We start from the raw sequence: 56,572 nt of genomic DNA on the forward strand, positions 1-56,572 counted from the left end.
GCGCCTCGGCGTCGGCCGCCACCGTGCAGGTTCCGTCGCCGGGTGCGCCACCGTTCGGGCCGCAGGGGGCGCCCGGCATCGCGGCGCCACCGCCCCAGCCCGGTTACGGCTACCCGCAGCCGCCGCACCACCCGCCCCAGCAGCCACCTGCCACGCAACCCGCCTACGGCTACCCCCAGCCCACCTACGGCTACCCGCAGCCGGACCCGGCGTTCGCGCTGCCGCCCCAGGGTCCGCAGTTCCTCACCAACCGCTGAGCAGCCGACGGGCGCACGGGCTCGCACCCCGCAGGGGATGAGAGGCGGCTCCGCGCCCGGAACGCAACGGGCCCCGGCCGATCACCGGCCGGGGCCCGTTCGCGGGTCGTCGCCCAGGGTCAGACCTTCTGCGTCTTGTAGGCCCGTCCCCACTGCAGCCCCCAGCCGTAGAGCCGGTCCAGCTCGGCCTGGAAGCCGTAGACGTAGCGCACCTCGCGGCGCACCTTCAGCTCGCCCTTGACGTTCTCCATCAGCAGCACGGCGCACGAGCGCGCCTGCGGGGCACGCTCGTCCAGCCCCACCTCCACATGGGGGCCGTTACTGGGGATGAGCGTGACGACAGCGTGCGTACGGTCGAAGGCCGGCGTGCCGTCGTAGATGTAGACGAAGAAGAGCAGTCGCCTGATCTCTTCGCGGTGGTCGAGATTGACGTAGAGCGTCTCACCGGACGGGGAACCGAACCGGTCGTCCCCGGTGAGCTTGACGTAGGGCGGCGCGTTCCAGTCCCCCAGGAAGTTGCCGAGCGGCTGGACGACGCCCTTGCTGCCGTCCGTCAGCTCGTACATACAGGCCAGATCGAGGTCCACGTTGACGACGCCCTGGGTGTGCGCCTGCACCACTGTGGGCTTGAATGCCCGCAGCGGGTGCCGCAGCGAGCCGCCGGTGCGCCTGCCGACGTCCTCCACGTCCGAACTGCGCATCCGCCAGGAGAGGTTGACCTGCAAGCTGCCGGTGTCGGCCCCCTGTTTGGTCAGCGACAGCTCGGAGTGCCGTCTGGTCAGCTCCATCGCATACGTCGACGGACCGCCGACCGTGTCGAACTTGGGTCCGCGGCGGGACATGCCCACGCCCCGCCGCCAGTTCTCCCACAGGGAGACCATGCCGCACCCCCACTCGTGTCCGAGCATCCGTAACCGAGCCCGACTTGCTCACCACTGCGGGGCGGCTCGGGGAGGGCGGCGCGGGCCGGTGGGCCCGCGCCGTCACTTCAAGCCGCCCCGCTGGGAGCGTTCCTCGTTCGGCAGGCGGTCACACGCGCGCGGTGACCTCGGATTGTTCGGACTCGCCCCCGTCTTCCCCCTCAGCCTCGAGCGCACGGTTGCGGCGCAGCGAGGACCAGAAGGAGAGGGCGATCAGCGCAACACCGACGAGGCCCGTGATGACCTCGTGGATCTCGTACTTGATGGTGACGAGCAGGATCACGGCGAGGGCGCCGATCGCGTAGTGCGCGCCGTGCTCCAGATAGACGTAGTCGTCCAGGGTGCCCTGGCGCACCAGGTAGACCGTGAGCGACCGGACGTACATCGCGCCGATGCCCAGGCCGAGCGCCATCCAGAAGATCTGGTTGGTGACCGCGAAGGCGCCGATCACACCGTCGAAGGAGAACGAGGCATCCAGCACCTCGAGGTAGAGGAACATGAAGAAGGCCGCCTTGCCCGCCAAGCCGACGGCGGTGGGCTGTTTCCCGGACTTCTTGGCCGCCTCCTCCTCTTCCTGCTCGCGCTCTTCCTCCTCCTCGAGTTTGTCCTCGAAGTGGCCGGATAGACCGCCGACGATCAAGTAGGTGATGAGTCCGGCGATGCCGGAGAGCAGGACCGTGCCGGACTTGTCGGCGTGCCCGGCGTGCTGGTGCGCGGCGGTGGCGAGCGTCATGGCCGTCACCAGCAGGCCGATCAGCGCGATGCAGACGGAAAGGCCGTCGATCCTGCCGAGCTTGGAGAGCGGACGCTCCAGCCAGCCGACCCACTTCTCGTCCCGCTCCTCGAAGATGAAGTCGAGGAAGATCATCAGCAGGAACATCCCGCCGAACGCGGCAATGGCCGGATGTGCGTCGGTGACCAGCTGTTCGTAGCGGTCGGGGTTGTCGAGCGCGACCTGTACGGCCTCGATCGGGCCGACTTTCGCGCTGATGGCGACGATAATGACCGGGAAGATCAGCCGCATGCCGAATACCGCGATCAGAATGCCGATGGTGAGGAAGATCCTCTGCCAGAAGGCGTTCATCTTCTTCAGTACGCCGGCGTTGACGACTGCGTTGTCGAAGGACAACGAAATCTCGAGGACGGAAAGGATCGCCACGAGGGCGAACGCCTCCCACCCCCAGAAGAACGCCGCTGCGGCCAACCCGACGGCGGTGACGCCGAAGGACCAACCAAAGGTTTTCAGGAGCACTGGCTTCCCAATCCGGTATCCGGTCTACTTAGGTTTACAAAGGGGGTGAGAGGCCCGGAACGACTACGGCCTCGGAGCCCTCCAGGCACTTGGCCGCGGCCAGGCGACCGTAGCGATCAAGCGGCATCGACGACATCGACCCGACTGGTTACGTTCACCCACCGAGCGACGTTTCCCTCACCGGGCGCGTTCACCTATCAGGCGACGTTGACGCCGAAGTCTAGAGCGATGCCCCTCAGCCCCGACGCGTACCCCTGGCCAACTGCACGGAACTTCCATTCTCCGTTGTAGCGGTACAGCTCTCCGAAGATCATTGCCGTTTCCGAGGAGGCGTCCTCGGTGAGGTCGTAACGCGCCAGCTCGACCCCGTCCTCCTGGTTGACGACGCGGATGTACGCCTCGCCGACCTGGCCGAAGGTCTGGTGCCGGGTCTCGGCGTCGTAGATCGAGACCGGGAAGACGATCTTGTCCACCTGCGCGGGGACCAGCGAGAGGTCCACCAGCACCGTCTCGTCGTCCTGGGCGCCAGTGCCGCCGACCAGCTCGTCACCGGTGTGCTCGACGGAGCCCTCGGGGCTCTTGAGGTTGTTGTAGAAGATGAAGTACTCGTCGCCGAGGACCCGGCCGCCGGAGCACAGCAGCGCGCTCGCGTCGAGGTCGAAGTCGGCGCCCGTGGTGGAACGGGCCTTCCAGCCCAGACCGACCTGTACCTGAGTCAGGTTCGGTGCGGCCTTCGAGAGGGAGACATTTCCCCCCTTGGCGAGCGTCACGCTCATGTGTTCTGGTCCTCTCCCCGGCTTGTGGCGCGACGGTGCGGCGCGCCACGGTGCATCCAAGTGTCTCCGTACCACCGGGCGCCGCACACCTCCGGGTCACGGAAGTCTGCGGCGCCCCTGGCTGCCGGTCCCCGGCAGACGTGCCCCACCGGCCCGCGAACGGGCCGGCAGGGCGCCCGTCGGTTCCCTCAGACGTTCACGCCGAAGTCCTGCGCGATACCGCGCAGACCCGAGGCGTAACCCTGGCCGATAGCGCGGAACTTCCACTCCGCACCGTGACGGTAGAGCTCACCGAAGACCATCGCCGTCTCGGTCGATGCGTCCTCGCTGAGGTCGTAACGTGCCAGCTCGGTGTTGTCGGCCTGGTTGACGACGCGGATGTAGGCGTTCCGCACCTGGCCGAAGCTCTGCTGGCGGCTCTCCGCCTCGTAGATCGAGACGGGGAAGACGATCTTCTCGACGTCGGCGGGCACCCCGGCGAGGTTCACCTTGATGACCTCGTCGTCGCCTTCGCCCTCGCCGGTGAGGTTGTCACCGGTGTGCTCAACGGAGCCGTCGGGGCTCTTGAGGTTGTTGAAGAACACGAAGTTCTGGTCGTTGGCGACCTTGCCCTCCGCGTTCGTCAGCAGGGCACTCGCATCGAGGTCGAAGTCGCTGCCGGTGGTCGTACGGGCGTCCCAGCCCAGACCGACGATGACCGCGGTCAGGTTGGGCGCTTCCTTGGTCAGCGAGACGTTGCCGCCCTTGCTGAGGCTGACTCCCACGAGTCCTCCTGGTCAATTGTTTCGTGATTCGCGAGGAGCACCGCGTGCCCCCGTTTTTGTGGATGCCATAGGATCAACGACTCGATCCTAGTGAGCGGTTCCCCCGGACACAGCCCTCTTACGGAGCGGAATCGGGGTTGTTCCAAGCGTCGCCGGGAGCGCCCGGAAGCGCCCCCCGGCGCGGCGGCCCGGCAGCGCCGGACACTCTCGAGCACTCAGAGCTTCTCGAGCGCCTTGACATAGTCCTTGAGGTCCCGTGCGTCGGGCAGCCCGTTGACCACAGTCCAGCGCACGGTGCCCTCCTTGTCGATGATGAAGGTGCCGCGCACGGCGCAGCCCTTCTCCTCGTCGAAGACCCCGTAGGCGCGGGACGCCTCACCGTGCGGCCAGAAGTCGGACAGCAGCGGGTACTCGAGCCCCTCCTGCTCGGCGAAGACGCGCAGCGCGAACGGCGAGTCGTTGGAGACCGCCAGCAGCTGCACGTCGTCGTTGACGAACCGGGGCAGCTCATCGCGCAGAGCGCACAGCTCGCCGGTGCACACACCGGTGAAGGCGAAGGGGTAGAAGAGCAGGACGACGTTCTTCTTGCCCTGGTAGTCGGAGAGTCGCACGGCCTGGCCGTGCTGGTCCTTCAGCTCGATGTCGGGCGCCTTGGTACCGGCCTCGATCGCCATAGGGGTTCCCTTCGGTGGGCGGACACGGACGCCCCCACCCTATGCACCGAGCCCCTGCCGGCCATGGGCCGGTCAGGGGCTCGTCGAACACCCGCAGGAGCGGGTCGGGTACACACCGGAAGCAGCCGGATCGCGGTGCCGGACAACGTGATCGCGGCACCGGCCAAGGCAACCGGTACGGGACGGATCAACCGGGACGGAACGGATCCCGGAGAGGGCGGAACGGATCCCGGAAACGGATCCCGAAGGGGAAGCCACCGGGGAGCGGCGCCAGCCGCGGAGCGCGGGGTGCGCCGGTGCGGTGGACGCCGAGGCGGCGGACACCGGGGCGGCCGTCCGCGGCATGCGGCCGGAGCGCAGCAGCGCGCCTCAGCGCTTGTTCGGGGCGCCCTTGGGGGTGACCAGGCGGCTGCCCGTCCAGTCCTTGGCGGCGTTGAAGCTCTTGGTCTGGGAGAGACCCGCGGTCTGGGACGCCTCGCCGATGTCGCTGGGCTCCACATAGCCCTCGCGGCCGGTCTTGGGGGTCAGCAGCCAGACGGGGGCGCCCTCGTCGATCATCGTGGTCGCGTCCACCAGCGCGTCCGTCAGATCGCCGTCCTCGTCGCGGAACCACAGCACCACGGCGTCGGCCACATCGCCGTAATCCTCGTCGACCAGCTCCGTGCCGGTGATCTCCTCGATGGACTCGCGGAGCTCCTGGTCGACGTCGTCGTCGTAGCCGATCTCCTGGACCACCTGTCCGGGCTGGAAACCCAGCCTTGCGGCGGGGTTGGTCCGCTCCTCCGCGTGGTCCGCGGTCGCGCTCACGGATTGCCTCCAGTCATGTCTTGCGAATATGGGGTTGCCACCCCGCGCGTACGCGAGGCATGAGCCGTAGTCCACACGGGCGGGCCGGATCACGCAAGTACCCGGCCTTCCATCCCGCCCAAACGTTGACGTCTCCTCCCACAATGCCTGATCGAGAGTGATTCAGGCCACATTGCGGTCGCCGGGATCTGCCAGGTTTGCCCCGGCTGAGCCGGGGGAGCCGTAGGGTGCCTCCCCAGGCCGAACGGATGTTTGGGGTGATCGGAGCAGAGTGCGGACCCCGCCCCGGAACGGGCGTAAGGTTGCGGTTCGACCGCCTCATCGTCCCTGCGTACGCCGCCCTTCCGGCCCGCCTCGAGAGGTGCTGGGTTACTCAACGGTAGAGGTGACGTCACAGCGGCGGCGGTACACGATGGAAGCGGCACGCCACCCGCCGAGCTCGACTTGTGGCGCCGCCACCGCCCGGCCCCAGAGCACCACCCGACCGATACAGCGAAGGAACAGCGTGGCTTCCGGATCCGATCGCAACCCGATCATCATTGGCGGCCTTCCCAGCCAGGTCCCGGATTTCGATCCTGAAGAGACCCAGGAATGGCTCGACTCTCTCGACGCCGCCGTCGACGAGCGCGGACGGGAACGCGCCCGCTATCTCATGCTCCGGCTCATCGAGCGCGCCCGCGAGAAGCGCGTCGCCGTCCCGGAGATGCGCAGCACGGACTACGTCAACACCATCGCGACCAAGGACGAGCCGTTCTTCCCCGGCAACGAGGAGATCGAACGCAAGATCCTGAACGCGACCCGCTGGAACGCTGCGGTCATGGTCTCGCGCGCCCAGCGCCCCGGGATCGGGGTCGGCGGCCACATCGCCACCTTCGCCTCCTCCGCCTCCCTCTATGACGTGGGCTTCAACCACTTCTTCCGCGGCAAGGACGAGGGCGACGGCGGGGACCAGATCTTCTTCCAGGGCCACGCCTCTCCCGGCATCTACGCCCGCGCCTATCTGCTCGACCGGCTCAGCGAGGCACAGCTCGACGGCTTCCGGCAGGAGAAGAGCAAGGCGCCGCACGGGCTTTCCAGCTATCCGCACCCGCGGCTGATGCCGGACTTCTGGGAGTTCCCCACCGTCTCCATGGGCCTGGGCCCGATCGGTGCGATCCACCAGGCGCGGATGAACCGCTACATGGAGGCCCGCGGCATTGCCGACACCTCCAAATCGCGGGTGTGGGCCTTCCTCGGCGACGGCGAGATGGACGAGCCCGAGTCGCTCGGCCAGCTCTCCCTGGCCGCCCGTGAAGGGCTGGACAACCTCACCTTCGTCATCAACTGCAACCTCCAGCGGCTGGACGGGCCGGTCCGGGGCAACGGCAAGGTCATCCAGGAGCTGGAGTCCTACTTCCGGGGCGCCGGCTGGAACGTGATCAAGCTGGTGTGGGACCGCTCCTGGGACCCGCTGCTGGCGCAGGACCGGGACGGCGTGCTGGTCAACAAGCTCAACACCACGCCGGACGGTCAGTTCCAGACCTACGCGACCGAGAGCGGCGCCTACATCCGGGAGCACTTCTTCGGCGGCGACCAGCGGCTGCGCAAGATGGTCGAGGGCATGACCGACGACCAGCTCCTGCACCTGGGCCGTGGCGGTCACGACCACCGGAAGGTCTATGCGGCCTACAAGGCGGCGGCCGAGCACAAGGGGCAGCCGACCGTCATCCTGGCGCAGACGATCAAGGGCTGGACCCTGGGCCCCAACTTCGAGGGCCGCAACGCCACCCACCAGATGAAGAAGCTGACGGTCGACGACCTGAAGGGATTCCGCGACCGGCTGCATCTGCCGATCCTCGACAGCGAGCTGGAATCGGGCCTGCCGCCCTACTACCACCCGGGCCGCGACTCGGAAGAGATCCAGTACATGCACGACCGCCGCAAGGAATGCGGCGGCTACGTGCCGACGCGGGTCAACCGGGCCAAGCCGCTGCAGCTGCCGGACGAGAAGGCGTACGCCACGCTGAAGAAGGGCTCGGGGCAGCAGCAGATCGCCACCACGATGGCGTTCGTCCGGCTGCTGAAGGACCTGATGCGGGACAAGGAGATCGGCAAGCGCTTCGTGCCGATCGCCCCCGACGAGTACCGCACCTTCGGAATGGACTCCTTCTTCCCCTCGGCCAAGATCTACAACCCGCTGGGGCAGCTCTACGAGTCCGTCGACCGCGAACTGCTGCTCGCCTACAAGGAGTCGCCGACCGGGCAGATGCTGCACGACGGCATCTCGGAGGCGGGCTGCACGGCCGCCGCCATCGCCGCGGGCTCCGCCTACGCCACCCACGGCGAGCCGCTGATCCCCATCTACGTCTTCTACTCGATGTTCGGCTTCCAGAGGACCGGCGACCAGTTCTGGCAGATGGCCGACCAGATGGCGCGCGGCTTCGTACTGGGCGCCACCGCGGGACGCACCACGCTCACCGGTGAGGGCCTCCAGCACGCCGACGGCCACTCGCAACTGCTCGCCTCCACCAACCCGGCGGTGGTCGCCTACGACCCGGCATTCGGCTTCGAGATCGCCCATATCGTCCGGGACGGGCTCCGCAGGATGTACGGCGCCGACGAAGAGCACCCGCAGGGCGAGGACGTCTTCTACTACCTGACCGTCTACAACGAGCCGATCCAGCAGCCGGCCGAGCCGGAGAACGTGGACGTCGAGGGCATCCTCAAGGGGCTCTACCGCTACCAGGCGGGCGAGCGGGGCACCCACGCCGCGCAGATCCTGGCCTCCGGTGTGGCACTGCCGTGGGCGCTGGAGGCACAGCAGATCCTCGCCGACGAGTGGGACGTGAAGGCCGACGTGTGGTCGGCGACTTCGTGGAACGAGCTGCGGCGCGAGGCGGTCGAGGTGGAGGAGCACAACCTTCTGCACCCCGAGGAGGAACAGCGCCTCCCCTACGTCACCCGGAAGCTGCAGGGCTCCGAGGGCCCCAAGCTGGCGGTCTCGGACTGGATGCGGGCCGTGCCCGACCAGATCGCCCGCTGGGTGCCGGGCAGCTACCAGTCGCTGGGCGCCGACGGGTTCGGCTTCGCCGACACCCGGGGCGCAGCGCGCCGCTACTTCCACATCGACGCGCAGTCGATCGTGCTGGGTGTGCTGACCGAGCTGGCCAAGGAGGGGAAGGTGGACCGCTCCGCGCTGAAGCAGGCCATCGACCGCTACCGGCTGCTGGAGGTCGCGGCGGCCGACCCGGGCACCGCCGGCGGCGACGCCTGAGCCGGGCCCCGGGCGCCGGGAGCCGTACCGCTCCCCGCCCGGGCCGGGCGGCCGGCATCTCAGTGCTCCCAGACCTTGAACGCGCGTGCGCGGTAGGGCAGCTCGGGCGTCCAGGAGCCTGAGGGATGGGTGTCGAACTCGGCCGTCTCCGCGCACTCCGCGCTCTGATAGAGCGTGACGGGGCGCCCTGTGCGGTTCGCCGCCGAAGTGGCCGAGGCACCGCCGGGCAATGGCGTGCAGCTCTCGATGTCGATGCCGCTCAGCTCGTGGACGCGGCGCTTCCCCTTGAACCGCGGGCGCTCCCACAGACACAGCTCGCCCGGCCCGCACTTCCCCAGGCGGCTGCCCGCACTTTCCTTCGCGACCCCCTGCCGCAGTGCGTGGCGACTCTGCGCCCCTACCGGCTGCGCTGCGGCGGTGAGCGCCGCAGCGAGCGCTGTCACGGCCAGGATTCCGGCCGCCGTCCTCGGACCTCGTCCGAACATGCCTTTCATGGCTGATCACTCCCCCCGCTGAAGGCCGGACACCTTCTCGCCCGGCCTGACCAGCATGTCCGCGCCGCCGCGGGGCCGCCAAGCACAAACGGCCCGGTTCACCGGGACAGGTGGCGGAGTTGTCCACAACTCGCGAGTTATCCACCGTCCCGGCGCTACCGGGCCGGGAAAATGCCGGAACTCGCCCTATTTTGTCCGGCAGTTGCCTACCAACGGGCCGTCAGCCGCGCGCGAGCGGCCGTCAGACGTGCACGGACGGCCCGGCGTCGTTCTTACCGCGGCTGGTGAAGACGGCGACGCCCGCGGCCAGGACCGAGACGATGCCCGCGCAGACGAACGCGAGGCTCATGCCGGAGACGAAGGAGTCGTGCACCACGTGCTTGATCGCCTCGGCCATCTGCTCGGGCGTGCCCTTGGGTACGGGGGCGATGCCGACCTCGGCGGCGTTCTTGAGGGCGGCCTCCTTCGTCTCGTCCAGCGGCGGCAGTTTGGCCTCGGCCCACTTGTGGGGGAGTTCGCTGCCGACCCGGGAGGCCATCACGGCACCGAGGACAGCCGTACCGAGGCTGCCGCCCACCTGCATGGCGGCCTGCTGGAGACCGCCCGCGACACCGGCGTGCTGCAACGGGGCGTTCCCGACGATGACTTCGGTGGCACCGACCATCACCGGGGCGAGTCCCAGCCCCAGGAGCACGAACCACAGGGAGGTGACACCCATCCCGCTGTCCGCCTCCAGGGTGGAGAGGCCGAACATCGCGACGGCGGCCAGCGCCATGGCGGCGACCAGCGGAATGCGCGGGCCCACCTTGGTGATGACGGCGCCGGCCAGCGGCGAGGCGACGATCATCGACGCGGTCAGCGGCAGCAGCCGCAGGCCGCTGTCCACCGGCGAGAGCCCGTTGACGTTCTGCAGGTAGAAGGTGACGAAGAAGATGCCGCCCATGAAGCCGAAGGCCATGAGCACCATCAGTACGGTGCCGGCGGTCAGCGGCACCGAGCGGAACATGCTCATCGGCAGCAGCGGTTCCCTGACCTTGGTCTCCCAGAAGCCGAAGACGGCGAAGGCCACCACGGAGGCCGTCAGGAACCCGAGCGTCTTGGCGTCCCCCCAGTGCCAGTCGGGAGCCTTGATGATCGCCCAGACGAGGCAGAACATCGCGCCCGACAGCAGGACGATGCCCAGCAGGTCGAAGGAGCGGGGTGCGTCCTCGGCGCGCCGGTCGAGCAGCAGCACGAGCCCCATCACCAGCGCGAGAGCGCCGACGGGGACGTTGATGAAGAAGACCGACTCCCAGCCCTTGTGCTCGACCAGCAGTCCGCCGACGATCGGTCCGGCCGCCGTCGAGGCGCCGATGACCGCGCCCCAGATACCGATGGCCGCGTTCAGCCGCTCGGCGGGGAAGGAGGCGCGCAGCAGTCCGAGCGCGGCGGGCATCAGAAGGGCGCCGCATATGCCCTGGAGTACACGGAAGGTGATGACGAGGGCGACGCTGCCGGACAGGCCGATGGCCGCGGAGGCGGCCGCGAAGCCGATGACGCCGCCGAGGAAGGTCTGGCGGTGCCCGAAGCGGTCACCCAGCTTGCCCGCTGTGATCAGCGAGACCGCTAGCGCGAGCAGATAGCCGTTGGTGATCCACTGAACGTCGGCGAGGGAGGCGTCGAGGTCGTCCTGGATGGCTGGGTTGGCGATGGCGACGATCGTCCCGTCGAGGGCAACCATCGCGACGCCGAAGGCGACGGTGACGAGGGTCAGCCACGGGTGCCCGCGCAGCCCGCTGCGGGCCTGTCGGCCACCGCCCTCGGGGCTTGCCCGGTCCGGCGCGTCGTGCGCGACGGTGCTGGTCTGGGTGGTCATGCCGGGGAGGATAATGACAGCGACTGACAATTGACAAACCAAATTATTAGCCGGTAAATGTCAAGTGGCGCTCACGTATCGTGAGTATCCCGAACCAGGAGAGGAAGCCACTTTGACCGGTCTGCGTGAGCGGAAGAAGCAGCGCACAAGGGATGCGCTGGTCGTGGCGGCCCACGAGCTCTTCGTCACGCAGGGCTACGAAACGACCACGGTCGACCAGATTGCCGAAGCCGTGGACGTCTCCCAGCGCACCTTCTTCCGCTATTTCGCGAACAAGGAAGAAGTAGCGCTGTTCGTGCAGGACATGGTGGAGCGGTTCTACTACGAGGCCGTCTGTGCCCGCCCGGCCGGTGAAGCTCCACTGGAGTGTCTGCGCAACACTCTCGACGACATATGGGACGACGTCGGAGCGGCCGTGGAGGAGATCACCCCCATCGACCTGCACCTGAAGATGTGCCAGGTGATCGAGATGACCCCCGCGCTGCTCGCTGCACGCCTGAGGCACTCGCTGCTGCTGGAGGAGAAACTCGTCCAGGAGATGGCCCGGCGCACCGGTGTGGACGCCGACAAGGACCCACGGCCACGCGTTCTGGTCGCGGCGTTCACCGGGGTGACGCTCACCGCGTCCAGGCAATGGAGCATGCGCAACGACGCCTCCCTGGCGATGGCGCGCGAGGTCACCCGTGATTACTTGGCGCAACTGGGACCCGCTCTCTGCGCGGACTGGACCCGGCAGAGCTGAACCCGGCTGCCCGACTGCCGTACCAGGCACGGCAGTTGCGCACGGTGACCAGTAGGCCATACGGACGCGCCGGGGTGACCTGACGGCTGAATACGAAACGTGAGATGACTCACGGGACGCCCATGGATGCGGGCCCACCGCGCGGCATCTCCTAGGGTGTCGCTCCAGTGACTCACTTCTCCGCACTAGGCAACCCGCTGTCCGGATCAGGCGTCCCCACGTCGGGCGCCCCGGGCATCACGGCCTGGCGTGCGCTGCTCGCCCTGGCCGTCGTCTTCGTGCTGCTGGCGACCACCGGCTGGACAGCGGTCCGCAAGCATCAGGCCGACGCCGGGCCCCGCGCGGCAGCACTGCACGCCTGGGAGAAGGGCTCCTTCGCCGGCCGCCCGCTGCCCGACCCCGACGCCTCGCCCAGCCGCATCGCGCGCTACTTCGCCGGGCTGAACGCGGCACAGCAGCGCACCCTCGCCGCGCGCTATCCGCTGGTCGTGGGCAACCTCGGCGGTGCCCCCCTGGCGCTGCGCTACCGGTCCAACCACACGGCGCTGCTCCAGGCACGCGAGACCGAGCACAAACGGATGCGGGACCAGCGGCTGACGGACGAGGGCCGTCTCCAGGCCGGGCAGCGGATGCACCGCTTCGAGTCGATGCTGCGCCCCGGGCGGCAGATCCTGGCCTTCGACCCGACAGGACGCGGCAGGGCAGCCGAGGTCTTCGGCGACCTGCGGGACGCCCAGCGCGTCTCGGTGGTCGTCCCCGGGGTCGACACCGACCTGCTGACCTTCGAGAAGTCGGCACGGCCGTACGCCGCTCCGGTCGGCATGGCCGACTCGCTGCAGCATCAGCAGCGCACCGCCCGCCCCGGTCTGCGCACGGCGACGATCGCCTGGGCCGACTACACCGCGCCCGCAGGGCTCGGCGTGGACGCCGCCTCCGGCGGCCCGGCCGAGGACGGTGCGGTACGGCTCAACCGGCTGCTGCGGGCCCTGCCCGACACATCGGTGGGCCACACCCCCAAGGTCGCGCTGTTCTGCCACAGCTACGGCTCGGTGGTGTGCGGCGTAGCAGCACACCAGCTGCCGGACAGCGTCACCGACATCGCCGTGGCGGGCAGCCCGGGGATGCGCGCCGACAACACGTCGCAGCTGGGCACCCGCGCCCGTATCTGGGCGATGCGGGACGGCGACGACTGGATCGCCGATGTGCCCCACATGGATGTCGGCGGGCTCGGGCACGGCGCCGACCCGGTCGCGGACGCCTTCGGTGCCCGGCACCTGTCGGCGCGGGGCGCCGTCGGGCACACCGGCTACTTCGTGCCGCACACCGACAGCCTCGAGAACTTCGCCGCGATCGGCACCGGCTCCTACCAGGACGTCTCCTGCGACTCCACCGACCCGAAGTGCTCCTTCGTCCCAGGCGCGCCCTGACGTCCCGCGAGGGCGCACCAGGCGTCCCGCCACGCCGTACCCAAGACCACCCGAGTCCCCCTACGCCCCGAATCAGCGCGCGTAGCGTTGCAGAGAGCGGCGGAGGGGGGACGGAGAGCCGACCGGCGCATACGATGGCCCACATGGGTGACGTACTGGCTGGAATTCACTCCACCTGGGAGTTCGATTCAGACTCCGTGCTCATCCGCTTCGAACGGGGGATTCGCACGCCGAAGCTCTTCCAGGTGCTCGGGGAGCGGCGTATTCCGTACGAGGCGCTGAGCGCCGTCGAGCTGGCCCCGGGCGGCAAACGCGGCACCGTCGTGCTGCGCGCCGTGCCCCGCGAGGGCGCCGACCCGCTGCTGGAAGCGGCTGCCGGGCAGCTCAAGGAGAGCAGCGACCCCTACCGCCTGGTGCTGCCCGCGGAGCGCGAGACGCTGGCGGACTACTACGCGACCGAACTGCGCTCCGCGCTGCCAGAGGAGGCGGCGAAACCCGCCGAGCACCATCTGGTCGCCGCGCCGGCAGCGCCGCAGAGCTTCAAGGCGTACGACGGCAAGGCCTCCTTCGACGGCAAGGTCGTCGCCTTCCGCTGGTTCTGGACGGGAGCCTCGACGGCCAAATGGAAAGCCGGCGACCAGTTCTTCCCCGTAGCAGAGCTGGAAGACGTCGAATGGCGCTCCCCGGAGGGGCTCAGCGGCCACCTGCGGCTGCGCCCGCGCGGAGCCGAGATGCTCGCGGAGGCCGACCAGGACCCGGCCTCCGTGGTTTTCGGTCTCGGCTACGGCCCCGTCTACGAATCGCTCCCCTTCGCCGCCTCGGTCCTGGAGGCGGTGCGCGCGGCCGGTCCGGTGCGGGAGCTGGAGAGCATCCGCACACCTCCCGCGGCGCCGCAGCCGCACCGCTCGGACCCGGCCGACGTGGCCGAGCGCATCCGGCACCTCGGTGAACTGCACGACGCCGGGCTGCTGACCGATGACGAGTTCACCGCCAAGAAGGCGGAGCTGCTGGCGGAGCTGTGAGCGTGCGCACCGTGGTGCCCCGCCTGCGCGGTGAGCTGCGCTCCCTGGGCACCGCACTGGCCACGCCCGCCGCCTCGCACGAGCCGCTACTGGGCCACGCCTCGTCCCGCTGGGTGCGGCGGCTGCCCTATGTACTGGCGTTCGGCTTCACCGTCTCGCTCCTCCCGTCCACCATCCAGGTGCTGACGAACGACTACGGGATGCACGCAGCACTGGCCGGTGCCCTGGGGGTGGCACAGACCGCGCCGCTGATGCTGCTGGCCGTCACCAGGCCGCTGCCCGCCTGGTGGATCATCTTCGCCGCCGACCTGCTGGGCGCCCTGACCCTGCTCGCGGCGGACGGGACCGCAGGCCGCCCCTGGCCGTGGCCGCCCACGGTGATCGTGGGCTATCTGGTGCTGTGCCTGGCGCTGGCGCTGCGCGAGAGCCGTCGCACCCTGCTTGCCGTCTGGCTCACCACGGTGACCGCCTCACTTGTGCTCGGTTTCGTCTCACCAGCGCTCAGTGAGGGAACGAACGTCCTGCTGATCGTGCTCAGCGGCGCCGTCCTGCTGCTCGGCGCCACGCTGCGGGAACGGGCGGAGGCCCAGCGGCGACTGGCCGAGCAGGAGACCATCAGCGAGGCGGAGCGCGCACAGCGCACCCTGCTGGAGGAGCGTGCCCGTATCGCGAGGGAACTGCACGACGTTGTGGCACACCACATGTCGGTCATCACGGTCCAGGCGGACAGTGCGCCCTACCGGATCGCTGAGATGCCGCAGGCGGCGCGCGAGGAGTTCGACACCATCGCCGCCACGGCACGCGAGTCGCTGACCGAGATGCGCCGCCTGCTGGGCGTCCTGAGGAGCGAGAAAACCCGCGGCGAGCGAGCGCCACAGCCCGGCCTGGAGAGGCTGGAACAGCTCGTGGAGGCCACCGTACGCGCCGGAGTACCGGCCGAACTGAACATCTCCCTCCCCGAGGGCGGGGACGGTGCAGCAGACGCGTTTTCCGCGGCAGACGGACTTCCCGGGGCCGCGCCGACCGTGACGCTGTCGGCGTACCGGATCGTCCAGGAGGCGCTCGCCAATGTCGTACGGCACGCGCCCGGCGCACAGACCCGCGTTTCGGTGACGGCACCGGAGGGCTTCCTTTCCGTACTGGTCGTCAACGGTCCCTCCCCGGAGCCGGAGGCCGCGCCGCTGGAGACGGCCGGCACCGGACACGGGCTGGTCGGGATGCGGGAGCGGGTGCGGCTGGTCGGCGGCAGCCTGGAGGTCGGCCCGCTGCCCGACGGCGGCTTCCGCGTCGCCGCCCGGCTCCCGCTGAGCCCGCCGGTCGCGGGCCTGGACGAGCCGCACGACGCCGCGGGGGAGGGCGGAGGCGCAGAGGCTTATGGCGACGCGGAGGCGCACGGCAGCGCCGAGGCGGACGGCACACAGGGCGAGAGCGCTCAGGAGCAGGTCATCCAGGAGCAGACCGCCCAGGGCGTCGGCGGGCCGGACAGCGGACAGGACAGCGAGCTGGCGCAGCAGCGCGCGCCCCGCAGGCGGGCTCGGCGCAAGCGGGACGAGCAACAGCAGGGCAAGCGCAAAAAAACCAGCAAACAGACCAGCAAACAGACCAATAACGACTCGAAGGACACAAGGGGTTCCGCGACCGCATGAACGGCATCAGCGCACCCGGCGCCTATTCGACGGACCGGGTGACCCGCGTGGTCATCGTCGACGACCAGGCCATGGTCCGCGCGGGGTTCGCCGCCCTGCTGGCCGCCCAGAGCGACATCGACGTGGTGGGCGAGGCGGCCGACGGTGTGGCCGGCGTCGAACTGTGCCGCCGCGCGCACCCGGACGTCGTACTGATGGACGTACGCATGCCACGGCTGAACGGCCTGGAGGCGGCGCAGCAGTTGCTCGATCCGCCGCCCGGCGTCACCCATCAGCCCAAGGTGCTGATGCTGACCACGTTCGATGTGGACGACTACGTGTACGAGGCCCTGCGCCTCGGGGCGAGCGGCTTTCTGCTCAAGGACGCGCCACCGGCCGACCTGATCGCGGCGGTGCGGGTCGTGGCCGAGGGTGAGGCGCTGCTGGCGCCCTCGGTGACCCGGCGGCTGATCGCGGAGTTCGCCCGGCAGCGGTCCGGTCCCGCCCCGCGCAAGGGGCGCGCCTCAGCTCCAGAGCTGCGGCTGAAGGCGCTGACCGAGCGGGAGACCGAGGTGCTGGAGCTGGTGGCCCGCGGGCAGTCCAACTCCGAGATCGCCGCATCGCTGGTGCTGGCCGAGCAGACGGTGAAGACCCATGTGAGCCGCATCTTCGGCAAGCTGGGGCTGCGGGACCGCGCTCAAGCCGTCATCTTCGCCTACGAGTCGGGGCTTGTCGCACCGGGCGACCAGTAACGCCCTTTTCCGGCTCCCAGCGGCTTCCAGGGGCTTCCAGGGGCTCCAGCAACGCCCGCTGCCCTGCCGATAGCGCCGTCGCCTTCCCGGCTCCCGAAGGCTCGCACAGCGCTTTTCGCTGGTAGCGCCCTCCGCCACCCCCTACCCCAGTAGCACGCGCGGGTTGGCTCCGCAGGGTGACGCCCGGGTCACAGCCGGAGCCGCACTCTCCTTCTGCCGCCACCAGAGACTCCGTTCGGGCGGCGGGAGGAGGGACACCCCACATGAAGCGCCGCCGCAAGCGTGCTCTGCTCGTCGCCCCGCTCGTCGCGGCCGTGTTCGCCACGACAGCAGGCGTGACCAGCGGAACGGAGCAGACCCCGGTAACCGGGCCAGCGCCCGGCGCCGCCGCCTGGCGTGCGGACCGATCGCTGGGGCGCACGCTGCCCGACCCCGCAACCGCGAACCCCGAACGAGTCGCCGACTTCTTCGCGGGGCTGAACGGGAGGGAGCGGCGGGCGCTGGTGCGGCGGCATCCGATGACGGTGGGGAATCTGGACGGCGCCCCCCTACGGGACCGTTACCAGGCGAACCGGTTGGCGCTCAAGGCGGAGCGGCGGGCGGAGTTGGGGCGGGTGCGGGATGCCGGGCTGACGCTGGAGGACCACCGGGAGGCCAGGAGGAAGGCGGAGCGGTACGCCGAACTGCTCGCTCGGGGCCGGCAGATTCTCGCCTTCGATCCGCGTGGCCGGGGCCAGGTCGCCGAGGTCTACGGGGATTTGGCGCACGCCACCCGCACCGCGGTCGTCGTTCCCGGCTCCGACATCGATCTGGCCACCTTCGACGGCGACGGCAAGAACCGCTACGGCAAGCCCGCGGGCATGGCCACCGCGCTGCGCGACCGGATGGCCGCGCGCGCCCCGCGCACGCGTACCGCGGTGATCGCGTGGGTCGGTTACACCACCCCCGTCGGCCTCGGCCCCGACGCCGCCACCGGGCGGCTCGCGAAGGCGGGCGCCCCGCGGCTGGCGCGCTTCCTGCACGGGCTGTCGCAGACGGGCGCCCCGGCCCCTGCCGTGCTGTGCCACAGCTACGGCTCGGTGGTGTGCGGCCGGGCGGCGGCGCGGCTCGGCCGGTCCGACGCCGCCGACCTGATCGTCTTCGGTTCCCCCGGGATGCGGGCCGGCTCGGTGGCGGGACTGCACACCAGGGTGCCGGTGTGGGCCGCCCGCGCGGACGAGGACTGGATCGGGCGGGTGCCCAATGTCGAGCTGTTCGGCCTGGGACACGGCGCCGACCCCACAGCTGCCGGGTTCGGCGCCCGGGTCGTCACCGCGGCACAGGCCGACGGACACAGCGGCTATCTGAAGCCGGGCACCGACTCGCTGGACAACTTCGCCGCTGTCGCGCTGCGCGCCTACGGCTCCGTGCAGTGCGCCCCCGCCTCCCAGGAGTGCGCCGATGCCCGCTGAATCAGGTGCTCGTAGCGCCTCACTCGCCGGCCCTCTGGTGCGCAGGTTCCGGTCCGCTGTCCGCACCGTGGAGGAGCGCACTCCCCCGCACCGCGACCGGGCCGTGGACGGGCTGCGTGCGCTGGCGCTGCTCGCCGTCCCTCTGGGGCACTGGCTGCTCGGCGGCTTCACCCGTGGCCCGGACGGGGCCCTGCACAACGCGAGCCCTCTGGCCACGCTGGGTTTCTTCGCGCCGCTGAGCTGGATGCTGCAACTGCTGGGCATTTTCTTCCTGGTGGGCGGCTACTCCTCGGTTCTCTCACTGCGGCGTGCGACCGCGCGGGGTGGGACAACGGGGCGCTGGCTGCGTGGGCGGCTGCTGCGGCTGGGCCGTCCCGTGCTGGGCGTCACGGCGGTGTGGGCGGCGCTGCTGCCCGTGCTGTCGCTTCTGGGCGTACCGGATACGACGCTGCGGACAGGCGCTGTACTGGTGGTGCAGCCGCTGTGGTTCGTCGCTGTCTATGCGGGCGTCACCGCGCTCACGCCGTACTGCGTGCGTGCGGCGCAGCGGTGGGGTGGATGGACAGCTGTGCCGTTGCTGGCGACGGTCGCGATGGTGGACTTCCTGCGGTACGGGCCGTACGCGCAGCAGGTGCCGTCCTGGCTGGGCCTGGTCAATCTGCTGCCGGGGTGGCTTTTCGGCTATCAGCTGGGCGCCTGCTGGGGTGTGGGCAAGTTGCGCCGCAGGGGCGCTGCTGTGCTGCTCTTCGGGGGCGCTGTGCTGTTCGCCGTACTGCTGGCCGTCTTCGGCTATCCGGCGTCCATGGTGGGTGTCCCGGGGGAGGCGCGTACCAATTCGCATCCGCCCTCGCTGCTGGTGTTGGCGCTCGCGTCGGTGCAGTGCGGTGCTGCTGTGCTGTTGCACGAGCGGATCGGCCGGCTGCTGCGCCGCCCGGGACTGTGGGCGCCGGTGGTGGCGGTGAATCTGTCGGCGATGACGATTCTGTGCTGGCATCAGACGGCGATGCTGGCCGCGGCCGTGCCCACCGCACGGCTGGGTACGGTGGCCGGTCTGACCACGCCGCCGGATTCGCTGGGCTGGTTGGTCGCCCGGCTGGCGTGGCTGCCGGTGTTCGTGGTGGCGCTGGTGGCGGTCGGCAGTGTCACGCGCCGGTTCGAGCCGCCGTGGCGCGGCGCGGGGCGGGGTGCGCGGGCGGCGGCCGGTGCGCTGGCCGCCGCGTTCGCTCTCTACGCGTTCGCCGTGGTGTGAGCCGAGGGGATGGGGGCTTCGACAGTGCGGGGCACAGGTTGGGGCGCTGGTTGGTTGCCGGTCTTCCGGGAATAGTGGTCGATCTTGTAGTCGAGCACGGCGAGGGTGTCGTGCAGTTCCGCTATCCGTTCGAGCACGTTCCTGCGGGTCTCCTCCAGCAGTTCCTGGCGCTCCTGGAACGTCTGCTCGCCCTGGCGCACCATCTCGGCGTAGCGCACCATGTCCGCGACCGGCATTCCGGTCAGCCGCAGTTTGCCGACCAGTTCCAGCCAGTCGAGATCGCGGTTGGAGAAGCGCCGCTGCCCGGTGTGGGACCTGTCCACGTGGGGCATCAGGCCGATCCGCTCGTACCAGCGCAGCGTGTGGGCGCTCAGGCCGCTGAGCGCCGCCACCTCGCTGATGGTGTACCTGTCCTGTCCGTCGGGCCGCGGGTGGCGGCCCGGGGTGTCGGCACACTGCGCGGGCTTCTCGAGCTGGGGCGGCCGGTGGAGGGCGGGCGTGCGTGGTCTCTCCGTCTGCGTCACGGTCACAAGTGAACGCTACGGAGTTGGAGCGCACTCCAAGCAAGGGCAAATTCGACGGCAATTCGCTGCCGTTAGGCTCGTTCCCATGGACAGCCTGCGGATGATCGAGACCTGGCCGGTGCCGACAGCGGCGGCTGCCGTCGTACGCGCCGACGGCAGCCTGGCCGGGACATACGGTGTGGCCACGCAGCCTTTCGCGCTGGCCTCCGTCACCAAGCCGCTGACTGCCTACGCGGCGCTGATGGCGCTGGAGGAAGGGGCCGTGGAGCTGGATGAGCCGGCCGGTCCCGAGGGTGCGACAGTGCGGCATCTGCTGGCGCACACCTCCGGGCTCGCCTTCGACGAGCACCGGTCGATGGCCGAGCCGGGCACGCGCCGGATCTACTCGAACGCGGGTTTCGAGGCTCTGGCGGATCATCTGGCCAAGGCGACCGAGATGCCTTTTCCGCAGTACCTGCGCGAGGGGGTGCTGGATCCGCTGGGCATGGCCGGCACCGAACTGAACGGCTCGGCCGCCAAGGACGCCGTCTCCACGCTCGCGGACCTGACCCGCTTCGCCGCTGAACTGCAGTCCCCCACACTGCTGGACGCCTCCACGGTGCGGGAGGCGACCTCGGTGGTCTTTCCGGGGCTCAGCGGCGTGCTGCCCGGATACGGGCACCAGAAGCCGAACGACTGGGGCCTGGGCTTCGAGATCCGCGGCACCAAGTCGCCGCACTGGACGGGCGAGACCTCCTCGCCGGACACGTACGGGCATTTCGGCCAGTCCGGGACGTTCCTGTGGGTCGACCCGCAGGCGGGAGCCGCATGTGTGGCCCTCACCGACCGCGCCTTCGGCCCGTGGGCCGTGGAGGCGTGGACACCGTTCACCGACGCGGTACTCGCGGAGCTGAGGGAGTAAGCGGAACCCTTTGGGTGTCCGGTCCCCTTTGGGTCTCCGGTCCCCCTCTGGGCGTCCAATCCCCCTCTGGTCGTTCCGCGGGTTCAGCCGTAGACGGGCTCCGCGTGCATCTCCCACAGCAGGAGTTCCGCGCCACCCTCGGCACGCAATTCCCCGGCTTCCCCTCCGGTGAGCCGCACCGCGTCGCCCTCCCGCAGTGCCACACCGTCCAGTAGTGCCCGGCCGCGCGCTACATGGACGTACACAAACGGCGCCTGCGGCACAGCAGTGCGCTCCCCGTCGGCCAGCCGCCGTACGTGCAGTACGGCTTCGGTGCGCGGCAGTGCGAAGGGGGTGCTGTCCGCGATGCCGCGGACGACCTCGTACTCGGGCTCGGTGCCGAAGGAGCCGGGAACCAGCCACATCTGGATGAAGCGCAGCGGCCCGTCGCCCGCGTTCCGTTCGGTGTGCCGCACCCCGCTGCCCGCGCCGAGCCGCTGCACGTCTCCACGGCGCACCACAGAGGTGTGCCCGGCGGAGTCGCGGTGCTCCAGCTCGCCCTCGACAACCCAGGTGACGATCTCCACATCGCGGTGCGGGTGCTCGGCGAATCCGGCGCCCGGCGCGAGGCGCTCCTCGTTGCAGGCGACCAGTAGTCCGAAGCCCACGTTGTCGGGGTCGTAGAAGCCGGAGAAGGAGAAGGCGTGCCATGTGTCGATCCCGGCCTGCTGGTCGCCGCCCCGATACCGGTCCTCGCCCCGCCACACCGTCTGTGCCATGCGCCCCACGGTAGTCGCGGGCTGCTGTCCGAAAGGTGCCCCTCCGCCCCCGCGCCCGGAGAGGACATCCGGTAAGGCAGGCTTGTTCCGTGCCCGAAGCCACAGAACCACCACCCCAGCACCCCCACCTGGCCACACTGCGCAGGCTGGAGCAGTCGTCAGGGAAGCTCGCCGCCGCCGCCATCGCGCGCATGGATGAGCAGCTGCCCTGGTACCGCGCCATGCCGCCGGAGAACCGCTCCTGGATCGGCCTGGTGGCGCAGGCGGGCATCGCGGCCTTCACCGAGTGGTTCCGGCACCCGGAGACGCCGCAGGCCATCAGCACGGATGTGTTCGGCACCGCGCCGCGCGAGCTGACGCGGGCGATCACCCTGCGGCAGACCGTGGAGATGGTGCGCACCACGATCGAGGTCGTCGAGTCGGCCATCGACGAGGTGGCGGCCCCCGGTGACGAGGCGGTGCTGCGGGAGGCGCTGCTGGTGTACGCGCGGGAGATCGCGTTCGCCACCGCGCAGGTGTACGCGCAGGCCGCCGAGGCACGCGGCGCCTGGGACGCCCGGCTGGAGTCTCTGGTCGTCAACGCGGTGCTCTCCGGTGAGGCGGACGAGGGAGCGGTCTCGCGCGCCGCCGCACTGGGCTGGAACTCACCCGAGCATGTGGCCGTTGTCCTGGGTACGGCACCCGACGGCGACAGCGAGCTGACGGTCGAGGCGATCCGGCGCGCCTCCCGGCAGGCCAAGCTCCAGGTGCTCACCGGTGTGCTCGGCAGCCGGCTTGTGGTGATCGCGGGCGGTTCGAACGACCCGTTGAAGGCGGCGAAGTCGCTGATCGGGCCGTTCGCGGCGGGCCCGGTGGTCGCCGGGCCCGTGGTGGGCGACCTGCTGGCGGCCACCCGCTCAGCGCAGGCGGCGATGGCGGGCCTGAAGGCGTGTGCGGCCTGGCCGGACGCCCCGCGTCCGGTGCTGGCCGACGATCTTCTTCCCGAGCGAGCGATGGCGGGTGACCCGGTCGCGCGGGACCTGTTGGTGGAGGAGATCTACAGACCACTGGAGGAGGCCGGGTCGGCGCTGCTGGAGACGCTCAGCGTCTATCTGGAACAGGCCAGCAGCCTCGAGGGCGCCGCGCGGATGCTGTTCGTACACCCCAACACCGTCCGCTACCGGCTGCGACGTGTGACGGACGTCACCGGCTGGTCGCCTTCGGATGTACGTTCCGCTTTCACGCTCCGTATCGCGCTGATCCTGGGGCGTCTCGCCGACTTCCCGGGGCAGCCGTAAGCTGACGGGCGTCTTTTGTCGAGGGCCCACAATTCCCCTCACCGTTCTTCGTCTCGGTCCCCACCGGCCGAGACCCCTGCCCACAGGAGAGAGTGAAAGAGTGCTCGTACTCGTCGCTCCCGGCCAAGGCGCCCAGAAGCCTGGCCTTCTGACCCCCTGGCTCGAACTCCCCGGCGCCGCCGACCGGCTCGCCCAGTGGTCGGCCGCCATCGACCTGGACCTCGTGCACTACGGCACCGAGGCCGACGCCGAGGCGATCCGTGACACCGCGGTGGCCCAGCCGCTGCTGGTCGCCACCAGCCTGCTGTCCGGCTACGAACTGCTGGAGGGCGAGCCCACGCAGGACGCCCCCGGCCGGGCCGCCACCGTCGGCGCGTTCGCCGGGCACAGCGTGGGCGAGCTGGCCGCCGCCGCGCTGACCGGTGTCCTCACCCCGCTGGAGGCGCTGCGTATCGTCCGCGCCCGGGGCACGGCGATGGCCGAGGCCGCCGCCACGGCCGAGACCGGTATGTCCGCCGTGCTGGGCGGCGACCCGGAGGCCGTCACCGGTCAGCTGGAAAAGCTCGGTCTGACCCCCGCGAACATGAACGGCGCGGGCCAGATCGTGGCCGCAGGCACCGCCGAGCAGCTCGCGGCGCTGACCGAGAACAAGCCCGAGAAGGCCCGGGTCATCCCGCTGAAGGTCGCGGGAGCCTTCCACACCGCGCACATGGCGAGCGCGCTGCCCGCCATGGAGACGGCTGTGCAGGACGTGACCCCCGGTGCCCCGCTCACCCGTTACGTCTCCAACTTCGACGGCCAGGTCGTGGAGTCGGGGCCGGAGGTCGTACGCCGCCTCGTCAACCAGATCTCGGCTCCGGTCCGCTGGGACCTGTGCATGGAGACCTTCCAGCAGCTGGGAGTCACGGCCCTGATCGAGCTGTGCCCCGGCGGCACCCTGACCGGCCTGGCCAAGCGTGCCCTGCCGGACGTCCGGACGCTGGCGCTGAAGTCGCCCGACGACCTCGCCGCGGCGCGGGACCTCGTCGCCGCCCACACGTCCGCCTGACCTCCAAGGAGTCCCGAGAAGCATGTCCGCGAAGATCAAGCCCGCGCAGGGCTCGCCGTATGCGCGCATTCTCGGCGTCGGCGGATACCGACCGACCCGTGTGGTACCGAACGAGGAGATCCTCAAGCACATCGACTCCTCCGACGAGTGGATCCGCTCCCGTTCGGGCATCGCGACCCGGCACTGGGCGGGCCCGGACGAGACCGTCGCCGAGATGACCCTGGAGGCCGCGGGCAAGGCCGTCGCGGACGCCGGGATCACCGCCGACCAGGTCGGCGCGGTCATCATCTCGACCGTCTCGCACTTCAAGCAGACCCCAGCGGTCGCCACCGAGATCGCCGACCGGATGGGCGCCGGCCGGGCGGCGGCCTTCGACATCAACGCGGGCTGCGCGGGCTTCGGCTACGGCCTCACCCTCGCCAAGAGCCTGGTCGTCGAGGGCAGCGCGGAGTACGTGCTGGTGGTCGGCGCCGAGCGGCTGTCGGACCTGACGGACCTGACGGACCGGTCCACCGCGTTCCTGTTCGGGGACGGTGCGGGAGCCGTCATCGTCGGCCCGTCCGACGAGCCCGGCATCGGCCCCTCGATCTGGGGTTCGGAGGGTGACAAACGGGATGTGATCTCCCAGACCGTCCCCTGGGACGGCTTCCGGGTGGGCGATGTCTCACAGCTGCCGCTGGCCGAGGACGGTTCGCTGAAGTTCCCCGCGCTCCGCCAGGAGGGCCAGACGGTCTTCCGCTGGGCCGTCTTCGAGATGGCCAAGGTCGCGCAGCAGGCCCTGGACGCGGCCGGAATAACGGCCGAGGACCTGGACGTCTTCATCCCGCACCAGGCGAACATGCGGATCATCGACTCGATGGTCAAGACTCTCAAGCTGCCCGAGCACGTCACGGTCGCCCGCGACGTGGAGACCACGGGCAACACGTCGGCCGCCTCCATCCCCCTGGCGATGGAGCGGCTGCTGGCGACGGGGAAGGCGAAGAGCGGCGACCTCGCCCTCGTCATCGGCTTCGGGGCGGGTCTCGTCTACGCCGCCACGGTCGTTACCCTCCCTTAGTCAAGATCCGAGCAGCCCCGTACGACAGGGTCGGGCGCTGCGGACTCACCGCATATACGAAGGAGCGCCGCAATGGCCGCCACTCAGGAAGAGATCGTCTCGGGCCTCGCCGAGATCGTGAACGAGATCGCCGGTATCCCGACCGAGGACGTCCAGCTGGAGAAGTCCTTCACCGACGACCTGGACGTGGACTCGCTGTCCATGGTCGAGGTGGTCGTCGCCGCCGAGGAGCGCTTCGGCGTGAAGATCCCGGACGACGACGTCAAGAACCTCAAGACCGTCGGCGACGCGACCGAATACATCCTCAAGCACCAGAGCTGAGACATCCGTTGACGCGTTTGTCGCCACCCGGCCTGCGGGTGGCTCAAACGAGTCACCCCCTACCGTGGAGAGTATTCCAGTGAACGCGACCAACACTTCCGTGGTCGTCACCGGTATCGGCGCAACCACACCGCTGGGTGGCGACAGCGCATCGACCTGGGAAGGGCTCGTCGCCGGGCGCTCGGGCGTGGCACTCCTCGAGGAGGAGTGGGCTGCCGACATGCCGGTACGTATCGCGGCGAAGGCCGCGGTCGAGCCGGGCGAGAGCATCCCCCGCCCCCAGGCCAGGCGACTGGACCGCTCGGCGCAGTTCGCGCTGATCGCGGCCCGTGAGGCGTGGGCGGACGCGGGCTTCACCGCCCGGGCCGGCGAGGACGCCTCCGTCAACCCGGACCGGCTGGGCGCCGTCGTGGCGTCCGGTATCGGTGGTGTCACCACGCTGCTGGACCAGTACGACGTGCTGCGCGAGAAGGGCTCTCGCCGCGTCTCGCCGCACACGGTGCCGATGCTGATGCCGAACGGCCCCTCGGCCAACGTGGGCCTGGAGGTCAACGCCCGGGCCGGGGTGCACACTCCGGTCAGCGCCTGCGCCTCCGGCTCGGAGGCGGTGGGGTACGCGATCGAGATGATCCGCACCGGCCGCGCCGACATCGTGGTCGCCGGCGGCACCGAGGCGGCCATACACCCGCTGCCGGTCGCCGCGTTCGCCAACATGATGGCGATGTCCAAGAACAACGACGACCCACAGGGCGCCTCCCGCCCCTTCGACGTGGACCGCAACGGGTTCGTGCTCGGCGAGGGTGCCGGGGTGATCGTGCTGGAGTCGGCCGAGCACGCCCGGCGGCGCGGCGCGCGGATCTACGCGGAAGCGGTCGGCCAGGGCATCTCCGCGGACAGCCACGACATCGTGCAGCCGGAGCCCTCGGGCAACGGAATCGCACACGCGCTGCAGAACCTGATCTCCCGGTCCGACCTGGACCCCGCCGAGATCATGCACATCAACGCGCACGCCACCTCGACCCCGCAGGGCGACCTGGCGGAGCTGAAGGCGCTGCGCAAGGTGTTCGGCGACGACGTCGACCACATGGGCATCTCGGCGACCAAGTCGATGACCGGCCATCTGCTGGGCGGCGCCGGAGGTGTCGAGACGGTGGCCTCGCTGCTGGCGCTGCACCACCGCACGGCCCCGCCGACCATCAACATCGCGAAGCTCGACCCGGAGGCCGACGCCGACATCGTGCGCGACACCGCGCGCGAGCTGCCGGCCGAGGGCCGGATCGCCGCGCTGAACAACTCCTTCGGCTTCGGCGGCCACAACGTGGTGCTGGCGTTCCGCACGGTGTGAGTCGATGACGTTCCAGTAAGGGGCGCCCTCCCATGGAGGGCGCCCCTTACTTTGTCCCCGGCAACGTGCCCGCTAGGCAGTGCCCCGGGTGTCGCCCCTGCCGTAGTCGGAGGCGTCATAGCTGGCGTAGTAGGAAGCTGCGGCGTCGTCCGTGCCGTGCCCCTGAGCCTCCGCGCGCCGCAGCCGCTGGGCGATCGCGGGGGTGGCGTCGAGCCGGACGCCGGCGTTGCCGGCGGCATCGGCGATGAGTTCCGCGTCCTTGCGGGCGCCCGAGAGGGGGAAGCTCGCCTCGTAGGCGCCCTCCAGGATGAGCTTGGCCTTCGCCTGGAGATACGGAACATCCAGCGGGCCCCCGGCGACGGCTCCGAGGAAGTCGCCCGGTTCGACACCGAGTCCTTCGGCGAGGGCGAGAGTTTCGGCCGTTCCGTTGATGAGTGTGAGGACCCAGTTGTTGACGACCAGCTTGAGACGGCTTGCGGCACCCGGCTGTTCACCGAGCCACAGGGTCTTGGCGCCGATCGCGTCGAACACCGGAGTGACACGCCGCCGCAGCCCGGGGTCCCCGGAGGCGAGGACGGTCAGCTCTCCGGCCTCGGCGGGCGCTCTGGTGCCCAGGACGGGCGCGTCCAGGAAGCGCAGCGCGTGCGCCTCGGCGAACTCGGCCAGCAGCTCGAGCCCGTCCGGTCCGACGGTGCCGGTCTGCACCCATACGGTTCCGGCCGCCAGCCCGGGCGCTGCGGCACGCATGGCCGCCAGTGCGGCAGGACCGTCGTAGAGGGAGGTCAGGACGGTATCGGCACCGCGTACCGCCTCCGCGGCCTCGTCCGTGACGGTGATGCCATGGCCGGTCAGCGGCTCGGCCCTGGCGCGGGTGCGGTTCCAGGCGCGTACCCGGAGCCCGGCCGCGGCGAGATTGCGGGCCATGGCGGCCCCCATGGTGCCGGTGCCGAGGACTGCGACTGAGGTTTCGTCAGGCATGCGGGAACCGTAGGACGTCGAGAGCCCCCCAAGGCAAGCGGCACGCAAGCAGAAGCGGAGCTTCAGACGGCGTTGCGGACGGCGTTCGACGTTGCGGGCGGCACATCGGACCGCGCTTCGGACGGTGCGTCAGACAACCTGGTGCAGCCAGCGGACGGGGGCACCCTCTCCCGCGTAGCGGAACGGCTCCAGTTCGTCGTCCCAGGGCTTGCCCAGCAGCTTGGAGATCTCGGCCTCCAGCTCGCTCTCTCCCCGTCCCGCGCGGGCGACGGCGGCCCGCAGCCGGTCCTCGGGGATGAGGATGTCGCCGTGCATGCCCGTGACGGCGTGGAAGATGCCGAGGTCCGGAGTGGAGCTGTAGCGCTCGCCCTCCGCCGTCGCACACGGCTCAGCCGTCACCTCGAAGCGGAGCAGGTGCCAGCCGCGCAGCGCCGAGGCGAGCTTGGAGGCGGTGCCGGGATCGCCCTGCCAGGAGAACTCGGCACGCCAGGTGCCGGGCGAGGCGGGCTGTCTGATCCAGTCGAGGCTGACGCGGGCGCCCAGCACGCCCGCGACGGCCCACTCGACGTGCGGGCACAGGGCGCGGGGCGCCGAGTGGACGTACAGAACTCCACGTGTCGTCACCGGGACCTCCAGTGCGCTCCGAGGGTCGCCACCGGGCGGCCTCGATCACCTACCGGTCACGCGCCGGGAAAGCGCCTGACATTTTGCACCACCGGTCACTTCCCTACCAGCTCCCGAGGTTACGAATAGTAAACACCATTGCGCCCAATTCTCCCCGAAAGGGACAGGACGTGACGCGAGGTAATATTTACCAGTCGCTGTGCCGGTCGCCTCATCCGCTCACCGACCACGGCACAAGCTATCGCGAGGCGGCGCACGGCGGGTGACGTACCGTCGGTCGGACAGGGGCGAAACAGGGGGTCGGATGACGGAGAGCCACCAGCCGGGGAACGCACGTCCAGCGCGTTCGCACCCGGGCCCGCCGAAACGGTCCCGCACCGTCGCCATCTGCGCTGTCGTCCTGATGACCGTAGCGGGCCTGGCGCTCGCCGTCGCGTGTGGCGGCTCTTCGGGTGGAGGCGACAAGCACGGCGCGCAGCGCGCCGAGGACTCCTCGCGCCCCCACCCCAGACCCACTCCGCGGCGGATCTGGGACCGCAGCCCCGACTCCCTGGCCGCCGTCGGCGACTCCATCACCCGTGGGTTCGACGCGTGTTCCCTGCTGGCCGACTGCACCAAGGTGTCGTGGGCCACCGGCACGGCGGACGGTGTGGACAGCCTCGCGCGGCGGCTGCTGAGCGATCCGAAGGCGGAGAGCTGGAACTACGCCGCCAGCGGTGCGGTGATGGCCGACCTGCCCGCCCAGATGCGCAGGGCAGCGGCCCGGAAGCCGGACATGGTGACCGTCATGAGCGGCGCCAACGACGCCTGCCGCTCCACCGTCGGACAGATGACCTCCGTCGAGGAGTTCCGCACCGACTTCCGCGAGGGGCTGCGGACACTGCGCACCGAGGCGCCCAAGACGCAGGTGTACGTCTCCAGCGTGCCCAACCTCAAACGGCTGTGGCAGGAGGGCAGGAAGAACCCGATAGGGCAACGGGTGTGGGGGCTGGGCATCTGCCAGTCGATGCTCAAGGACCCGCAGTCGATGAGCGCGGCCGACCAGGATCGGCGGCAGCAGGTCCACGACCGGGTGGTGGCCTACAACGCCGTGCTCAAGCAGGAGTGCGCCAAGGATCTGCGCTGCCGCTACGACAACGGGACGGTCTTCAACTACCGGTTCACCGGGGCCGAGCTGAGCAACTGGGACTGGTTCCACCCCAGCAAGGAGGGCCAGCGCCGACTCGCCGAACTGGCGTACGGACAGATCACCGCGCGGCGCCCTGCCAGGTAGCCACAGGGGGCGCCGCGGCAGGCGGACGCGCGGGCGTGTCGGAGCCCGGACCGCGGCGCCGCCCACGCTGCGGCGTCCGCGGTCCGGGGACGAGCCTCAGGCGACCTGCAGCGTGACCTCGATGTTGCCGCGCGTGGCGTTGGAGTACGGGCAGACCTGGTGGGCCTTCTCCAGCAGGTCCTTGGCCGTGGCCTCGTCCACGTTCGGGATCGTCGCCCGCAGCGCGACGGTGAGGCCGAAGCCGCCCTTAGGGGTGTTGCCTATGCCGACCTCGGCGGTGACCGTCGAGCCGGATATGTCGGCGCCCTCCTTGCGGGCCACGACACCGAGCGCGCCCTGGAAGCAGGCGCTGTACCCCGCGGCGAAGAGCTGCTCGGGGTTGGTGCCCGCGCCGCTGCCGCCCATCGCCTTGGGCGGGTTGACGACGACGTCGAGCTGCCCGTCGTCGCTGGCCACGCGGCCGTCACGGCCGTTCTCCGCGGTGGCGACGGCGGTGTACTTGACGTCGATCGGCTGTATTGCCATGGATTTCCTCCTGTTGACGGCACGACCGGGGGAACTCGCGCCCACGCTCCCGTCGGTCCGGTGACAAGCGTATGTGTTCGGTTCTCAGGCGGGGCAGCCAGCCCGGTCGGGCGATGGGCTCAGGCCCCGAGAGTGACGATCATCTTGCCGACGTTCTCCCCCCGCAGCAGACCGAGGAAGGCGTCCAGGTTGTTCTCGATGCCCTCGACCACGGTCTCCCGGTACTTCAGTTCGCCGGAGCGGATCCAGGGGGCCACCTCCTGGACGAACTGCGGCTGGAGGTCGTAGTGGTCCATGACCAGAAGCCCTTCCATACGGAAGCGCTTGGCGATGATCTGGGCGAGATTGCGCGGGGCCGGGGTCGGCTCGGTGGCGTTGTACTGCGAGATCATGCCGCACACGGCGATGCGGCCGTGCAGGTTCATGGCGGAGATGGCGGCCTCCAGGTGTTCGCCGCCGACGTTGTCGAAGTAGACGTCGATGCCGCTCGGTGCCGCCTCCTTGAGCTGTTCGGCAACGGGGCCGTTCTTGTAGTTGAACGCCGCGTCGAAGCCGTACTCGTCGGTCAGCACCTTGACCTTCTCGTCCGAGCCTGCCGAGCCGATCACCCGGGCGGCGCCCTTGAGCCGGGCGAGCTGGCCCACCTCGCTGCCGACCGCGCCGGCCGCGCCGGAGACGAAGACGGTGTCGCCCGGCTGGAAGCCGGCCACCCGCAGCAGACCCGCGTACGCGGTCAGGCCCGGCATGCCCAGCACACCGAGATAGGTGGAGAGCGGGGCGGCCTCGGCGTCGACCTTGGTGGCGTACTTGGCACGGAGCGTGGCGTACTCCCGCCAGCCCAGCTCGTGCAGCACATGGTCGCCGGGCGCGAAGTCGGGGTGCTCCGAGGCGAGGACGACACCGATGGCGCCGCCGGTCATCGGCTCGTTCAGCTTGTACGGCTCCACATAGGACTTCGCCGCGCTCATCCTGCCGCGCATGTACGGGTCCACGGAGAGGTGGATGTTGCGCACCAGGATCTGCCCCTCAGCCGGGGCCTGGACCGGCACCTCCCGCAGCGCGAAGTCGTCCGGGGTGGGCCAGCCCTCCGGCCGGGCGGTCAGGTGCCAGGCCCGCCCGGTGGCCGGGATCCGGTCCGCGGCGGCGTCGGGGGATACGGATGAGGTCACGGTGTCGCCTCCAGGAAATTGCTTCAGGTACTGAAACAACCATGCGCCTGGATATTTCATGTTGTCAAGCATTGCGCTAGGCTGGTCGCATGGCAGCAGAAAGTCACGTTCCTGACGCGCTCACCGTCGAGGTGGCCGAGCTGATCGGCACGGTGGTCGCGCGCTACCACGAGGAGTACGAACTGGCGGCTGCCGAGCACGCGCTGACCGGCGCGCAGGCCCGAGTCCTCGCTCTGCTGGCGCGCGAGCCCAAACCGATGCGGCAGCTCGCCCGCCACCTCAAGTGCGAGCCCTCGAATGTGACGGGGATAGTCGACCGCCTGGAGTCGCGCGGCCTGGTCGAGCGCCGGCCCGACCCCGCCGACCGCCGGGTCAAGGTCGCCGCCGCCACCGAAGAGGGACGCTCCACGGCGGCCCGGCTGCGCGGCGAGCTGGATTTCGCGGGCGAACCGCTCCAGGAGCTCACGCTCGCCGAGCGAAGACTGCTGCGCGATCTCCTCAAGCGGATGCTGGGCGAGCCTGAGCACTGAGTCCGGCCACCAGCAGATCGAGCCCCGCCCGGAACTCCTCGGCGCGGTCGCCCTGCGCCGAGGCCGTGGCGATCTCCACCACCCTGGGATAGCGCTCCGCCGGGAGCGTGCGGCCGCGCTCGATCACCTCGTCCGCCGAGCCGCCCACCAGGCTGAACGTCTCACCTGCCGCCTCGCCCTGCGCGAAGCCGACGATGAACCCGGTGACCAGCCGGAAGGCCACCAGCAGATCCCGGCCTGATCTGCCGCTCCTTGCCAGCGCCTCCAGCATCCGCTCCCCGAAGTCGAGGGTCGGCTCGTCAGTCGTTCGGCGCGCCACCATCAGCGGCACCACCTGGGGATGCCTGCGGATGGTCGTCCAGTAGGACTCGGCGAGCGTGCGCACCTCCTCGCGCCAGTCCGCCGCGGGCTCGGGAGGGTACGCGGCGTGCCGGACGACCGCCTCGATGACCAGCGACTCCAGCCCGTCGCGGCCGTCCACGTAGTTGTAGAGGGTCATAGGGCCGGTTCCCAGCCGGGCCGCCAGGGAGCGCATCGACAGCGCGTCCAGCCCCTTCTCGTCCGCCAATTCGAGGGCCGTCGAGGCGAGTTGGTCTCTGCTGAACTTCTTGGATGCCGGCACCGGAGCTCCGCCTTTCCGAGGTTCGCCCCCTCGTGTGCCCGAGAGGACCGGGGTTGACTACGTACGGCGTACGTGTTCCACTGGAAGCACGATCACGTACACCGTACTTGATGAGGGGGCGGCCATGACCGCGGTAGATCTGTTCTCGTCCATGTTCCGGCTCGGGCCGGCCGGGGATGCCTGTGCCGAGGAGCGCCGGATGTCGCCCGATCTCGACGGGTGGACGGTGATGACCCTGCATGTCGAGGAGGACGCGGACGCTCACCCCGAGTCATGGGAGCAGCACACGGACGGCGAAGAGGTGCTGTGCGTGCTGACCGGCGCGGTGCGGGTCTACTTCCGCAGGGAGGACGACCCCCAGGACCCGGAGGGAGAACTGGCCGCCCGGCTCACCCCGGGCACGGCCTGTGTGATACCGAGAGGCCGCTGGCACCGTACGACGATCGAGGAGCCGAGCGACATCATGGCGTTCTCGCGAATCGCCGGTACGCAGATGGAGCGACGGGCCGGATGGTGAGCGGGCGGTAGGGGCGCAGGCGCTAAGGCGGGCCCAGCTCGCCGCGCAACCGCATCGTGCGCAGCACCAGTTCGAGCTCGAAGCGGCTGTCGGGGTCGTCGATCTCGTCGCCCCACAGCTCGCGGATCTGGCGCAGCCGGTAGCGCACCGTCTGCGGATGCACGCCGAGGCGCCCCGCCACCTCCGGTGCGCCGCCGCGGGTCTCCAGCCAGGCCAGCAGCGTCTCGGCCAGCCGGCGGCTGTGCGCGGGACCGCAGGACTCCAGCGGCGCGAGCCTGCGCCGGGTCAGCCCGGCGATCAGTTCCTCGGGCGGCAGCAGCACCAGTGCCTCGGTGTGCTCCGTGCAGTGGAGCAACTCCCCGCCCGGCAGCAGGCCTCGCTCCATCAGTCCGACGGCGGACTGGGCCCAGCGCAGTGACTTGGCGGCCTCGGCCAGCGGCACGGGAGGTCCCACGGCGCCGGACCAGCCCGCGGTGGCACGGCGCAGCAGCTCAGGTCTGCCGGGCGACTCCGGCTCGGGCACCACCATGCGGGGCTGTTCGCACTCCATGTCGAGAAGGACCTCGTCGCCCACGGCGGGCGGTACGGCCGAGCGGGCGGGACGCACCAGGACGGCGACGGCGACGGTCTGCGGCACCCGCCAGCCGATGCGGGCGGCGCGGTCGGCGAGCAGGTCGGCGCGGTCTGCTCCGCCGCGCGGCGGATGGTCGGACAGCAGCAGATCCAGCAGCCGCCGCTGGAGCCGCAGCCGCTCCCCGGCCTGCCGTGCCGCCGCCTCCGCGTAGCCCCGCACGGACTCGGCCACCAGCCCGTCGAGGTACTGGAAGCCGGACTCGGCCAGCTCGTACATCGCAGGTGGCGGGATCTCCATCTGGGTGCCGATCTCGGCGAACCGGCGCCAGGCCAGCCGGATGCCGAGCCGGTAGATGGCCTGCAACGAGTCGAGACTGCGTCCGTGGAGGACCTCGCCCCGGCCGAACTCCTGGAAGACCTGCGGCGGCACGTGCGGGGCCTCCAGCCCGGTGGCCAGGTTCTCCACGAAGTGCTCCAGCGCGCGCCGGATGCCGATGAGCGCCATCGGTTCGCCCGAGTCGTCCAGCACCAGGGGCAGGGCAGGGTACTCCCGGCGGATGCCCGCGAGGATGTCCTGGGCGAGCACGGGCACCTCGGCCATGGCGCGCTCGGCGAACTGCCGTACGCGCAGCGGTGGTACGTCCTGCCAGGCCGAGCGGACGGGCGCGGACGTCACCGTCACTCCCCCGGCGCGGCGGCGGAGCCCGAGGGCCCGGCCCCGTCCCGGGTTCCGCCCCGGGGCCCGCGCTGGGCGCTGTCCGGAGCGCCGTCTTCGGCACCGTTCGCGGAGTCCGGGGTCGCCGAACGCGCGGTGGTGCCGGGTGCGTTGTCCGCGGGCTCCTCCGCGTCCCTGGCGGAGCCGGGGCTGGAGGCCGGGTCGGAGGCGGGGCTCTTGGACGGGCCCGCCGCTCCGCTGGGCGAGGCGGACGGCAGCGCGGACCCGAGGCCGGGGATCTCGTCCGGCGACGAATGGAAGTGCACCAGCGGCACGTTGGGCTGCTCGGGGGTGGCGGCGAGGGCGGCGACGATGCCGAGGCCCGCGCCGACGGCTAGACCGGCGGCGACCACGCAGGTGAGCGCGGCGGCGAGGAGTCTGTGCATGGCGGAGGCGAACCTCTCTTCGTCGGTGCCGTGGTGGCCGTATCCGCCGTGCTGTGGCGCGCGGCGGTTCGGTGCTACGGCCCCGCCCCAGGAGCCAACCCCTTGTGAGTTGCTGAGTGTCGGTGGGCATTGACTCCGTGTCAAGGGACGGCCTACGGTTTCCGGCCCATACGGACCGTCCGGACGAACCGACCGTTCCCTTCACGTGGTTGGGCGGCCCGTCCTCGAACGTGCACTTCCCCGTCGTAGCGCCGCACCTGCCGCAGGGCCACCCTGCGTGCGGGCCGAGACCACCTTCGGAGTGCCCCGTCATGCGCCGTACCGCATCGCCTCTCGCCCTGATTCTGCTGGGCCTCGGCGTCTTCCTGCTCGTGCTCTCGCCGATGCTCGCCTGGTACGTCGAACCGCGGGCCAAGCGCACCCCCACCGACGTGAACATCACCTCGGTCTTCACCGGCAAGGGCAAGTACTTCGACCAGCAGGAACTCAAGACCAAGAGCGGCCAGAAGCTCACCGTCACCCGGCGTGTGCTGGGCGATGTCGCGGCCAGTGAGAAGAGCGGGCGGGCCGTGTGGAACGTCTCGCAGGCCATCGACAACCCCAAGACCCGCAAGCTGGACGACCCGCGCAAGTCGTTCCAGTGGACGACCGAGCGTCTGGTGACCGACCGCAAGAACAACCGGCCGGTCAACTGCTGCCGCTCCAAGCCGAAGGACATCGCCGGAGAGGCGTATCTGAAGTGGCCCTTCGACGTGGAGAAGCGCGACTACGCCTGGTGGGACAGCAGCCTGGGCGCGACCGTTCCGCTGCACTACAAGGGCGAGGCGAAGGTGCGCGGCCACCAGGGGCTGCGCTTCTCCGGCACGGTGCGGCCCACCCGGGCCGGAACGCGGCAGGTTCCCGGCGTGCTGGTGGACCGTCCCGACAGCGGGCAGGTCAATGCCGAGGAGTGGTACTCGAACTCGGGCCTGGACTTCATTGTCGACCAGCGCACCGGCCGCATCCTCTACGCCGCGACCGGGCCGAAGCTCGTCCTGCGCGCACCCGGCGGCAAGGCCGACAAGGTGACGCTGCTGCAGAGCGACAAGCTGGCGTTCACCAAGAAGACCCAGCAGGAGGCCGTGGACCTGGCCAGGGACGACAACTCCCGGCTGCGGCTGGTCGGCAGCGTCGCCCCGGTCGGCACAGCGTCGGCCGGCGGAGTGTGTGCTGCGGCCGGTGCCGTGCTGGTCGTCAGGGGCCGCCCCGCTCCCGCCCGTGCCCGGCACGCCCCCGCTCACCCGGCAGAGGGGTGACGGGGGCATGTGCGTGTCCGTGCGCGCGGCGAACTCGGCTCCTGCTGTGCACTGATGGTTGAACACGCGACAGAGCGCGAAGTGATGAAGCCTCAGGCGCATTCCGGAGCAAAATTGTCACTCCGGTGAGTAGCCACCCGCGAACGCTGCGGCGAACACTGAGCCTCCAACGCGCACCGCCCCGCAACAACCCCCGCGCACGGCCCCCGCAAAGCCTTCGCACCGCCTTCGCACGGCATGAGCCCCCTCTGCAACGCGCACCGCACCCGCAATGGCTCCACCGCAAGGCACGGCCCCACCCCGGAAAGCCGCACCGACAAGCCCCCGCCGAAGCGGCCCCCACCGCTTCGGTCCCTACCGCACCCTGAGACGAGTTGGAGCACCGATGCCCCAGCACGTACGACCCTCCCTGGTCCCCCCACACGACCAGCACGCCGCCCTCGCGCCTGCCGCCACCGCCGGGCAGGACTCCGCCCCGCGCAGGCAGCGTCCGGCCGATCCAGGGTCCCCCCGCCGCATCGTCTTTCTGGCGCGGCGGGATCTCGGCAATCCGGCCGCGGGCGGCTCCGAGCTGCTGATCGACCGGATCGCCGAGGGACTCACCCACCATGGCCACCAAGTCACCCTGTTGTGCGGTGGCCCTGCCGCCTATCGCGACTACCGCGTCGTGTCGGCCGGCGGTGACGCCACACACTTCCTGCGTGCCCGCAGCGCCTTCGCCCGGCAGGTGGGCGACTGCGACCTGCTGGTGGAGGTGTGCAACGGCATGCCCTACCTCGCGCCCCTGTGGTACCGGGGGCCGACGCTCTGCTTCGTCAATCATGTGCACACCGACCTGTGGGGCATGCGCTACCCGGCTCCCGCAGCACGGCTGGGCCGGCAGCTCGAGCACTGGGCGCTGGCGCGCAACCACCGGCGCAATCTGAAGGTCGCCGTCTCCGGATCGACCGCGCGGGCACTGACCGGGATCGGGGTGCCCGAGGAAGAGATCCGCATCGTGCACAACGGTGTCGAGGAGCCCGGCCCGCCGCATCCCAAGGCGGCCGAGCCGCTGTTCCTGGCGATGGGACGGCTGGTGGAGTACAAGCGGGTCGATCTGCTGCTGCGCCTGTGGGAGCGGGTCAGGCCGGTCACCGGGGGCCGGCTGGTCATCGTCGGTGACGGCCCGGAACGGCCGGCGCTGGAGGCCATGGCCGGCCCTGGCGTCACGTTCACCGGGCACATCAGCGAAGGTGAAAAGCACCGACTGCTGTGCCGTTCCTGGTTACTGCTGCACCCCTCTCTGGTGGAGGGGTGGGGGCTGGTCGTCATGGAGGCGGCGGCACGCGGCACCCCGGCGATCGGTTTCGACATCCCCGGGCTGCGCGACTCCGTCGAGGACGGGGTGACCGGGCTGCTGGCGCGCGGGGAGAGTTCGTTCGCGGCGCACTGGTGCGCGCTCGCGCTGTCGGCGGAACGGCGGCTGGCACTGGGCCGCGCGGCAGAGCGCAGGGCGGCCCAGTTCCGCTGGGCACAGACGGTGCGCGGCTTCCGGGCCGTCGCTGCAGAGGCGTACGCGCGCGCAGCCGGCAGCCCGGCTGCAGGCGGCAATCCGGCTGCTGGCGGCACCCCGGCGCCGCCCGTCCCTGGGTGCGGCGAGGTGGACGGCGCCTCCCGTACCGGTCCGCGCCCTGTTCCCGTAGGGCGGTGATAGGGCCGTGCGGGACCCCTCCATCAGACGATCCGTCGCACTCTTCCGTGCGTTTCTGCGCGAGCAGTCCGACCCCGAGTTCTGCTACGGCCTCCTCGCGCGGGACGCGGTGCGACAGGTGGAGCGTTACGTCCCGCTGGAGGGCCGCACTGTCGTGGACGTCGGCGGCGGCAGCGGGCACTTCACCGAGGAGTTCCGCCGCCGGGGAGCGCACTGCTTCCTGTTCGAGCCGGACCCGGAGGAGCTGCACGCGGGCGGGCGGGAGCCCGAAGGCGCGGTGCTGGCCGACGGTTATCTGCTGCCACTGGCCGACGGAGTGGCGGACGTGTGCTTCTCCTCCAATGTGCTCGAGCACGTGGCCGATCCACAGACCTTCCTGTCCGAGATGGTCCGGGTGACCCGCCACGGCGGGCTGATCTATGTGTCGTTCACCAACTGGTACTCCCCCTGGGGCGGCCACGAGACGGCGCCCTGGCACTACTTGGGGGCCGAACGCGCCCGCTCCCGCTACCGGCGCCGTACCGGCCGCCCCGCCAAGCACACCCTCGGCGAGAACCTGTTCGCCGTGCACATCGGGCCGACTCTCCGTCACGTGCGCGCCCGGGACGACGTGGAGATCGTCGCTGCCCGCTCCCGCTACTGGCCGTTCCTGGCGGGCGCGATCACCCGTGTACCCGGAGTGCGCGAGTTCGCCACCTGGAACCTCCTCCTCATCCTCCGGCGGTGTCCCTCATGACCACGACCGTCCAGGCACCACCCCAGACCCCGGCTCCTTCCGCGCGGCCCGTTCCTCCCCCGGAGGGGCCCAGGAGCCGACGCTGGCTGTTCGGCTTCTGGGCAGTCGTCCTGGTCGCCTTCCTGGCCAAGTCGCCGGGGAAGATGACGTTCGAGACCAAGCTGGGCGTGGCTGCCGACCCCTGGCAGTTCCTGGGCGACCTGGGGCAGTTGTGGCACGACCGCGGCGGCTTCGGCGGAATCGCCGACCAGTACGCCGGCTACCTCTTCCCGGCACTGCCGTACTACGGGCTGACCGATCTGCTCCAGATACCGACCTGGCTGGCCGAGCGGCTGTGGATGTCGCTGATCGTCTCGGCGGCGTTCTGGGGCGCCCTGCGGCTGGCCGAGCGGCTCGGCGTGGGCAACGGCGCCACCAGGCTGCTCGCCGCTGTGGTGTACGCGCTGTGGCCCACCTACACCATCGTCATCGGCTCCACCTCGGCCGCCGCGCTGCCGGGCGCCGTACTGCCGTGGGTGCTGCTGCCGCTGACCTCAGCCCTGGTGGCGCCCCGTGTCGCGGCGGCCCGCTCGGCGCTGGCGATCCCCTTCATGGGAGGCGTGAACGCCGCCTCCACGCTGGCTGCGCTGCTGCCCGCGCTGCTGTACGTCGCCACCCGCACCGGACGCACCCGCCGCACCCTGCTGGCCTGGTGGCTGCCGGGCGTCATGCTGGCCACTATCTGGTGGTGGGTGCCGCTGCTGCTGCTCGGCACGTACGGCGAGGACTTCATGCCGTACGTGGAGAACGCCCGGACCACCACAGGCACCATGTCGGCCACCGAGATGCTGCGCGGCGGCGGCAACTGGACGGCCTATCTGCACTTCGGGGAGGCCTGGCTGCCGGCCGGCTGGACGGTGGCGGCCGACTGGCTCGCCATCCTGGGCGGTGCTTTCGCCGCAGCGCTGGGGCTGGCCGGGCTGGCACGCCGCGACCTGCCGGAGCGGCGCTGGCTGGTGCTGACGGCTGTGACCGTCAGCGGCGTCATGCTCGCCGGTTACGCGGGCGCGCTGGGCGCGCCGTTCGCCGAGCAGGTCCAGGACTGGCTGGACGGCCGGCTGCGCCCGTTCCGCAACATCTACAAGTTCCAGCCGGGCCTCGCACTGGCGCTCGTCTTCGGGCTCGCCCACCTGCTCGCCGTCGCCGCCAGGACCCGCGGCACCAGGGCGCTGCCGGGCCGCGGACTGGTGCTGTGGGTGGCGACGCTGGCGGTGCTGCCCGGGCTGTGTCTGCCGTACGTCAACGGGGACGTCCTCCAGCCTGGCGCCTTCGGCAAGCTGCCCAAGCACTGGCAGCAGACGGCCGACTGGCTGGAGAAACACAGCCCGCACACCCGCGCCTACGTCACCCCCGCGACGGCGCACGGCATCTACACCTGGGGCTCTCCCATCGACCAGCCGCTGGACGTGCTCGCCAAGTCCCCCTGGGCACAGCGCGACTATGTGCCGTTCGGCACCCCGGGCAACCGCAGGGCGACCGACGCGGTGGAGCAGGCCCTGATGAGCGGCGGCGAGGTCCCCGGGCTGGCCGACTTCCTGGCCCGCGCGGGTCTCTACAACGTCGTCGTACGCAACGACCTCGACCCCGACCAGGTGGGCTACGTACCGCCGCAGACCGTCAAGCGCACCCTGGAGGCGTCCGGCTACCGGAAGGTGAAGGGTTTCGGGCCGACCCTGACCGGGGGCCGTATCCCCGAGGGAACGCCCGTACAGGTCGCCGGTTTCTATCCGCGCCAGCGGGCCGTGGAGATCTACCAGCCGACCGGTACGGCGCGCCCGCAGCGGGCCGCGCTCAAGCCCATCTCGCAGACGGCACAGGTCAGCGGCGGCCCCGAGGCGCTGCTGCCGCTGGCGGGCGACGACCGGATCAAGGGCAGGCCGACCGTGCTGACCGGGGACAACCATCCCGGCCTGGGCACCCCGTCGCTGCAGGTCAAGGGCGACGGGCTGCGGCGCGCCGACACCCGGTTCGGGCTGGTGAACACCAACACCTCGTACACCTACACCGCCGGCGAACGGAACCATCCGGACAGCCTCCAGCAGCCCGGAGAGAAGCCGAAGCAGATCCTGCCGGCCAAGGGCACCCGGCACCAGACGACGTCCGTGCTGCGCGGTGCGAAGTCCGTGACGGCCTCCAGCAGCGGCAACTGGCTCTTCCACCTGCCGCAGTACGAGCCCGTGGGCGCCTTCGACGGCAACCCGGACACCGCGTGGGCGGAGGGCTCGGCAGGTGAGCCCGAAGGCCAGTGGATCAAGGCGGAGTTCCGGAAGCGGGTGGACATCCCCCGCACGATCGAGGTGACGCCGCTGCCCGGTGACGCGACCCGCGCGGCACCCACCCGGGTGCGGGTGGAGACCGAGAACGGCAGCACCTCCGGTTTTCTGCGTCCTACAGGGGAACGGCAGCAGATCAAGGCACCGCAGGGCACGTCCCGCTGGCTGAAGCTGACCATCACCGAGGCGCAGCCGCCGCGCGCCGGACTGTCGGGCGCCGGCTTCGCCGAAATCAGCATCCCTGGGGTGCAGGTGACCCGACTGCTGAAGCTCCCGGCAGACGCCGATGGTGACGGTGCGGACAGTGAGCTGGTTTCGCTGCACCGGGGCGACGATCCCGGCGGCCTCTCCCCCGTCTCCGCCGAGGTGGGGCTGCACCGCAAATTCACCACTGCTGCGAGCTCCGACTACGGCATAAGGGCACGAGCACTGCCCGTACCGGGCGGCGAACTCGACCGGCTGCTGGACGAGGCGGCCCCCGGATCGCGCGACCGGATCACCGCATCGGTGGACTCGACTGCCAGAACCGGTACCGCGTTGAGCGCACGCAATCTGGTGGACGGAAATCTCTCCACAGCGTGGATCGCCGGTGACAAGCCGACCATCCGCCTCAAGTGGCCCGAGAAGCGGGAGATCGGCGAAATCGTGCTCGCCCCGGCCGGCGGCATCTCGGCGGCCGCCAAGGAAGTGCGGATCAGCTCACCGGACGGAGCGACGACAGCCGGGGTCGACAAGTTCGGCCAGGCGCGCTTCGAGTCGATCGAGACGGACCAGATGACGCTCACCGTCACCAAAACGAAGCCACTGACGGTGCACAATCCCCTCGCCGACCGGCAGCTCCAGCTTCCGGTCGGGCTCAACGAGGTCTATCTGCCCGCACTGGACGACTTCCGGGTGCCGGCACCCGATCCGGACCAGAAGTTCGAACTCCCCTGTGGCAAAGGCCCGATGCTCGCCGTGGACGGCACCCTGCACGCCACCGAGGCCGCCGGGAAAGTCCGCGACCTGACCGAGCGCCGCCCCATCGATGTGCGCCTGTGCGCCGGTGAGGCGGAGGACGGCAGCCTGGAACTGGACGCCGGCGGCCACACCGTGGAAGCCGGTGACACCGGCCCACTGGCCATCACCGACGTCACCCTGGGCAGCGGCGACGAGGGCACGGCAGGCGCCGAAGGCGCGTCCGGTGCCGGTTCCGGGCAGCGTCCTGCCGACCGTAAGAGCGTCGCCCGCGACTGGGCGGGCGACGAACGCGCTGTCGAGGTGGGCGACGGACCAGCCGCCTACCTGCAGACGTACGAGAACGCCAACGACGGCTGGAGGGCCACCCTCAACGGCAAACAGCTGCGCCCGCTGCGGCTCGACGGCTGGCAGCAGGGCTTCCTCGTGCCCGCCGGAGAGACGGGCACGGTCAAGCTCGAGTACCAGCCCGCCACTTGGTACAAGGCCGGGCTGATCGCGGGCGGACTGGGCATCGTCGCACTGCTGTGCCTGGCCTTCATCGGTATGCGGCGCGGTACGCCGCTGGGCGCCGGGGATGAACGGGATCCGGTGCCGCCGCCCGGCCCGGTACTCGGCACGGTGGCGCTCACCCTGGTGGTCGCGCTGGTCGCGGGCCCGTATGCGCTGGTCGTCCCGGCGCTGGCGGTGGCCGCCCGGCTCCGGCCCGGCGTGCTGGCACCGGTGGCGCTGGTGGCCATGGCGGGTGCCGGAGTGGTCGCCGCGCTCGGTGCCGGGTCAGCGCTCGCGGACGGGCAGGGGGCCTTCGGACACGTGGCACAGGCTCTGGCCCTGCTGGCGCTGGCGGCCGCACTGGTGACGCTGCCCGCGCGGCAGCAGGAGCCCGCCATCGCAGCGGAGCCGGGGCCGTGGGGGCCCGAGGCGGGACCGGAGCCACCGGACGCGCCGACCGCGCAGCAGCCGAAGCCGGAGCAGCCTCCGCAGCCGTCCTCGCCGTACGCCGCGGAGGCCGCGACGGCGCCCCTGCCGCCCGTGCCGCCCGCACCGCACCGCGGACCCGTCCAGAGCCCGCCCGATGAGCAGCCCGGCCCGCACCAGGCCCGGCGGCACCCGCACGAAGGGGAGGAACCCGCCCCATGACACCACCGCACAAGGGCCCGGGCAGCACACCCGCACAGGAAGCCGCCCACGGCGCTACGGCCGGCCCGCAGGACGAGGCACCCGAGCGGGCGGTCGTATCGGCCGGGTCGGCGCCACAGGTGAGCTCCCCCCGTGCGCACGACAGTCGGGCAGGAACGGAGAGCAAAGTCGGCGCCGCGAACCGGGGCGAGGCGCCCGGCGCGGGAGGCACTGCGCCCCGCGCGGGAGTCACGGCGCCCGGCGCGGGAGTCACCAAATCCGGCGCGGGAGTCACCGAATCCGGCGCAGAAGCCCCAGCACCCGGCCCTGGAGTCACCTCACCCGGCGCAGGCGCCCCCGCAGCCGGCGCAGGGGTCCCCGCATCCGCCGGTCAGGAGCGCCGCATTCCGTTCCCCACAGTGGACGAGATAACCCGGCACTGTCTGGACGACGACGAGCCGGAGACGGTGCATGTGGAGATCCATCTGCCCGCGCGGCCCGACCCCGACCGGCTGCGGGCCGCGTTCGCCGAGGCGATGCGGCGGCATCCGCGCATCCTGCTGCGGCAGGCGCCCAACCGCTGGTGGCGGCGCCGGTACGCGTGGGTGCTGACCGGGGAGCCGGACCGGGACCCGGTCTCCTTCCCGGGCGGCACCCTGGAGGAGGCGCGGCAGCGGGCCCTGACGGAGTGCCCGCCACTGGACGCCTCGCCGCCGTTCCGCGCGGAGGTGATCGAGCACGGCGACGGATGCGTGCTCCTGGTGACGATCAACCACACGGCGCTCGACGGCCCGGCGTGCTTGCGGGTGGTGGCGACAGCGGCCGAGCTGTACGGGGGCGCGGACAACTCCCCCGCGCCGCCGCCCGTGAGAGCGCCCGCCGAGCAGCGCGATGCGGACCTGCAGTCCGTATCGGGCGGACGGCTGTGGCCGCGTCCGGCCCGTATCGCCGCAGACACCCGCCATCCGGGAACGCCCCGCAACGGCATGCTGATCGCCGACCTCCCGGTGCCCGCCCGGCCGCCGCGCGCTCCCGGAGAGCAGGCTCCGTACACCGTCAACGACCAACTGCTGGTCGCCACCTGGCTGATGGTGGCCCGCTGGAACAGCGCACACCAGAAGCGCGTTCGGCCCGTGCGGATCACCATGCCGGTGGACGACCGGCCCCGCACCGCCGATATGCCCATCGGGAACGGCACCCGGCTGGTGGAGGTCACCTTCGGCGCACAGGAACGAGAACTGCACCAGGCACTGACGGCGCACGGCCCGGCCGACCGGAAGGAAATAGAGCGACTGCTGCGCACGACGGCCGCCCGTACCCGCGCCCTCAAGTCCGCCGACCGTCCCCAACTGGGCTTCAGCGGCGACCTGCTGACCGCTCCGCTGCTGCCCGTGGGAGTGCGCGCAGCAGTGATCCGTACGCTGCGCAGGGCGGCAGGACCGTGGGCGTCCACCACGCTGCTGTCCAACATCGGCCGGGTTCCCTACCCGCTGGACTTCGGTGACGCTGGACGTGCCGGCGCTGTCTGGTTCTCTGCCCCGGCCCGGATGCCGCGCGGGCTGTCCGTGACGACCGTCTCGACAGGCGGGCGGCTCCAGTTGGCGCTGCGCTGGTCGCACGCCCGGCTGGACGACAGTGCGGGGGACCGCCTCGGCGCGCTGTTCGCCGAGGCGCTGGCCGCCACCTCGTACGCCCCCCAGGAGCAGGTGCCCGAGGTCCCGCAGCGAGCGGCAGGACCGGACGAGGAGCCCTCGGCATGAGCGGTGCCACCAGCAGCCTCCAGGAGCTCTACGAGGACCCGGCGACCCCGGTCGCCTCCGGACCCGACCGGGCGCGCCGCCAGGCGGCGTTACTGGCGCGGGCCCTGGGCGCCACCCCGGCCACGGTCCTGGACATCGGCTGTGGCGACGGCACTGCGGCGGCCGTCGCGGCGCGTGCGCTGCCCGGGCACCGTCTGGTGGGCGTCGACTGGTCGCAGGACGCGCTGCGCCGCGCCTCGGCGCGTCTGACGGCCGTACGGGGCGAGCTCTCGGCGCCCGGCCTGCCGTTCGCCACCGGGTCGGCCGACGCGGTGCTCTTCTCGGAGGTGATCGAGCACCTCGTCGACCCGGACGCCGCGCTGGACGAACTGCACCGGGTGCTGCGTCCGGGCGGGCATCTGCTGCTGTCCACACCGAACCTGGCCGCCTGGTACAACCGCGCACTGCTGCTGCTGGGCACCCAGCCGGTGTTCTCCGAGGTGTCGCTGCGCGGTATCCACGGCCGCCCCGGGTCGCAAGTGGTGGGTCACCTGCGGCTGTTCACGGCGCGTGCGCTGCGCTCGATGCTGCCCGCGGCCGGTTTCCGCGTCGTACGGGTCACCGGGGCGCCGTACCACGATGTGCCCCGCCCGCTGCGCCCGCTGGACCGCGCCGCCTGTCATCTGCCGTCCCTGGCCTCCATCCTGCTGGTGCACGCGCGCGCGGTGCCGCGGCAGGGCGGGAGGCCACGGCAGGACGGGAGGCCCCGGCAGGGCGCGGCGCCGCACCGTGAGCCGCCCGCGGAGGAGGGCAGCTGATGCTCTGGGGCGTCGCGGCGGCACTGCTGGCCAACCTGCTGTTCAGCGCGGGCTTCGTCATCGAGAAGCGGGCGCTGTCCGCGCTGCCGCCGCTGTCCGCCGGGCACCCGGCACGGCTCGTTGTGCATCTGCTGCGCAGCCCGCTGTGGATCGCGGGGGCCGCCTCGCTGCTGCTCGGCTTCGCCGCACAGCTCACCGTCTACCGCACGCTCCCTCTCGTCGCGGCCCAAGGGCTGTTCGTCACCGGTCTGGTGATGCTCCTGCTGCTGTCGGCCCTCTTCCTCGGCGAGCGGTCCAGCGGGCGCGAGCGGCAGGGAATGCTGGCCATTCTGGCGGCACTGCTGATGATTGTCTTCTCGCTGCACAACAGCTCCGAGACGATCAGCAAGCTGGCGCCCGTGCCCCTGCTGCTCGGCATCTGTCTGCCCTCACTGGCGCTGGGTCTCGCGCTGTTCCTGTCTGCCGAGCGGCGCTCCCGACGGCGCCACCGGCTGCCCACTGCAGGTGTGCCCTACGGGGTGGCGGTGGGGTTCCTGTACGGGGTCAGCTCGCTGGCCATCAAGGGCGTCGCCGGACTGCTGGACCCAGGTGACCTGGGCAGCACTCTGGTGGCCCTGCTCAGCTCGCCGTATCCGTACCTCCTGGCGTTCACCGGATCGACGGGGCTGGTGCTGTCGCAGACAGCGCTGCAGCGGTGCCGCGCCTCACTGGTCGTACCGGTGTGCACCACAGTGAACTTCCTCTACGCCACAGTCAGCGGCACCGTCGCCTTCGCCGAGCCACTGCCCGAGCAGCCGCTGCGGCTCGCGCTGCGGCTGGGCGGTGCCGCACTCGCCGTCTGCGTCCTGGTCACCCTGCCCCGCCACGAACCGGACCCGGGGTCCGGAGCCGGGGACGCAGACCACGAGCCCGTACCCGAGCCCGTGCCGAAGAGTCTCCCGCCCGCTGGGCGCCCACTGTCGGCGACGCTGCCGCCCGGGCGCCCGGAAGAGCCCCCGGAAAGGCAGTGACTATGACCCGCTTCACCGCCGACGATCCCCTGCTGAAGATCCTCGCCTGCCCGCTGGACAAGGGCCCGCTCACCCTGCTGGAGCCGGAGGAAGCGCTCTACAACCCGCGGCTGCGCCGCCGCTACCCCATCGTGGACGGGATTCCCCAGCTGCTTCCCTCCTCCGGTGAGCAGGTCGGTGACGAGGAGCACCAGCGGCTGCTCAAACGCCTCTCCGAGCCGGAGGCCCCCTCCTGATGACTCTCGCCTCCCGCATCGGCCCGCATCTGCCGGCACGCCTGCTGACCGCCGCGACCGACCTGCTGTACCCGCACTTCGAACCGGAACTGGCGCGGCTGGCCGACTTCTGCCCGTATGGCGGCACAGCTGTCGACATCGGCGGCTGGTACGGGCCCTGGACGCGCAGGCTGGCCCGGCGCGCCGACCGTGTGGTCACCCTCGAGCCCGTCCCGCATCTGGCACGTCTGCTGCGCGCTGCTGCACCGCCGCACACGGAGGTGCTACAGGCCGCGGCCAGCGACCGCCCGGGCACGGCGACACTGTGGCTGCCGCCCGACGGGCGCGGCGACCGCGGCGTCTCCTCACTGGTGCGGCGCGAAGTGCACCAGGCGACGCTGGACGTGCCCTGTCTGCCGCTGGACGAGCTGGCGCTGACGGATGTCACCCTGCTCAAGATCGACGTGGACGGCAGCGAGCTGGCCGTGCTGCACGGTGCGGAGGCGACCGTCGTACGCGAACGGCCCGCCCTCTTCATCGAGCTGGAGCTGCGCATCCAGCCGCTCGCACCGGTGCTCTCCCTGTTGTCGTCGCTCGGCTACACCGGCTGGGTACTGCCCGCCCGCACCTGGGTGCCACTGGCCGACTTCGACCTGGCCGCACATCAGCGGCGCACAGCACACGTCGCCGAACACGGACTGCTGCGGCGCTCGCTCGCGCCGCACCGGAGGTATGTCAACTCGGTGCTGTTCCTCCCTGCCGGCCGCACGCCGGGGCGGCAACCGTAAGGGGCGCGGGAAACGGTCCCCCCAAAGCTCTTCGAGCAGGAGGTGCCCCCTCTCCAGCACAGTGCTCAGGCAGTCTTGCGGGACCGCGGGCTCTTCTTGGCTGCCGTCTTCTTTGCCGTCGTCTTCTTGGCGGCGGTCTTCTTCGGGGCGGCTGCCTTGGAACCCGTCTTCTTGGCGGTGGATTTCGCAGCCTTCTGGGCCTCCGCCTTCTTGGCCGGTGCCTTCTTCTCCGCCGCCTTCTTCCGGGCCGGCCGGCGTTCCGGCAGCTCGTGGACGGTCGCCTCGCCCTCCTGGCGCCCGCTTCTGGCCTCCTGCACGCTGCGTTCCAGTACGGACATCAGGTCCACCAGCTTGCCGCCGCCCGCCTCGGCCCTGCGGCGCAGCTCCTCGGGCGGGGGCCCGACGCCCTCCGCCTTCGCCCTGACGAGCTCTTCCAGCGCCTCCCGGTACTCGTCGCGCAGATCGTTCCAGTCCAGCTCCCCGAGCGTCTCCATGAGGGTGTCGGCCAGATCGAGTTCGGCGTCCCGCACCTCGACCTGCCCCTCGGGGGCCACCCCGCTGACGGAGCGGATCTCGTCGGGCCACAGCATGGTGTGCAGGGCCAGCGCGTCCTCGTAGACGCGCAGCATTCCCAGGCTCTCCCGGGCCCGCAGCGCCAGCTTGGCGACGGCGACCTTGCCGGATCTTCGCAGCGCCTCGCGCAGCAGCACATAGGGCTTGTCGGCCCGCTTGCCGTCCGCGGCCAGGTAGTAGGAGCGGTCGAGCTGGAGGGGGTCGATCTCCTCGGCGGGTACGAAGCCGAGGATCTCCACGGTCTTGGCGGTGGGGAGCGGGAGGGCCGCCATGTCGTCGTCCGTCAGCAGTACGGTGTGGCCCTCTTCGGTCTCGAAACCCCGGCCGATCTCCTCACGCGGCACCTCCTCCTCGTCCAGCTCGCACACCTTGCGGTAGCGGATTCGGCCCCCGTCGGCAGTGTGCACCTGGTGGAAGGAGACGCTGTGGTTCTCGGTGGCGGCCACCACCTTGATCGGGATCGAGACCAGCCCGAAGGAAATGGTCCCTTTCCAGATTGAACGCATACTTTGTCCCTTCTATGGGACTCTCAGGGTATGCCGTATACGGAGATCGGGGGCCACCGCTTGGCCCTCAGCAACCTCGACAAGGTGCTCTATCCGGCAACGGGTTTCACCAAGGGCGAGGCGATCCACTACTACGCCTCGATCGCCGACGTTCTCCTGCCCCACCTCGACGGACGCCCCCTCTCCTTCCTGCGCTACCCGGACGGCGTGGAGGGCGAGAAGTTCTTCACCAAGCACGTTCCGCCCGGCACCCCCGACTGGGTGACCAGACGCAAGATCACCGTCGTCAGCAGAGAACCGCTGCACCAGGTCCTCATCCAGGACGAGGCGACGCTGGTGTGGGCGGCGAACCTGGCAGCGCTGGAACTGCACACCCCGCAGTGGCAGTCGGACCACCAGGCCGAGGCCGACCGACTGGTCTTCGACCTCGACCCGGGCGAGGGCGCCGACGTCCTGGACTGCCGCCGGCTCGCCGACTGGCTCCGCGAACGGGCGGGCGAGGACGGCATCACGCTGCTGCCCAAGACCTCAGGCTCCAAGGGTCTGCACCTGATCGCACCGATCGAGCGCACCCCCTCCGACCAGGTCTCGGCGTACGCGAAGAAGCTCGCCCAGGAGGCGGAGGCGGACCTGCCCCGGCACGCGGTCAGCAAGATGGCCAAGAACCTGCGCCCGGGGAAGGTTTTCGTCGACTGGTCGCAGAACAACCAGGCCAAGACGACAGCAGCGCCCTACACGCTGCGTGCCAAGGAGCGCCCCACCGTCTCCACACCGCTGACGTGGGACGAGCTGGCCGACGCGAAGCAGGCCAAGGACCTGGTGTTCCTCAGCTCCGACCTGCCGCAGCGGATCGAGGAGTGCGGAGACCTGCTGGCCCCGCTGCTGGAGGGCAGCGGGACGAAGAGCGGCCGGGGCCGCATCCCCGGGTAGCGGCCGAGGGCTGCCACCGGGAACGGCCCCGGCCCACAGGCGCCGGAAAACTCAGTGCGCCTCGGCGCCCCAGTCGCTGCCCACCCGGGCGCGGTAGTCACGCGCCGTACGGACGCGGTCACTCACCGAGGAGGGGAGCCGGTCCTGGACCGCGTCGGCCGCCTTGGCCGCCGCCTGCCGCCCGCTGAGTGCCGCGGCCTCCCCCGCGTTGCGTACCGCCGGGTTCTCCGCGATCCTGCGCACGGCCTTCCTGATCTGCTCGTACCGCTCGCGTCCCGCGCGGGCGCCGAGCACATAGCCGACGGCCAGTCCGGACACGAACGTGAGCCGGTAGCGCATAGCTTGCCCCTTCTTTCGGCTGATGGTCCTGCTGCCGGTGCCCCGGCGGCTGCAACCGCCGTCGGGGTGCCTGAAGGGGTACCGCGGATGGGCGGCGGCAATACCGATTTCGGAGCACCCCCTGGCATGCGCTAATGTATTCCTCGCCGCAAGGGAGCGCCCCGGAGTTCCGGAGCGTGACCGACGAAACGGTCCCGTGTAGCTCAATCGGCAGAGCAGCCGGCTGTTAACCGGCAGGTTACTGGTTCGAGTCCAGTCGCGGGAGCAGTACCTGAAAGGGCCCCTTCCTGGGGGCCCTTTTTCCATGCCGTCACTCGTCCGGGGCTCTCGCGGGGACGTTCTGCCGTGATCCGCACGGAAGTTGACCACGAACGGGAACCGATCACCCTTGGTTTGCGGTCCTCACCTGCGTAGATCTCCCCCGGCGCGGGCGGCAGATCCTATGAACGGTTATGCTGCGGCAGACGGCGCGCACAGATGTGCGCGGTGCACCGTTACGGGGCGGTAGCTCAGCCGGTTAGAGCAGCGGACTCATAATCCGTCGGCCGTGGGTTCGAGTCCCACCCGCCCCACCACAGCACAACCACGCAAAATCGTTCCAGGCTGCATCTTCGGCGGGGCGCTCCGGATGACCGGGCGCCCCGCCGGACGTTTCAGGCGCCCGCCCGCACGCCCGCGCCCGCCGCCGAGCGTCGCGCGGGCCACAGACGAGGGCGCCAGGACGACCCCGTGCGCCCTCTCCCGCACACCTTCCCCTCCCTGACTGGCCGTCCCTCCATCCGCTTGCCCATCCGTCAACCAATGTTGACATCTCCGTGCTGTCATCCTAAGTTGACAGCATGGCTGGAACGGAAGCGCACGAAGCCGACGAGGCCGTGCACACCGCACAGGACGCCCTGAACGGCGATCCGTCGGTCGGACTGCGGGCCGTCGCCGCGCTGCGGCGGCTCACGGAGCGACTGGAGGCGCTTCAGGTCGACAGCGCGCGCCGTAAGGGCTGGTCCTGGGACGAGATCGGCGCCGCGCTGGGAGTCAGCAGGCAGGCCGTACACAAGAAGCACGCGAAGCGGACAGGGAGGTAGGGCCGGTGTTCGAACGGTTCAGCAAAGAGGCGCGGGACGTGGTGATCCGCGCGCAGGACGAGGCCAACTCGCTCGGGCACGACTGGATCGGCACCGAGCACCTGCTGCTCGCGGCGCTGCACCACCCGGAGCAGCCGGGAGCGGCGACGCTCGCGCGGCTCGGCATCACCATCGCGTCCTGCCGGGCGGCGGTCGCGGGTGTGGTGCCCGGGCCGCAGGAGGACCTCGGCCCGGAGGACGCGGAGGCGCTGCGGGCCCTGGGGATCGACCTGGAGGCCGTCCGCAGGCGCGCGGAGGCGTCGTTCGGCGAGGGCGCGCTGGACGCCGCACCGGACGCGGACCGCACAAAGCGCGAGGGCGGGCGGGGGCGCGGCCGTGGACGCGGCAGGGGCGAAGGGGCGCTCACCCGGCATGTGCCGTTCGCCGCACGAGCCAAGAAGGTGCTGAAGGAGGCGCTGCGGGAGGCGCTGGCACGTAAGGACCGTGGCATCGGGGTGGAGCACGTCGTACTCGGAGTGCTGGATTCCGAGGACAACATCTCCCTCGCCCTCTTCACGCGGCTCGGCATAGAGCCGGGGGTGGTGCGCGAGCTGGTGCTCGACGATCTGCGGGCAGCCGCCTGAGGCGACGAGGAGTCTTCCGGGGCACCCGCGTCAACCGACCGCCCGCGTCAACTGACCGCAGTTTGACGGGTGATGGCGTACAACCCCGCGCGGTACCAACGTGTCGTACTGGGTATCCGGCGCATCGATCCCATACCACCGATGCCGGGGATATCTGGAATCGGACCGTTCTCAGACCGTTCTTCGCCAAAGAGGGGGAAAAATCACTATGCATTCCAACCGCTTCTCCAAGGGCGCACTGGTTGCCGCCACCACGGCACTGGTGCTGCTGCCCGCCGGTGCGGCGTACGCCGGCAGCGGTCCGGCCACTCCGCCGTCGCACCCGCAGAAGTCGGCTCGCTCCACGGCTCCCTCTCCCGAGGGGAACCCGGCGAGCAAACTGGCGCAGGCGACGGGCGTCTGCGACGACGCCGTGCCGATCGGCGAACGCGGACTGATCAAGCGGGGCTCGGAGACCATCGCCTCGGTCAAGCAGTTCTACTCGAAGAAGTGCAACGAGAACTACGGCTATGTGTGGGTGTGGGAGAGCTTCCGCAAGACCGCGGCTCCCTACGACATCACCGCCGGTGTCTACAGCTACAGCGACGACTCCGTACACGCCGCCAAGGCGTGGAAGGCCACCAAGCAGCAGGAGTTCTGGACGGACGGGGCGAACACGGTCGCGGACTGCACCTCCGCTGTGGGCAGTCTGCGTCCGGCGGGCTCGCCGCAGAGCTACCAGGCGTTCTCCCAGAAGCGCTGCTGAGCCGACGGCGCGGCTGACCGGTTGCGGTCAGCCTGAGCGCAAGGCCCGGGGCCCGGCGTCACTTGGTGGCACCGGGCCCCTTCCGTATACCGCTCCGTCTCCGTGCGACATACCGATCCGTCTCCGTACGACCCGCCGTCGCGGGCCAATACCTGCCACTGGTGCCGCAGCCTCTTACCGTGAGGCCCCGGTTCGGCCGATATGACCGGGAACTCACATTCTTCCGCCAGGAGACATCCATGCGCACTCTCTCTCCCGCCTCTCCCGCCACTCCCGCCTCCCCCGCCAAAGGCGTTCTCGCCGTGGCCGTCTGCGCGATGGCGCTGCTGCCTGCCGCCGGTTCGGCTCAGGCCGACAGCACCGGGCCTTCGGCCCCCACGTCGACGGCCGGCGATGTGACGGCCACCACCGTGCCGATCACCGCTGCCGTCCCAGGGCTGCTGACGCCCCGGCATCGGTGAGGCTCTCCGCGACGGTGCGGCGTGGGTCACGGCGACGGGGTAGCGGGCCCGGTACGGGTGGCTATGAGGCATCATTCCGGCCATGGGGATAGTCGCCGGACTGGACAGTTCAGCCGAATACACAAGCATCGTCGTCTGTGACGCGGAGACGGGCGCGGTCGTCAGGCACGGCCACGCCGAGCACCCGGACGAGCGCGACGACCCGCAGTCGTGGCTGCTCTCCCTCGGTACGGCGGCGGGCGGCGGGCAGCTCGCCGATGTGCAGGCGATCGGCGTCTCCGCGCAGCAGCAGGGCCTCCTCGCACTGGACGGCACAGGGGCGCCGGTCGGGCCCGCGCTGCTCGGCAACGACCAGCGGGTGCAGACGGCGGCGGCCGACCTGGTGGACGCGCTCGGGGGGCGCGAGGCGTGGGCGCAGGCCGTCGGTACCGTCCCGCAGGCCGGGCACCCGGTCTCCAAGCTGCGCTGGCTGGCCCGTGAGCAGCCGGAAGCCGCGCGGCAGGTCGCCGAGATCATGCAGCCGCACGACTGGCTGGTCTGGCAGCTGCTGGGCCGCCCGGCGCGGCGGGTCACCGACCGCGGGGACGCCTCGGGCACCGGCTACTGGTCAGCGGCGGCCGAGGCGTACCGGCCCGATCTGGTCGAGCTGGCGCTCGGCCACCAGGTGGGGCTCCCGGAGGTGATCGGTCCGGCGCAGCCCGCCGGGCACACCCCCGAGGGGCTGCTGATCTCGGCCGGTACGGGCCAGACGATGGCCGCCGCCTTCGGGCTGGGCGTCGGCCTCGGCGACGTGGTGATCTCGCTGGGCGCGACGGGCTCGGTGTGCGCCGTGCACCACGAGGCGCTGGTCGACCCCTCCGGCACCATCACCTCCTACGCCGACGCGACCGGACTGCACCTGCCTGTGGTCCGTACCCTCAACGCGACGCGGGTGCTGCGCGGGGCCGCCGGGATGCTCGGCACCGATCTGGAGGGCCTCTCCGAGCTGGCGCTGACCTCCACCCCCGGCTCCTCGGGGCTGGTGCTCCTGCCGTATCTGGAGGGCGAGCAGACACCGCAGCTGCCGCACACCGCGGGCTCGCTGCACGGGCTGCGGCGGGAGAGCATGAAGCCCGAGTTCCTGGCACGCGCCGCGGTCGAAGGGATGCTGTGCGGGCTGGCCGACGCGCTGGACGTACTGCGCGGCCGCGGGGTCTCCGTACGGCGGGTCTTCCTGCTGGGCCAGGCCGCTGGGCTGGCCGCTGTCCGCGATGCGGCGCCCCCGCTGCTGGACGCGCAGATCGTGGTGCCCGAGCCCGCCGACTACGCCGCGATCGGCGCCGCACGGCAGGCGGCGTGGGCCCTTTCGGGCTCAGGCCATCCGCCCCAGTGGCCCGCCGCTGCCTGCCAGGTTTTCGAGGCCGGCGAGGACCGGCCCGTCGGACAGGCGGTGCGGCAGCAGTACGCGACCGTGCGCGAGGAGATGTATCCGGGCGCGCTGGCACCGACGTACCAGGGGACTGCGCCCGGGTACCAGGAGAACGTGCCCGAGCATCAAGGGACCGTGCCCGAGTACCAAGGGACCGTGCCCGCTCAGGGGAGCGCGCCCGCGTAGTCCGTGGCCTTTGCCAGGACTTGGGACTGGAAGCACCGGAAACCATCAAAAAGACAGGCGGCCTCGAGCCGTACGCTTGTACGCTCTTTCACTTCCGCCCGCATTGACCTCCCCCCACAGACCGACCGAGGAAATCCGTGTGCTGATCCGCCTCCTCAGCGCCCGGCTGCGCCACTACCGCCGGCCGATCGCGCTGCTCGTCCTGCTGCAGCTCATACAGACGAGCGCCACGCTCTATCTGCCCACGCTCAACGCCGACATCATCGACAACGGTGTCGTACGCGGCGACACCGGCTACATCCTGCGGTACGGCAGCCTCATGCTGGCCGTCTCGGTGGTGCAGGTGGTCTGCAACATCGGTGCCGTCTACCTGGGTGCGCGGACCGCCGCAGCAGTCGGCCGCGACATCCGTGCCGGCGTCTTCGACCGGGTGCAGTCCTTCTCCGCGCGCGAGGTGGGCCAGTTCGGCGCCCCCTCGCTGATCACGCGCACCACCAACGATGTGCAGCAGGTGCAGATGGTCACGCTGATGGCCTTCACGCTGCTGGTCTCCGCGCCGATCATGTGCTTCGGCGGCATCTTCATGGCGCTGGGCCAGGATGTGCCGCTCTCCACCGTGCTGTTGGGCGTGGTTCCGGTGCTCGGGATCACCGTCGCGCTGATCGTCCGCCGGATGCGGCCGCTGTTCCGGTCCATGCAGCAGCGGCTGGACAACGTCAACCGCATTCTGCGCGAGCAGATCACCGGTGTCCGCGTCATCCGCGCCTTCGTCAAGGACGACTACGAGCGGCGCCGCTTCCACGAGGCCAACACCGAGCTGTCCCATGTGCAGCTGCGCACCGGGCAGCTGATGGCGCTGATGTTCCCCGTCGTGATGACCGTGGTGAACGTCTCCAGCGTCGTCGTGGTCTGGTTCGGCGCGCACCGCATCAGCAGCGGTGACATGGAGATCGGCTCGCTCACCGCGTTTCTCGCGTATCTGATGCAGATTGTGATGGCGGTCATGATGGCCACCTTCATGTTCATGATGGTGCCCCGCGCCGAGGTGTGCGCCGAGCGCATCCAGGAGGTGCTGGACACCGACTCCAGCGTCGTACCGCCCGCCGCACCGGTCACCGCGCTGCGCCGGCACGGCCATCTGGAGCTGCGCGGCGCCGGATTCGGCTACCCCGGGGCCGAGGCGCCGGTGCTGCACGGCATCGACCTGGTGGCGCGGCCCGGCGAGACCACTGCCGTGATCGGCTCCACAGGCAGCGGCAAGTCGACGCTGCTGGGCCTGGTGCCGCGGCTGTTCGACGCGACAGCGGGCCAGGTTCTGGTGGACGGCGAGGATGTGCGCGCCCTGGACCCGGACCTGCTGGCGGGCACCGTGGGCCTGGTGCCGCAGCGCCCGTATCTCTTCTCCGGCACCGTCGCCTCCAATCTGCGCTACGGCCGCCCGGAGGCGAGTGACGAGGAGCTGTGGCACGCCCTGGAGGTCGCGCAGGCCAAGGACTTCGTGGAGCGGATGGACGGCGGCCTCCAGGCGCCGATCACCCAGGGCGGCAGCAATGTCTCCGGCGGGCAGCGGCAGCGGCTTGCCATCGCCCGGGTGCTGGTGCACCGGCCGGAGATCTATCTGTTCGACGACTCCTTCTCAGCGCTGGACTACGCGACCGACGCGGCGCTGCGGGCAGCGCTGGCCCGGGAGACCGAGCACGCGACGGTCGTCATCGTCGCCCAGCGCGTGGCGACCATCAGGAACGCCGACCGCATCCTCGTCCTGGACGAGGGCCGTGCGGTGGGCGTCGGACGACATCACGAACTGATGGAGAGCAACGAGACCTACAGGGAGATCGTGCTCTCGCAGCTGACGGAAAGTGAGGCCGCATGAGTGGGCCGGGGGGAATGGCGGGGGCGGCGCCGCCCCGGCGGTCGATGGACTTCAAGGGGTCGGGCAAACGGTTGCTGCGGCAGTTCCGGCCGGAGCGTGCCCGGCTGCTGCTGATGCTGTCCGTGCTCGTCGTCAGCGTGGGGCTGAGCGTCGTCGGCCCGAAGATCCTCGGGCACGCCACCGACCTGGTCTTCGGCGGCTTCATCGGGGCCAAGCTGCCCGACGGGCTCACCAAGGAGCAGGCGCTGGAGGGCCTGCGGCAGCGCGGGGACGACGGCGTGGCCGACATGCTCTCCGGGATGGACTTCACCCCCGGCCAGGGCATCGACTTCGGCGCTGTCGGCGGGGTGCTGCTGACGGTCGTGGCCGTCTACGCCGCGGCCGGGCTGCTGATGCTGTGGGCGGGGCGCATATCGTCCCGCGTCATCACCCGCACCGTCTTCAGGCTGCGGGAGCGGGTGGAGGCCAAGCTGGGCCGGCTGCCGCTGTCCTATCTGGACGGGCAGTCGCGCGGCGAGGTGCTCTCGCGGGTCACCAACGACATCGACAATCTGGGCCAGACGCTGCAGCAGACCATGGGCCAGCTCACCAACTCGCTGCTGACGATCATCGGTGTGCTGGGTGTGATGTTCTGGATCTCGCCGCTGCTGGCGCTGGTCGCGCTGGTGACGGTGCCGCTGTCGGCGCTGGTCGCCACGCGGGTG

52 protein-coding genes, 2 tRNA genes and 2 pseudogenes (1 of these 56 cut by a window edge) are annotated in these 56,572 nt (G+C 70.7%); 37 read left to right on the plus strand and 19 right to left on the minus strand.

The window, feature by feature from the left end; translation table 11 throughout:
• Positions 1–257 (plus strand): annotated as a pseudogene (locus ITI46_RS04115) (TerD family protein); the annotation flags it as partial.
• A gap of 119 nt (positions 258–376) precedes the next feature.
• Here the strand turns inward: ITI46_RS04115 and ITI46_RS04120 are convergent.
• From ITI46_RS04120 to ITI46_RS04145, 6 genes are all read right to left on the minus strand, one after another.
• Positions 377–1,138, minus strand: coding sequence for a TerD family protein (locus tag ITI46_RS04120; protein WP_209237988.1), 762 nt, complete (start codon positions 1,136–1,138; stop codon positions 377–379).
• Between the two features lie 148 nt (positions 1,139–1,286).
• Positions 1,287–2,429: a DUF475 domain-containing protein gene (locus ITI46_RS04125; protein WP_209237989.1), complete on the minus strand. Its 1,143-nt coding sequence runs from the start codon at positions 2,427–2,429 to the stop codon at positions 1,287–1,289.
• Positions 2,430–2,626: 197 nt separating this feature from the next.
• Entirely contained in the window at positions 2,627–3,205 is a 579-nt protein-coding gene (locus ITI46_RS04130; RefSeq protein WP_209237990.1) for a TerD family protein, read from the minus strand.
• A 188-nt stretch (positions 3,206–3,393) separates the two neighbouring features.
• Entirely contained in the window at positions 3,394–3,969 is a 576-nt protein-coding gene (locus ITI46_RS04135) for a TerD family protein (protein ID WP_074998574.1), read from the minus strand.
• A 215-nt stretch (positions 3,970–4,184) separates the two neighbouring features.
• Complete coding sequence (locus ITI46_RS04140; RefSeq protein WP_209237991.1) at positions 4,185–4,643, minus strand: peroxiredoxin; 459 nt, start codon at positions 4,641–4,643, stop codon at positions 4,185–4,187.
• Between the two features lie 369 nt (positions 4,644–5,012).
• On the minus strand, positions 5,013–5,450 hold the full coding sequence (locus ITI46_RS04145) for a DUF3052 domain-containing protein (RefSeq protein ID WP_099880468.1): 438 nt from the start codon (positions 5,448–5,450) through the stop codon (positions 5,013–5,015).
• Positions 5,451–5,955: 505 nt separating this feature from the next.
• Between ITI46_RS04145 and aceE the strand changes: the two genes are divergently transcribed.
• Complete coding sequence (aceE, locus tag ITI46_RS04150) at positions 5,956–8,703, plus strand: pyruvate dehydrogenase (acetyl-transferring), homodimeric type (protein ID WP_209237992.1); 2,748 nt, start codon at positions 5,956–5,958, stop codon at positions 8,701–8,703.
• Positions 8,704–8,762: 59 nt separating this feature from the next.
• Here the strand turns inward: aceE and ITI46_RS04155 are convergent, their stop codons facing one another.
• Together ITI46_RS04155 and ITI46_RS04160 are read right to left on the minus strand one after the other, a co-directional pair.
• Entirely contained in the window at positions 8,763–9,197 is a 435-nt protein-coding gene (locus ITI46_RS04155; protein WP_209237993.1) for a peptidase inhibitor family I36 protein, read from the minus strand.
• A 241-nt stretch (positions 9,198–9,438) separates the two neighbouring features.
• Positions 9,439–11,052: an MFS transporter gene (locus tag ITI46_RS04160; protein ID WP_209237994.1), complete on the minus strand. Its 1,614-nt coding sequence runs from the start codon at positions 11,050–11,052 to the stop codon at positions 9,439–9,441.
• A 112-nt stretch (positions 11,053–11,164) separates the two neighbouring features.
• On the opposite strand from ITI46_RS04160, the gene ITI46_RS04165 reads away from it, so the two are divergent.
• The 7 genes and pseudogenes from ITI46_RS04165 to ITI46_RS04195 all read left to right on the plus strand — a co-directional run bounded on the left by ITI46_RS04165 (position 11,165) and on the right by ITI46_RS04195 (position 19,320).
• Positions 11,165–11,794, plus strand: a complete 630-nt coding sequence (locus tag ITI46_RS04165) for a TetR family transcriptional regulator (protein ID WP_209237995.1) — start codon at positions 11,165–11,167, stop codon at positions 11,792–11,794.
• 167 nt (positions 11,795–11,961) lie between these two features.
• Positions 11,962–13,221: an alpha/beta hydrolase gene (locus ITI46_RS04170; RefSeq protein ID WP_209237996.1), complete on the plus strand. Its 1,260-nt coding sequence runs from the start codon at positions 11,962–11,964 to the stop codon at positions 13,219–13,221.
• Between the two features lie 143 nt (positions 13,222–13,364).
• On the plus strand, positions 13,365–14,243 hold the full coding sequence (locus tag ITI46_RS04175; RefSeq protein WP_209237997.1) for a DUF4429 domain-containing protein: 879 nt from the start codon (positions 13,365–13,367) through the stop codon (positions 14,241–14,243).
• A pseudogene (locus ITI46_RS04180) lies at positions 14,240–15,553 on the plus strand (sensor histidine kinase); the annotation flags it as partial. The gene ITI46_RS04175 and the pseudogene ITI46_RS04180, both read left to right, overlap by 4 nt.
• Before the next feature lie 332 nt (positions 15,554–15,885).
• On the plus strand, positions 15,886–16,620 hold the full coding sequence (locus ITI46_RS04185) for a response regulator (protein ID WP_209237998.1): 735 nt from the start codon (positions 15,886–15,888) through the stop codon (positions 16,618–16,620).
• Positions 16,621–16,883: 263 nt separating this feature from the next.
• On the plus strand, positions 16,884–18,071 hold the full coding sequence (locus ITI46_RS04190) for an alpha/beta hydrolase (RefSeq protein WP_209237999.1): 1,188 nt from the start codon (positions 16,884–16,886) through the stop codon (positions 18,069–18,071).
• A complete protein-coding gene (locus ITI46_RS04195; RefSeq protein ID WP_209238000.1) occupies positions 18,061–19,320 on the plus strand; it encodes an acyltransferase family protein in 1,260 nt (419 codons plus the stop codon). Before ITI46_RS04190 ends, ITI46_RS04195 begins: the two co-directional genes overlap by 11 nt.
• Here ITI46_RS04195 and ITI46_RS04200 read toward each other — a convergent pair.
• Positions 19,299–19,844: a MerR family transcriptional regulator gene (locus ITI46_RS04200; RefSeq protein ID WP_307808053.1), complete on the minus strand. Its 546-nt coding sequence runs from the start codon at positions 19,842–19,844 to the stop codon at positions 19,299–19,301. The genes ITI46_RS04195 and ITI46_RS04200 overlap by 22 nt on opposite strands.
• 85 nt (positions 19,845–19,929) lie before the next feature.
• Here ITI46_RS04200 and ITI46_RS04205 point away from each other — a divergent pair, with 85 nt between their 5' ends.
• Entirely contained in the window at positions 19,930–20,745 is an 816-nt protein-coding gene (locus ITI46_RS04205) for a serine hydrolase domain-containing protein (RefSeq protein WP_209238002.1), read from the plus strand.
• Between the two features lie 83 nt (positions 20,746–20,828).
• On the opposite strand, the gene ITI46_RS04210 is transcribed toward ITI46_RS04205, so the two are convergent.
• Positions 20,829–21,503, minus strand: a complete 675-nt coding sequence (locus tag ITI46_RS04210) for a pirin family protein (RefSeq protein WP_209238003.1) — start codon at positions 21,501–21,503, stop codon at positions 20,829–20,831.
• 89 nt (positions 21,504–21,592) lie between these two features.
• On the opposite strand from ITI46_RS04210, the gene ITI46_RS04215 reads away from it, so the two are divergent.
• The 5 genes from ITI46_RS04215 to ITI46_RS04235 all read left to right on the plus strand — a co-directional run bounded on the left by ITI46_RS04215 (position 21,593) and on the right by ITI46_RS04235 (position 26,551).
• Positions 21,593–22,780 carry a PucR family transcriptional regulator gene (locus tag ITI46_RS04215; RefSeq protein WP_209238004.1) on the plus strand — a complete coding sequence of 396 codons (1,188 nt, stop codon included), beginning with the start codon at positions 21,593–21,595 and terminating at the stop codon, positions 22,778–22,780.
• 100 nt (positions 22,781–22,880) lie between these two features.
• Positions 22,881–23,828 carry an ACP S-malonyltransferase gene (locus tag ITI46_RS04220; RefSeq protein WP_209238005.1) on the plus strand — a complete coding sequence of 316 codons (948 nt, stop codon included), beginning with the start codon at positions 22,881–22,883 and terminating at the stop codon, positions 23,826–23,828.
• Between the two features lie 22 nt (positions 23,829–23,850).
• A complete protein-coding gene (locus ITI46_RS04225) occupies positions 23,851–24,885 on the plus strand; it encodes a ketoacyl-ACP synthase III (RefSeq protein ID WP_209238006.1) in 1,035 nt (344 codons plus the stop codon).
• 72 nt (positions 24,886–24,957) lie between these two features.
• A complete protein-coding gene (locus ITI46_RS04230; RefSeq protein WP_099880496.1) occupies positions 24,958–25,206 on the plus strand; it encodes an acyl carrier protein in 249 nt (82 codons plus the stop codon).
• Between the two features lie 79 nt (positions 25,207–25,285).
• Positions 25,286–26,551 (plus strand): beta-ketoacyl-[acyl-carrier-protein] synthase family protein, encoded by a 1,266-nt coding sequence (locus ITI46_RS04235; RefSeq protein WP_209238007.1) that lies wholly within the window; start codon positions 25,286–25,288, stop codon positions 26,549–26,551.
• A 72-nt stretch (positions 26,552–26,623) separates the two neighbouring features.
• Here ITI46_RS04235 and ITI46_RS04240 read toward each other — a convergent pair whose 3' ends face one another.
• Complete coding sequence (locus tag ITI46_RS04240; protein WP_209238008.1) at positions 26,624–27,529, minus strand: NAD(P)-dependent oxidoreductase; 906 nt, start codon at positions 27,527–27,529, stop codon at positions 26,624–26,626.
• Positions 27,530–27,658: 129 nt separating this feature from the next.
• Positions 27,659–28,153, minus strand: coding sequence for a DUF3145 domain-containing protein (locus ITI46_RS04245; RefSeq protein WP_209238009.1), 495 nt, complete (start codon positions 28,151–28,153; stop codon positions 27,659–27,661).
• 403 nt (positions 28,154–28,556) lie between these two features.
• Here ITI46_RS04245 and ITI46_RS04250 point away from each other — a divergent pair, with 403 nt between their 5' ends.
• Positions 28,557–29,426 (plus strand): SGNH/GDSL hydrolase family protein, encoded by an 870-nt coding sequence (locus tag ITI46_RS04250; RefSeq protein ID WP_247745449.1) that lies wholly within the window; start codon positions 28,557–28,559, stop codon positions 29,424–29,426.
• Between the two features lie 96 nt (positions 29,427–29,522).
• Here ITI46_RS04250 and ITI46_RS04255 read toward each other — a convergent pair whose 3' ends face one another.
• On the minus strand, positions 29,523–29,951 hold the full coding sequence (locus ITI46_RS04255; RefSeq protein ID WP_209238011.1) for an organic hydroperoxide resistance protein: 429 nt from the start codon (positions 29,949–29,951) through the stop codon (positions 29,523–29,525).
• A gap of 119 nt (positions 29,952–30,070) precedes the next feature.
• Entirely contained in the window at positions 30,071–31,120 is a 1,050-nt protein-coding gene (locus ITI46_RS04260; RefSeq protein ID WP_209238012.1) for an NADP-dependent oxidoreductase, read from the minus strand.
• 89 nt (positions 31,121–31,209) lie between these two features.
• On the opposite strand from ITI46_RS04260, the gene ITI46_RS04265 reads away from it, so the two are divergent.
• Positions 31,210–31,650 (plus strand): MarR family winged helix-turn-helix transcriptional regulator, encoded by a 441-nt coding sequence (locus ITI46_RS04265; RefSeq protein ID WP_209238013.1) that lies wholly within the window; start codon positions 31,210–31,212, stop codon positions 31,648–31,650.
• Here ITI46_RS04265 and ITI46_RS04270 read toward each other — a convergent pair.
• Positions 31,619–32,272, minus strand: coding sequence for a TetR/AcrR family transcriptional regulator C-terminal domain-containing protein (locus tag ITI46_RS04270; RefSeq protein ID WP_209238014.1), 654 nt, complete (start codon positions 32,270–32,272; stop codon positions 31,619–31,621). The genes ITI46_RS04265 and ITI46_RS04270 overlap by 32 nt on opposite strands.
• 124 nt (positions 32,273–32,396) lie before the next feature.
• Here ITI46_RS04270 and ITI46_RS04275 point away from each other — a divergent pair, with 124 nt between their 5' ends.
• The gene (locus tag ITI46_RS04275) at positions 32,397–32,789 is read left to right on the plus strand and encodes a cupin domain-containing protein (protein ID WP_209238015.1); all 393 of its coding nucleotides are present in this window, start codon (positions 32,397–32,399) and stop codon (positions 32,787–32,789) included.
• A 22-nt stretch (positions 32,790–32,811) separates the two neighbouring features.
• Here the strand turns inward: ITI46_RS04275 and ITI46_RS04280 are convergent, their stop codons facing one another.
• Together ITI46_RS04280 and ITI46_RS04285 are read right to left on the minus strand one after the other, a co-directional pair.
• Entirely contained in the window at positions 32,812–34,038 is a 1,227-nt protein-coding gene (locus ITI46_RS04280) for a PucR family transcriptional regulator (RefSeq protein WP_372451842.1), read from the minus strand.
• 2 nt (positions 34,039–34,040) lie between these two features.
• A complete protein-coding gene (locus ITI46_RS04285) occupies positions 34,041–34,463 on the minus strand; it encodes a hypothetical protein (protein WP_209238043.1) in 423 nt (140 codons plus the stop codon).
• 311 nt (positions 34,464–34,774) lie between these two features.
• Between ITI46_RS04285 and pgfA the strand changes: the two genes are divergently transcribed.
• The 9 genes from pgfA (at position 34,775) to ITI46_RS04330 (ending at position 47,142) form a co-directional block, all read left to right on the plus strand.
• Positions 34,775–35,758 carry a cell envelope lipid trafficking protein PgfA gene (pgfA, locus tag ITI46_RS04290; RefSeq protein ID WP_209238016.1) on the plus strand — a complete coding sequence of 328 codons (984 nt, stop codon included), beginning with the start codon at positions 34,775–34,777 and terminating at the stop codon, positions 35,756–35,758.
• 385 nt (positions 35,759–36,143) lie between these two features.
• On the plus strand, positions 36,144–37,448 hold the full coding sequence (locus ITI46_RS04295) for a glycosyltransferase family 4 protein (protein ID WP_209238017.1): 1,305 nt from the start codon (positions 36,144–36,146) through the stop codon (positions 37,446–37,448).
• A gap of 7 nt (positions 37,449–37,455) precedes the next feature.
• Positions 37,456–38,184: a class I SAM-dependent methyltransferase gene (locus ITI46_RS04300; protein WP_209238018.1), complete on the plus strand. Its 729-nt coding sequence runs from the start codon at positions 37,456–37,458 to the stop codon at positions 38,182–38,184.
• A complete protein-coding gene (locus tag ITI46_RS04305) occupies positions 38,181–42,593 on the plus strand; it encodes an alpha-(1->3)-arabinofuranosyltransferase domain-containing protein (RefSeq protein WP_209238019.1) in 4,413 nt (1,470 codons plus the stop codon). Before ITI46_RS04300 ends, ITI46_RS04305 begins: the two co-directional genes overlap by 4 nt.
• 398 nt (positions 42,594–42,991) lie before the next feature.
• A complete protein-coding gene (locus ITI46_RS04310) occupies positions 42,992–44,332 on the plus strand; it encodes a condensation protein (protein WP_307808055.1) in 1,341 nt (446 codons plus the stop codon).
• Entirely contained in the window at positions 44,329–45,129 is an 801-nt protein-coding gene (locus ITI46_RS04315) for a class I SAM-dependent methyltransferase (protein ID WP_209238020.1), read from the plus strand. Before ITI46_RS04310 ends, ITI46_RS04315 begins: the two co-directional genes overlap by 4 nt.
• Positions 45,129–46,139 (plus strand): DMT family transporter, encoded by a 1,011-nt coding sequence (locus ITI46_RS04320; protein ID WP_209238021.1) that lies wholly within the window; start codon positions 45,129–45,131, stop codon positions 46,137–46,139. The genes ITI46_RS04315 and ITI46_RS04320 overlap by 1 nt, the downstream gene beginning before the upstream one ends.
• Before the next feature lie 2 nt (positions 46,140–46,141).
• Positions 46,142–46,375 carry a Trm112 family protein gene (locus ITI46_RS04325; protein ID WP_209238022.1) on the plus strand — a complete coding sequence of 78 codons (234 nt, stop codon included), beginning with the start codon at positions 46,142–46,144 and terminating at the stop codon, positions 46,373–46,375.
• Positions 46,375–47,142: an FkbM family methyltransferase gene (locus ITI46_RS04330; protein WP_209238023.1), complete on the plus strand. Its 768-nt coding sequence runs from the start codon at positions 46,375–46,377 to the stop codon at positions 47,140–47,142. Before ITI46_RS04325 ends, ITI46_RS04330 begins: the two co-directional genes overlap by 1 nt.
• A gap of 65 nt (positions 47,143–47,207) precedes the next feature.
• On the opposite strand, the gene ku is transcribed toward ITI46_RS04330, so the two are convergent.
• Positions 47,208–48,221: a non-homologous end joining protein Ku gene (ku, locus tag ITI46_RS04335; protein ID WP_209238024.1), complete on the minus strand. Its 1,014-nt coding sequence runs from the start codon at positions 48,219–48,221 to the stop codon at positions 47,208–47,210.
• 30 nt (positions 48,222–48,251) lie between these two features.
• Here ku and ligD point away from each other — a divergent pair, with 30 nt between their 5' ends.
• A complete protein-coding gene (ligD, locus tag ITI46_RS04340) occupies positions 48,252–49,151 on the plus strand; it encodes a non-homologous end-joining DNA ligase (protein WP_209238025.1) in 900 nt (299 codons plus the stop codon).
• Positions 49,152–49,202: 51 nt separating this feature from the next.
• Here ligD and ITI46_RS04345 read toward each other — a convergent pair whose 3' ends face one another.
• Entirely contained in the window at positions 49,203–49,490 is a 288-nt protein-coding gene (locus ITI46_RS04345) for a YtxH domain-containing protein (protein ID WP_209238026.1), read from the minus strand.
• Positions 49,491–49,682: 192 nt separating this feature from the next.
• Here ITI46_RS04345 and ITI46_RS04350 point away from each other — a divergent pair.
• The 9 genes from ITI46_RS04350 to ITI46_RS04390 all read left to right on the plus strand — a co-directional run.
• Positions 49,683–49,755: transfer RNA gene (locus tag ITI46_RS04350), tRNA-Asn, on the plus strand.
• 233 nt (positions 49,756–49,988) lie between these two features.
• Positions 49,989–50,065 (plus strand) — tRNA-Ile (locus tag ITI46_RS04355).
• Between the two features lie 264 nt (positions 50,066–50,329).
• Entirely contained in the window at positions 50,330–50,572 is a 243-nt protein-coding gene (locus ITI46_RS04360) for a hypothetical protein (protein WP_209238027.1), read from the plus strand.
• Between the two features lie 5 nt (positions 50,573–50,577).
• Positions 50,578–51,195 carry a Clp protease N-terminal domain-containing protein gene (locus ITI46_RS04365; protein ID WP_209238028.1) on the plus strand — a complete coding sequence of 206 codons (618 nt, stop codon included), beginning with the start codon at positions 50,578–50,580 and terminating at the stop codon, positions 51,193–51,195.
• Positions 51,196–51,403: 208 nt separating this feature from the next.
• On the plus strand, positions 51,404–51,940 hold the full coding sequence (locus ITI46_RS04370; RefSeq protein ID WP_209238029.1) for a hypothetical protein: 537 nt from the start codon (positions 51,404–51,406) through the stop codon (positions 51,938–51,940).
• Between the two features lie 239 nt (positions 51,941–52,179).
• The gene (locus ITI46_RS04375) at positions 52,180–52,401 is read left to right on the plus strand and encodes a hypothetical protein (RefSeq protein WP_209238030.1); all 222 of its coding nucleotides are present in this window, start codon (positions 52,180–52,182) and stop codon (positions 52,399–52,401) included.
• Between the two features lie 82 nt (positions 52,402–52,483).
• Positions 52,484–53,995 (plus strand): FGGY family carbohydrate kinase, encoded by a 1,512-nt coding sequence (locus ITI46_RS04380; RefSeq protein WP_247745450.1) that lies wholly within the window; start codon positions 52,484–52,486, stop codon positions 53,993–53,995.
• A 139-nt stretch (positions 53,996–54,134) separates the two neighbouring features.
• Entirely contained in the window at positions 54,135–55,868 is a 1,734-nt protein-coding gene (locus ITI46_RS04385) for an ABC transporter ATP-binding protein (RefSeq protein ID WP_209238031.1), read from the plus strand.
• Positions 55,865–56,572, plus strand: the start of a protein-coding gene (locus ITI46_RS04390) for an ABC transporter ATP-binding protein (RefSeq protein ID WP_209238032.1). The gene runs 1,218 nt beyond the window's last position; the window shows 708 of its 1,926 coding nt (coding positions 1–708); the start codon lies at positions 55,865–55,867; the stop codon falls past the right edge of the window. The genes ITI46_RS04385 and ITI46_RS04390 overlap by 4 nt, the downstream gene beginning before the upstream one ends.

Origin of the sequence: Streptomyces oryzae, assembly GCF_017676365.1 — a bacterium.
GTDB lineage: Bacteria > Actinomycetota > Actinomycetes > Streptomycetales > Streptomycetaceae > Streptomyces > Streptomyces oryzae.

Excerpts from the sequence above, each read along its gene's own strand:
- ITI46_RS04120 (WP_209237988.1), bottom strand. The coding sequence starts at position 1,138 with ATGGTCTCCCTGTGGGAGAACTGGCGGCGGGGCGTGGGCATGTCCCGC.
- ITI46_RS04130 (WP_209237990.1), bottom strand. The coding sequence starts at position 3,205 with ATGAGCGTGACGCTCGCCAAGGGGGGAAATGTCTCCCTCTCGAAGGCC.
- ITI46_RS04140 (WP_209237991.1), bottom strand. The coding sequence starts at position 4,643 with ATGGCGATCGAGGCCGGTACCAAGGCGCCCGACATCGAGCTGAAGGAC.
- ITI46_RS04155 (WP_209237993.1), bottom strand. The coding sequence starts at position 9,197 with ATGAAAGGCATGTTCGGACGAGGTCCGAGGACGGCGGCCGGAATCCTG.
- ITI46_RS04160 (WP_209237994.1), bottom strand. The coding sequence starts at position 11,052 with ATGACCACCCAGACCAGCACCGTCGCGCACGACGCGCCGGACCGGGCA.
- ITI46_RS04175 (WP_209237997.1), top strand. The coding sequence starts at position 13,365 with ATGGGTGACGTACTGGCTGGAATTCACTCCACCTGGGAGTTCGATTCA.
- ITI46_RS04185 (WP_209237998.1), top strand. The coding sequence starts at position 15,886 with ATGAACGGCATCAGCGCACCCGGCGCCTATTCGACGGACCGGGTGACC.
- ITI46_RS04190 (WP_209237999.1), top strand. The coding sequence starts at position 16,884 with ATGAAGCGCCGCCGCAAGCGTGCTCTGCTCGTCGCCCCGCTCGTCGCG.
- ITI46_RS04195 (WP_209238000.1), top strand. The coding sequence starts at position 18,061 with ATGCCCGCTGAATCAGGTGCTCGTAGCGCCTCACTCGCCGGCCCTCTG.
- ITI46_RS04205 (WP_209238002.1), top strand. The coding sequence starts at position 19,930 with ATGGACAGCCTGCGGATGATCGAGACCTGGCCGGTGCCGACAGCGGCG.
- ITI46_RS04210 (WP_209238003.1), bottom strand. The coding sequence starts at position 21,503 with ATGGCACAGACGGTGTGGCGGGGCGAGGACCGGTATCGGGGCGGCGAC.
- ITI46_RS04225 (WP_209238006.1), top strand. The coding sequence starts at position 23,851 with ATGTCCGCGAAGATCAAGCCCGCGCAGGGCTCGCCGTATGCGCGCATT.
- ITI46_RS04230 (WP_099880496.1), top strand. The coding sequence starts at position 24,958 with ATGGCCGCCACTCAGGAAGAGATCGTCTCGGGCCTCGCCGAGATCGTG.
- ITI46_RS04240 (WP_209238008.1), bottom strand. The coding sequence starts at position 27,529 with ATGCCTGACGAAACCTCAGTCGCAGTCCTCGGCACCGGCACCATGGGG.
- ITI46_RS04250 (WP_247745449.1), top strand. The coding sequence starts at position 28,557 with ATGACCGTAGCGGGCCTGGCGCTCGCCGTCGCGTGTGGCGGCTCTTCG.
- ITI46_RS04255 (WP_209238011.1), bottom strand. The coding sequence starts at position 29,951 with ATGGCAATACAGCCGATCGACGTCAAGTACACCGCCGTCGCCACCGCG.
- ITI46_RS04265 (WP_209238013.1), top strand. The coding sequence starts at position 31,210 with ATGGCAGCAGAAAGTCACGTTCCTGACGCGCTCACCGTCGAGGTGGCC.
- ITI46_RS04275 (WP_209238015.1), top strand. The coding sequence starts at position 32,397 with ATGACCGCGGTAGATCTGTTCTCGTCCATGTTCCGGCTCGGGCCGGCC.
- ITI46_RS04285 (WP_209238043.1), bottom strand. The coding sequence starts at position 34,463 with ATGCACAGACTCCTCGCCGCCGCGCTCACCTGCGTGGTCGCCGCCGGT.
- pgfA (WP_209238016.1), top strand. The coding sequence starts at position 34,775 with ATGCGCCGTACCGCATCGCCTCTCGCCCTGATTCTGCTGGGCCTCGGC.
- ITI46_RS04295 (WP_209238017.1), top strand. The coding sequence starts at position 36,144 with ATGCCCCAGCACGTACGACCCTCCCTGGTCCCCCCACACGACCAGCAC.
- ITI46_RS04305 (WP_209238019.1), top strand. The coding sequence starts at position 38,181 with ATGACCACGACCGTCCAGGCACCACCCCAGACCCCGGCTCCTTCCGCG.
- ITI46_RS04315 (WP_209238020.1), top strand. The coding sequence starts at position 44,329 with ATGAGCGGTGCCACCAGCAGCCTCCAGGAGCTCTACGAGGACCCGGCG.
- ITI46_RS04320 (WP_209238021.1), top strand. The coding sequence starts at position 45,129 with ATGCTCTGGGGCGTCGCGGCGGCACTGCTGGCCAACCTGCTGTTCAGC.
- ITI46_RS04325 (WP_209238022.1), top strand. The coding sequence starts at position 46,142 with ATGACCCGCTTCACCGCCGACGATCCCCTGCTGAAGATCCTCGCCTGC.
- ITI46_RS04330 (WP_209238023.1), top strand. The coding sequence starts at position 46,375 with ATGACTCTCGCCTCCCGCATCGGCCCGCATCTGCCGGCACGCCTGCTG.
- ku (WP_209238024.1), bottom strand. The coding sequence starts at position 48,221 with ATGCGTTCAATCTGGAAAGGGACCATTTCCTTCGGGCTGGTCTCGATC.
- ligD (WP_209238025.1), top strand. The coding sequence starts at position 48,252 with ATGCCGTATACGGAGATCGGGGGCCACCGCTTGGCCCTCAGCAACCTC.
- ITI46_RS04345 (WP_209238026.1), bottom strand. The coding sequence starts at position 49,490 with ATGCGCTACCGGCTCACGTTCGTGTCCGGACTGGCCGTCGGCTATGTG.
- ITI46_RS04360 (WP_209238027.1), top strand. The coding sequence starts at position 50,330 with ATGGCTGGAACGGAAGCGCACGAAGCCGACGAGGCCGTGCACACCGCA.
- ITI46_RS04370 (WP_209238029.1), top strand. The coding sequence starts at position 51,404 with ATGCATTCCAACCGCTTCTCCAAGGGCGCACTGGTTGCCGCCACCACG.
- ITI46_RS04375 (WP_209238030.1), top strand. The coding sequence starts at position 52,180 with ATGCGCACTCTCTCTCCCGCCTCTCCCGCCACTCCCGCCTCCCCCGCC.
- ITI46_RS04380 (WP_247745450.1), top strand. The coding sequence starts at position 52,484 with ATGGGGATAGTCGCCGGACTGGACAGTTCAGCCGAATACACAAGCATC.